Annotated in this window: 56 protein-coding genes, 2 riboswitches and 1 other annotated feature (2 of these 59 cut by a window edge); of the genes, 38 read left to right on the forward strand and 18 right to left on the reverse strand. The window is 44.9% G+C overall.

Features of this window, described 5'->3' with window-relative positions:
- Positions 1-165: a binding site (T-box leader), on the reverse strand (it extends 78 nt beyond the left edge of the window).
- 296 nt (positions 166-461) lie between these two features.
- From J7E37_RS19260 to J7E37_RS19270, 3 genes are all read left to right on the forward strand, one after another.
- A complete protein-coding gene (locus J7E37_RS19260; protein WP_215026437.1) occupies positions 462-1,349 on the forward strand; it encodes a selenium metabolism-associated LysR family transcriptional regulator in 888 nt (295 codons plus the stop codon).
- A gap of 88 nt (positions 1,350-1,437) precedes the next feature.
- Positions 1,438-1,710 (forward strand): ubiquitin-like small modifier protein 1, encoded by a 273-nt coding sequence (locus J7E37_RS19265; RefSeq protein WP_215026440.1) that lies wholly within the window; start codon positions 1,438-1,440, stop codon positions 1,708-1,710.
- 1 nt (position 1,711) lies between these two features.
- Positions 1,712-1,984 (forward strand): MoaD-like domain-containing protein, encoded by a 273-nt coding sequence (locus J7E37_RS19270; RefSeq protein WP_215026442.1) that lies wholly within the window; start codon positions 1,712-1,714, stop codon positions 1,982-1,984.
- Between the two features lie 498 nt (positions 1,985-2,482).
- Here J7E37_RS19270 and J7E37_RS19275 read toward each other — a convergent pair whose 3' ends face one another.
- The gene (locus J7E37_RS19275; protein ID WP_215026444.1) at positions 2,483-4,324 is read right to left on the reverse strand and encodes an aldehyde ferredoxin oxidoreductase family protein; all 1,842 of its coding nucleotides are present in this window, start codon (positions 4,322-4,324) and stop codon (positions 2,483-2,485) included.
- Between the two features lie 145 nt (positions 4,325-4,469).
- Here J7E37_RS19275 and J7E37_RS19280 point away from each other — a divergent pair, with 145 nt between their 5' ends.
- Together J7E37_RS19280 and J7E37_RS19285 are read left to right on the forward strand one after the other, a co-directional pair.
- A complete protein-coding gene (locus tag J7E37_RS19280) occupies positions 4,470-5,498 on the forward strand; it encodes a ThiF family adenylyltransferase (protein WP_215026446.1) in 1,029 nt (342 codons plus the stop codon).
- 134 nt (positions 5,499-5,632) lie between these two features.
- Positions 5,633-7,045, forward strand: coding sequence for an FAD-binding oxidoreductase (locus J7E37_RS19285; RefSeq protein WP_215026448.1), 1,413 nt, complete (start codon positions 5,633-5,635; stop codon positions 7,043-7,045).
- 224 nt (positions 7,046-7,269) lie between these two features.
- Here J7E37_RS19285 and J7E37_RS19290 read toward each other — a convergent pair whose 3' ends face one another.
- Positions 7,270-8,289 (reverse strand): YeiH family protein, encoded by a 1,020-nt coding sequence (locus J7E37_RS19290; RefSeq protein WP_215026450.1) that lies wholly within the window; start codon positions 8,287-8,289, stop codon positions 7,270-7,272.
- Between the two features lie 185 nt (positions 8,290-8,474).
- Here J7E37_RS19290 and J7E37_RS19295 point away from each other — a divergent pair, with 185 nt between their 5' ends.
- The 4 genes from J7E37_RS19295 (at position 8,475) to J7E37_RS19310 (ending at position 13,189) form a co-directional block, all read left to right on the forward strand.
- Positions 8,475-9,680, forward strand: coding sequence for an MASE3 domain-containing protein (locus J7E37_RS19295; protein WP_215026452.1), 1,206 nt, complete (start codon positions 8,475-8,477; stop codon positions 9,678-9,680).
- A gap of 285 nt (positions 9,681-9,965) precedes the next feature.
- Positions 9,966-11,342: an N-acetylglucosamine-specific PTS transporter subunit IIBC gene (gene nagE / locus J7E37_RS19300; protein WP_215026454.1), complete on the forward strand. Its 1,377-nt coding sequence runs from the start codon at positions 9,966-9,968 to the stop codon at positions 11,340-11,342.
- Positions 11,343-11,995: 653 nt separating this feature from the next.
- Complete coding sequence (locus J7E37_RS19305; RefSeq protein ID WP_215026457.1) at positions 11,996-12,913, forward strand: DUF7916 family protein; 918 nt, start codon at positions 11,996-11,998, stop codon at positions 12,911-12,913.
- A gap of 84 nt (positions 12,914-12,997) precedes the next feature.
- Entirely contained in the window at positions 12,998-13,189 is a 192-nt protein-coding gene (locus tag J7E37_RS19310; protein WP_215026462.1) for a hypothetical protein, read from the forward strand.
- 159 nt (positions 13,190-13,348) lie between these two features.
- On the opposite strand, the gene J7E37_RS19315 is transcribed toward J7E37_RS19310, so the two are convergent.
- From J7E37_RS19315 to J7E37_RS19325, 3 genes are all read right to left on the reverse strand, one after another.
- Complete coding sequence (locus tag J7E37_RS19315; protein WP_192470097.1) at positions 13,349-13,504, reverse strand: hypothetical protein; 156 nt, start codon at positions 13,502-13,504, stop codon at positions 13,349-13,351.
- A 126-nt stretch (positions 13,505-13,630) separates the two neighbouring features.
- Positions 13,631-13,933 (reverse strand): hypothetical protein, encoded by a 303-nt coding sequence (locus J7E37_RS19320; RefSeq protein WP_214776262.1) that lies wholly within the window; start codon positions 13,931-13,933, stop codon positions 13,631-13,633.
- Positions 13,934-13,984: 51 nt separating this feature from the next.
- Positions 13,985-15,334 carry a sensor histidine kinase gene (locus J7E37_RS19325; RefSeq protein ID WP_215026465.1) on the reverse strand — a complete coding sequence of 450 codons (1,350 nt, stop codon included), beginning with the start codon at positions 15,332-15,334 and terminating at the stop codon, positions 13,985-13,987.
- 134 nt (positions 15,335-15,468) lie between these two features.
- Here J7E37_RS19325 and J7E37_RS19330 point away from each other — a divergent pair, with 134 nt between their 5' ends.
- A complete protein-coding gene (locus J7E37_RS19330; RefSeq protein ID WP_215026468.1) occupies positions 15,469-16,050 on the forward strand; it encodes an STM3941 family protein in 582 nt (193 codons plus the stop codon).
- A 74-nt stretch (positions 16,051-16,124) separates the two neighbouring features.
- On the opposite strand, the gene J7E37_RS19335 is transcribed toward J7E37_RS19330, so the two are convergent.
- The 6 genes from J7E37_RS19335 to J7E37_RS19360 form a co-directional block, all read right to left on the reverse strand.
- Positions 16,125-16,877 carry a (S)-benzoin forming benzil reductase gene (locus tag J7E37_RS19335; protein WP_215026471.1) on the reverse strand — a complete coding sequence of 251 codons (753 nt, stop codon included), beginning with the start codon at positions 16,875-16,877 and terminating at the stop codon, positions 16,125-16,127.
- A 140-nt stretch (positions 16,878-17,017) separates the two neighbouring features.
- Positions 17,018-17,749, reverse strand: a complete 732-nt coding sequence (locus J7E37_RS19340) for an ABC transporter ATP-binding protein (RefSeq protein ID WP_215026474.1) — start codon at positions 17,747-17,749, stop codon at positions 17,018-17,020.
- Positions 17,746-18,444 (reverse strand): ABC transporter permease, encoded by a 699-nt coding sequence (locus J7E37_RS19345; protein ID WP_214776389.1) that lies wholly within the window; start codon positions 18,442-18,444, stop codon positions 17,746-17,748. The genes J7E37_RS19340 and J7E37_RS19345 overlap by 4 nt, the downstream gene beginning before the upstream one ends.
- A 60-nt stretch (positions 18,445-18,504) precedes the next feature.
- On the reverse strand, positions 18,505-19,365 hold the full coding sequence (locus tag J7E37_RS19350) for an ABC transporter substrate-binding protein (protein WP_215026476.1): 861 nt from the start codon (positions 19,363-19,365) through the stop codon (positions 18,505-18,507).
- Between the two features lie 4 nt (positions 19,366-19,369).
- On the reverse strand, positions 19,370-20,290 hold the full coding sequence (locus J7E37_RS19355) for a substrate-binding domain-containing protein (RefSeq protein WP_251009766.1): 921 nt from the start codon (positions 20,288-20,290) through the stop codon (positions 19,370-19,372).
- Positions 20,291-21,026: 736 nt separating this feature from the next.
- Positions 21,027-21,809, reverse strand: a complete 783-nt coding sequence (locus J7E37_RS19360) for an undecaprenyl-diphosphate phosphatase (protein ID WP_215026479.1) — start codon at positions 21,807-21,809, stop codon at positions 21,027-21,029.
- 420 nt (positions 21,810-22,229) lie between these two features.
- On the opposite strand from J7E37_RS19360, the gene J7E37_RS19365 reads away from it, so the two are divergent.
- Entirely contained in the window at positions 22,230-23,405 is a 1,176-nt protein-coding gene (locus J7E37_RS19365) for an FtsW/RodA/SpoVE family cell cycle protein (RefSeq protein WP_215026482.1), read from the forward strand.
- Between the two features lie 39 nt (positions 23,406-23,444).
- On the opposite strand, the gene J7E37_RS19370 is transcribed toward J7E37_RS19365, so the two are convergent.
- From J7E37_RS19370 to J7E37_RS19385, 4 genes are all read right to left on the reverse strand, one after another.
- Complete coding sequence (locus tag J7E37_RS19370; RefSeq protein WP_251009767.1) at positions 23,445-24,512, reverse strand: Ger(x)C family spore germination protein; 1,068 nt, start codon at positions 24,510-24,512, stop codon at positions 23,445-23,447.
- Complete coding sequence (locus J7E37_RS19375) at positions 24,509-25,597, reverse strand: GerAB/ArcD/ProY family transporter (protein WP_215026485.1); 1,089 nt, start codon at positions 25,595-25,597, stop codon at positions 24,509-24,511. The genes J7E37_RS19370 and J7E37_RS19375 overlap by 4 nt, the downstream gene beginning before the upstream one ends.
- Positions 25,598-25,619: 22 nt before the next feature.
- A complete protein-coding gene (locus J7E37_RS19380) occupies positions 25,620-27,164 on the reverse strand; it encodes a spore germination protein (protein ID WP_483297226.1) in 1,545 nt (514 codons plus the stop codon).
- A gap of 251 nt (positions 27,165-27,415) precedes the next feature.
- On the reverse strand, positions 27,416-28,378 hold the full coding sequence (locus tag J7E37_RS19385) for an ABC transporter substrate-binding protein (protein WP_214776254.1): 963 nt from the start codon (positions 28,376-28,378) through the stop codon (positions 27,416-27,418).
- A gap of 284 nt (positions 28,379-28,662) precedes the next feature.
- Between J7E37_RS19385 and J7E37_RS19390 the strand changes: the two genes are divergently transcribed.
- The 5 genes from J7E37_RS19390 to J7E37_RS19410 are packed head-to-tail and all read left to right on the forward strand — an operon-like array spanning position 28,663 to position 32,581.
- Positions 28,663-29,667 (forward strand): FecCD family ABC transporter permease, encoded by a 1,005-nt coding sequence (locus J7E37_RS19390; RefSeq protein ID WP_215026488.1) that lies wholly within the window; start codon positions 28,663-28,665, stop codon positions 29,665-29,667.
- Complete coding sequence (locus J7E37_RS19395) at positions 29,664-30,719, forward strand: FecCD family ABC transporter permease (RefSeq protein WP_214776252.1); 1,056 nt, start codon at positions 29,664-29,666, stop codon at positions 30,717-30,719. Before J7E37_RS19390 ends, J7E37_RS19395 begins: the two co-directional genes overlap by 4 nt.
- A 23-nt stretch (positions 30,720-30,742) precedes the next feature.
- The gene (locus tag J7E37_RS19400; RefSeq protein WP_251009768.1) at positions 30,743-31,564 is read left to right on the forward strand and encodes an ABC transporter ATP-binding protein; all 822 of its coding nucleotides are present in this window, start codon (positions 30,743-30,745) and stop codon (positions 31,562-31,564) included.
- Positions 31,561-32,325 (forward strand): IucA/IucC family C-terminal-domain containing protein, encoded by a 765-nt coding sequence (locus J7E37_RS19405; protein ID WP_215026551.1) that lies wholly within the window; start codon positions 31,561-31,563, stop codon positions 32,323-32,325. The genes J7E37_RS19400 and J7E37_RS19405 overlap by 4 nt, the downstream gene beginning before the upstream one ends.
- A gap of 13 nt (positions 32,326-32,338) precedes the next feature.
- Positions 32,339-32,581, forward strand: coding sequence for a YusU family protein (locus J7E37_RS19410; protein WP_215026491.1), 243 nt, complete (start codon positions 32,339-32,341; stop codon positions 32,579-32,581).
- A gap of 492 nt (positions 32,582-33,073) precedes the next feature.
- Here the strand turns inward: J7E37_RS19410 and J7E37_RS19415 are convergent, their stop codons facing one another.
- Entirely contained in the window at positions 33,074-33,421 is a 348-nt protein-coding gene (locus J7E37_RS19415; protein ID WP_215026494.1) for a spore coat protein, read from the reverse strand.
- Positions 33,422-33,446: 25 nt separating this feature from the next.
- On the reverse strand, positions 33,447-33,731 hold the full coding sequence (locus J7E37_RS19420) for a hypothetical protein (RefSeq protein ID WP_215026497.1): 285 nt from the start codon (positions 33,729-33,731) through the stop codon (positions 33,447-33,449).
- A 217-nt stretch (positions 33,732-33,948) separates the two neighbouring features.
- Between J7E37_RS19420 and J7E37_RS19425 the strand changes: the two genes are divergently transcribed.
- A complete protein-coding gene (locus J7E37_RS19425; protein WP_214776247.1) occupies positions 33,949-34,866 on the forward strand; it encodes a proline dehydrogenase family protein in 918 nt (305 codons plus the stop codon).
- 164 nt (positions 34,867-35,030) lie between these two features.
- On the opposite strand, the gene J7E37_RS19430 is transcribed toward J7E37_RS19425, so the two are convergent.
- Positions 35,031-35,162: a YuzL family protein gene (locus J7E37_RS19430; protein WP_214776246.1), complete on the reverse strand. Its 132-nt coding sequence runs from the start codon at positions 35,160-35,162 to the stop codon at positions 35,031-35,033.
- Between the two features lie 240 nt (positions 35,163-35,402).
- On the opposite strand from J7E37_RS19430, the gene J7E37_RS19435 reads away from it, so the two are divergent.
- From J7E37_RS19435 to sufB, 21 genes are all read left to right on the forward strand, one after another.
- The gene (locus J7E37_RS19435; RefSeq protein WP_215026554.1) at positions 35,403-37,784 is read left to right on the forward strand and encodes a 3-hydroxyacyl-CoA dehydrogenase/enoyl-CoA hydratase family protein; all 2,382 of its coding nucleotides are present in this window, start codon (positions 35,403-35,405) and stop codon (positions 37,782-37,784) included.
- A gap of 59 nt (positions 37,785-37,843) precedes the next feature.
- Positions 37,844-39,019 carry an acetyl-CoA C-acetyltransferase gene (locus tag J7E37_RS19440; RefSeq protein ID WP_215026499.1) on the forward strand — a complete coding sequence of 392 codons (1,176 nt, stop codon included), beginning with the start codon at positions 37,844-37,846 and terminating at the stop codon, positions 39,017-39,019.
- 54 nt (positions 39,020-39,073) lie between these two features.
- Positions 39,074-40,858 (forward strand): acyl-CoA dehydrogenase family protein, encoded by a 1,785-nt coding sequence (locus tag J7E37_RS19445; protein WP_214776244.1) that lies wholly within the window; start codon positions 39,074-39,076, stop codon positions 40,856-40,858.
- A 427-nt stretch (positions 40,859-41,285) separates the two neighbouring features.
- A complete protein-coding gene (locus J7E37_RS19450; RefSeq protein WP_214776243.1) occupies positions 41,286-41,642 on the forward strand; it encodes an arsenate reductase family protein in 357 nt (118 codons plus the stop codon).
- A gap of 53 nt (positions 41,643-41,695) precedes the next feature.
- Entirely contained in the window at positions 41,696-42,076 is a 381-nt protein-coding gene (gcvH, locus tag J7E37_RS19455) for a glycine cleavage system protein GcvH (RefSeq protein WP_214776242.1), read from the forward strand.
- A gap of 466 nt (positions 42,077-42,542) precedes the next feature.
- The gene (locus J7E37_RS19460) at positions 42,543-42,782 is read left to right on the forward strand and encodes a YusG family protein (RefSeq protein ID WP_214776241.1); all 240 of its coding nucleotides are present in this window, start codon (positions 42,543-42,545) and stop codon (positions 42,780-42,782) included.
- A 335-nt stretch (positions 42,783-43,117) separates the two neighbouring features.
- Positions 43,118-43,474 carry a toprim domain-containing protein gene (locus J7E37_RS19465; protein WP_214738930.1) on the forward strand — a complete coding sequence of 119 codons (357 nt, stop codon included), beginning with the start codon at positions 43,118-43,120 and terminating at the stop codon, positions 43,472-43,474.
- Between the two features lie 6 nt (positions 43,475-43,480).
- The gene (locus J7E37_RS19470; protein ID WP_215026502.1) at positions 43,481-43,789 is read left to right on the forward strand and encodes a thioredoxin family protein; all 309 of its coding nucleotides are present in this window, start codon (positions 43,481-43,483) and stop codon (positions 43,787-43,789) included.
- 210 nt (positions 43,790-43,999) lie between these two features.
- Complete coding sequence (locus J7E37_RS19475; RefSeq protein WP_215026506.1) at positions 44,000-45,265, forward strand: MFS transporter; 1,266 nt, start codon at positions 44,000-44,002, stop codon at positions 45,263-45,265.
- A 182-nt stretch (positions 45,266-45,447) separates the two neighbouring features.
- The gene (locus J7E37_RS19480; protein WP_214776238.1) at positions 45,448-45,786 is read left to right on the forward strand and encodes a hypothetical protein; all 339 of its coding nucleotides are present in this window, start codon (positions 45,448-45,450) and stop codon (positions 45,784-45,786) included.
- A gap of 86 nt (positions 45,787-45,872) precedes the next feature.
- A riboswitch (SAM riboswitch) is annotated at positions 45,873-45,975 on the forward strand.
- A gap of 77 nt (positions 45,976-46,052) precedes the next feature.
- The gene (locus J7E37_RS19485) at positions 46,053-47,369 is read left to right on the forward strand and encodes an O-acetylhomoserine aminocarboxypropyltransferase/cysteine synthase family protein (RefSeq protein WP_215026508.1); all 1,317 of its coding nucleotides are present in this window, start codon (positions 46,053-46,055) and stop codon (positions 47,367-47,369) included.
- Positions 47,370-47,480: 111 nt separating this feature from the next.
- Positions 47,481-47,594, forward strand: a riboswitch (SAM riboswitch).
- Positions 47,595-47,880: 286 nt separating this feature from the next.
- Complete coding sequence (locus tag J7E37_RS19490) at positions 47,881-48,906, forward strand: methionine ABC transporter ATP-binding protein (RefSeq protein ID WP_214776236.1); 1,026 nt, start codon at positions 47,881-47,883, stop codon at positions 48,904-48,906.
- Positions 48,899-49,567, forward strand: coding sequence for a methionine ABC transporter permease (locus J7E37_RS19495; protein WP_214776235.1), 669 nt, complete (start codon positions 48,899-48,901; stop codon positions 49,565-49,567). The genes J7E37_RS19490 and J7E37_RS19495 overlap by 8 nt, the downstream gene beginning before the upstream one ends.
- Positions 49,568-49,581: 14 nt before the next feature.
- The gene (locus J7E37_RS19500; RefSeq protein WP_214776234.1) at positions 49,582-50,421 is read left to right on the forward strand and encodes a MetQ/NlpA family ABC transporter substrate-binding protein; all 840 of its coding nucleotides are present in this window, start codon (positions 49,582-49,584) and stop codon (positions 50,419-50,421) included.
- Between the two features lie 104 nt (positions 50,422-50,525).
- On the forward strand, positions 50,526-50,897 hold the full coding sequence (locus J7E37_RS19505; protein ID WP_214776233.1) for a carboxymuconolactone decarboxylase family protein: 372 nt from the start codon (positions 50,526-50,528) through the stop codon (positions 50,895-50,897).
- A 276-nt stretch (positions 50,898-51,173) separates the two neighbouring features.
- A complete protein-coding gene (locus tag J7E37_RS22665; protein ID WP_167833588.1) occupies positions 51,174-51,314 on the forward strand; it encodes a YuzK family famiily protein in 141 nt (46 codons plus the stop codon).
- A 1,273-nt stretch (positions 51,315-52,587) separates the two neighbouring features.
- Entirely contained in the window at positions 52,588-53,373 is a 786-nt protein-coding gene (gene sufC / locus J7E37_RS19510) for a Fe-S cluster assembly ATPase SufC (protein WP_214776231.1), read from the forward strand.
- Between the two features lie 18 nt (positions 53,374-53,391).
- Complete coding sequence (sufD, locus tag J7E37_RS19515) at positions 53,392-54,699, forward strand: Fe-S cluster assembly protein SufD (protein WP_215026510.1); 1,308 nt, start codon at positions 53,392-53,394, stop codon at positions 54,697-54,699.
- Entirely contained in the window at positions 54,699-55,928 is a 1,230-nt protein-coding gene (locus J7E37_RS19520) for a cysteine desulfurase (RefSeq protein ID WP_214776229.1), read from the forward strand. Before sufD ends, J7E37_RS19520 begins: the two co-directional genes overlap by 1 nt.
- Complete coding sequence (gene sufU, locus J7E37_RS19525) at positions 55,918-56,364, forward strand: Fe-S cluster assembly sulfur transfer protein SufU (RefSeq protein WP_192470132.1); 447 nt, start codon at positions 55,918-55,920, stop codon at positions 56,362-56,364. The genes J7E37_RS19520 and sufU overlap by 11 nt, the downstream gene beginning before the upstream one ends.
- Before the next feature lie 113 nt (positions 56,365-56,477).
- Positions 56,478-57,671 carry the 5' portion of a Fe-S cluster assembly protein SufB gene (gene sufB / locus J7E37_RS19530; RefSeq protein WP_214776228.1) on the forward strand. The gene runs 204 nt beyond the window's last position, so only the first 1,194 of its 1,398 coding nucleotides appear in the window; its start codon is at positions 56,478-56,480; its stop codon lies off the right edge, out of view.

The raw sequence follows: 57,671 nt of genomic DNA on the forward strand, positions 1-57,671 counted from the left end.
GTTCCGTTTAACGGCGGACCAGCCGGCAAAGCTTACTGCAACTTGGTTTCAGCTTTGCATCTCAGAGATGATGTTCCTCTATAATCTGAACACCGGCTTGCAGCAAATTACCGGCTCTCTGGGGATCAGGTTCCATAAAGGACGTGTTCTCGTCATCGATTTTATTATTGTAAAATATATTAACAAGAACTATATTAATATTCAGATAATGATATGTCAATACTATTAGCCAAGGAAAGTTTTTCATTTTAAGCCCGATACCCTCGGAATGCCCTGCTTAATAGACAATTTTGAAGCCCGTTTTCTTCAAAATGTCTAAGAAGCCCTGTTTAATAGACACATTGACGTCAGTATCCCCTAAAATGTCTAATAAAATCTTTTCAACTTAAATTTATTGTCCATATCAGGGCAATTCGTATTAATATTGGATTATATAATATGTCTGAAATTGGAGAAATGCCATGAATCTGAAAAAACTTGAGGCATTCATAATGGTTGTCGAAAAAAATAGTTTTTCTGAAGCAGCGGCTGCGCTTAAAAGCTCACAGCCATCTGTCAGCCTGAAAATCAAAAGCCTGGAAGATGAGCTGGGATTTGAACTGCTAGACAGGGGAGCGGCAGGAATCAGGCCGACTCCTGCAGGGATGCTTGTTTATACAGCGGCAAAGGATATTGCCAAGCGGTGGAGGGTGCTGGAGGGCGAACTCGGCGAATTCCAGGGTACCCTGACAGGCACACTGACAATTGGGGCGAGTACCATACCGGGAACCTATTTGCTTCCCGGCTGGGTTAAAAAGTTCCGCAGCCTTTTTCCGAAAGTGGATGTCAAAATCGAAATCGGTGATTCGAAAAAGGTCCTTGAAAAACTGCAGAACCACCAGATTGATGCTGCGATCATCGGGATGAAGGTCGAATCCCGATTGTTAAAGAGCAACCCAGTTGCCAAGGACTCTTTGGTTTTAGTTACGCCAGACGGCCACCCATTAGTCCAAACGGAATCAGCGGATTTTTCACAAATTCAACAATATGATTTCGTCCTCCGTGAAGAAGGGTCGGGCACCCGCAAAATGATGGAGCATTACTTAGCAGAAAAAGGCCTGTCGTTTGAAGCTTTGACAGTTGCCGTATCCATCGGAAGCACAGAATCCGTAATCGCTGCAGTTGAAGCAGGGCTGGGCATCAGTTTTATTTCCAGGCTGGCGGCTATGCCTGCACAAAGAGCTGGGCGCATTAAAATCGTCGACATGTTTGAACCATACGAAAGGGAATTTTATCTTGTGACCGATACAGATGCTGAAAACACTCCAATGATCAGACAATTCTCAGAAATAGTGAATAAAAAATCGTAAATGAGAGTGAAGAGCCCCTGCTGAATGAGCTAATGACATTTTTCATTTTTCAATTTATTATTAAGGTAAGGAGAAAGGGGCGTTTAGGATGCAGGTTAAGGTATTTGCTAATCTCAGGGAGATTTGCGGAGGCGTGACAGTCGAAGTGAAGCCTGATGGAGACCGGGTAATGGACGTGCTTGATAAAATGTGCGAAATGTTCCCGGATTTGCACGAAGAGATTTTTACAGAAGAAAAGTCGCTAAAGCCATTTGTGCATGTCTACATCAATGGCCGAAACATCGTCCATGACCAGGACCTTCAAACGTATGTAAAAGAAAGCGACCAGTTCGCGCTGTTCCCTCCGGTTGCCGGTGGCTGATATGGTTGATAGAATACTAGAATTCCGCGGAATTAACCTGGATCACCTTGGAATGTACTTTGAAGAACTGGGCGGCAGGCTCGTGACCGACTCCTTCCCGTTTGTGTATGAGGCGGGAGGATGGAGAGCAGAAATCATAAGTGAGGATGAGCTTGCTTTTACAAAAACATTCATCGTCAATGCAGTACATATCCGCTTTGCGGCAGAAACCATGGGTGAGCTCGAACAACTGATCAAAAATTACCGTTATAAAACAACTCGGGTAGGCGGATAGTTAAGGGTTCGGCAGATTAATGCCGGAGCCTTTTTTATTTTACTGGAGGCTGCTTTCGCATTGAGTGTTCCATTTCGTACATGTTCTATAATCGCGCTAAAAAAGGTATCGGGGCTCCTTTCGAGGAGACTTCTGAAGAAAGATTACTTTAGTACTCTTAAAAACCCAGGTGCCGGTTTTTACTTTTGTTTGAGAAAGCAACAAAGTTTACGAAATGAGCCTTACTGGAAAAAATCAGCTGTTTTTTCCAGTTCGCTATAAAAATGAAAAAGTCGCTATAAAAACGGTAAAGTCGCTATAAAAGTGATAAAGTCGCTATAAAAAGGAAAAACTCGCTATAAAAACAATAAACTCGCTATAAAAATAAAAATCCAGATAAAAAAACAAAAATCCCGCTATAAAAAATGAAAGTTCCGCTATAAAAGATTTTCGTACATCACTTTTTGATCCATTTAAAGCAAAAACCAGGCAATTTCTGCCTGGTTTCCTTCAAATCTATTATACTTCCTCTGTAGCCGGAGCTGTTTCTTCGCCGATGATGCCCAGTTCGCGAAGTTTTTCTTCTGTAACAACGCCATCTTTCCAGCCGCGGACATTATAGTAGTCTTCAAGCATGATATCCATGCGGGAGACAAGTCCTTCACTGTTTCCAGAAGCGCCTTCTTCAGTGAAGCGTTTTGGCAGGAAGTCGTCCTCACGCTTGTTGAAGCCAGCCAGGTTATTGTAGTAACGCTCAAGGTTGTAAATTCTTTCGCCTGCTAGCATGACATCATCCGCTGACATCGGAATGCCAGTCATTGTGCTGTATTGCTCAGCATAATGCTCTGCATTTTCAGAGAATGAAGAGAACTTACAGATATTCATAGAGTCAGAGAATGAAAGCAGGTTCTGGAATACGCTTAGAAGCTCGGCCTTGCCCTCTGCTACTGTACGGTCTGTTGGCTCAGGAATGCCGGCGATTTCAGATGCGATTGTGTAGCCGCGAAGGTGGCAGGCACCACGGTTACTTGTCGCATAGCCAAGGCCGATACCCTGGATACCGCGTGGATCGTAAGCCGGGATGGACTGGCCTTTTACTGACATAGAGAGTTCAGGAACGCCCCATGCAGCAGTCGCGCGTGCAGGACCTTCAGCAAGGATGCCGCCGAAGCCTTCACGGAATGCGATTTTGCGAGCGATTTCAATCATGCCGTCAGCGTCGCCCCAATCAAGCTTCTCGTCAACGATGCCTTTTTCATAGGCTTCCATTGTGACAGAGATGGCGTGGCCAAGCTCGATTGTATCCATGCCGTATTCGTTACAGATATCGATTAAGTATGCAATCGCTTCAGAGTCGCTCAATCCGCTGTTCGCACCAAGTGCCCATGCAGATTCAAACTCAAAGCTTTCTACGCGAGTCTTATATTTGCCTTCCTTGACTTCAACTTCGATCTTACAGCCGACCGGGCAAGCGTGGCATGTGTTGTTGGCAACAAGCAGATGCTCGTTAACCCACTCGCCAGAATGCTTTTCTGCTTCATCCCAGTGTGTCAATTGAGAGTTGCGAGTTGGAAGCGCTCCCACTTCATTGATCAAGTTGGTAAGGACGTTTGTTCCATATACGGACAATCCGCCTTTGTTAGGAGCAGTCAGGCCGCCTTCAAGAATCGCTTTAACCGCTTTCTTGTTCGCCTGGTTGTATTCGTCTTTTTGTGCCGGCTCAGGCATGTTGCCTTTTTGTGCAGCTTTGATGACGATTGCTTTCAATTTTTTGTAACCGGCAACCGCTCCAGTACCGCCCCGTCCCGCAGAACGGTCATGCTCGTTCATGAAACCGGCAAAACGCACGCCGTTTTCGCCAGCCTGGCCGATTGTCATAACGCTTAAATTTTCTTCGCCATGTGCATCTTTTAAAGACTGTACAGTCGCGCGCGTGCTCAATCCCCACAATTGAGAAGCGTCGCGGATTTCTGCCTTGCCGTCTTCGATATAAAGGTATACAGGCTTGTCGCTCTTGCCTTTGAAAATGACGTTGTCGATTCCGGCCCACTTCAAACGGGCTGCTGTCCATCCGCCCATGTGCGAGTCAGTAACCGTGCCAGTCAATGGAGACTTCGTCACGACTGCCAGACGTCCGCTCATAGATGAACGTGAACCTGTTATAGGCCCTGTCATGATGCACAGGATGTTTTCTTCTGACAAAGGCTCTACTTCAGGTCCGTTGTCAAGAACATACTTAACCCCAAGACCACGGCCGCCGACATACTTTTTCACGTCGTCTTCATTGATGCCTCGGTAATCGACAGTGCCATTTGACAAGTCAACTACGACTTCTTTGTTTTTAAATCCCCCAAAATTCATCTTAACTAATCCACCTCTTTCATTTGATATGGATAAAAAATAATACAAGAGGCCTATTTTCCTCTTAATTTTAAGTATAGTGAAAATTCAGCCTAAAAAAAAGCTTTATTTAAAGATATAATGAAATAGAAATGAGGGGATATGGATGAAAGATTTGGAGCGTTATTCAAGGCAGATTTTATTCCAGCCAATTGGAAGTGGAGGGCAGGAGAAGTTAGTAAAAAGCTCTGCTGTCATCGTCGGCATGGGCGCGCTGGGAACGGTGATTTCCAACCATTTGGTCCGATCAGGTGTCGGGCAGGTACGAATTATCGACCGTGACCTTGTGGAGCTTTCCAACCTTCAGCGCCAGACTCTCTATGATGAGGATGACGCACGTGAGAACCTGCCGAAGGTCATTGCCGCTGAAAAAAAACTTAAAAAGATCAATTCAGAGGTAAAAATAGAGCCAATCATCGCAGACTTAACGCTCGACAACGCAGAGGATCTGCTTGCAGGCTTTGATGTGATTGTCGATGGAACCGATAATTTCATGGCCCGCTATCTCATTAATGATGTTGCCGTCAAGCACGGCATTCCGTGGGTGTATGGCGGGGCAGTCAGTTCACGAGGGATGTTCGCCGCCATCAAACCGGGGGAAACCCCTTGCTACAGATGTTTATTTCCATCCGTTCCTGCTGGACTGGGGGAGACATGCGACAGCATCGGTGTACTTTCACCGATTACGGATATCATTGGATCCTTCGAAGCAGTCGAGGCACTCAAGCTGCTCGTGGGGGCAGAGTCGAATCCTAATCTTGAACAGATGGATATCTGGTACAACTCCTTTTTGCAAATGGACGTCAGCCAGGGGCGCAATCCAGAATGCCCCGCATGCGTCCACCACAATTACGAATTCTTGGACCGGTCCTCCGACCAGCAAATTAACTATGCATCCTTATGCGGCCGGAACACAATCCAGATCAACCCGCGGAATAAAACGAAACAGGACCTGGAGAAACTCGCCAGCACCCTGAAAAATAGTGGCGAGGTCAAAGGCAATCCATTTTTGCTCCGCTTCATGCCGGACAAAGAAATCACAATGGTCATTTTCCAAGATGGAAGGGTCCTCATCCATGGCACGAATGATACGGTAAAAGCAAAATCGTATTATGCGAGATACATGGGTTCCTAAGGGATGATCCGGTAAAAGCAAAAAACTATTATTCAAGACCCTGGGTTCATAATGGATAATCCGGTAAAAGCAAAAAACTATTATGCGAGATACATGGGTTCCTAAAGGATAATCCGGTAAAGCAAGAGTCTGAAATGCGAAAAACCAAGGGCCATAACATTTTAGAAGGAGAGATTGACTTGGCAGGCTACATAGAAGAATTGAAGACAGTCGTAGATGAAGAACTGGTGACGGTTAATGAAACGGTTTTGGAGCTTCATGGACGGGATGAGTCATATCACGAACCGCGCCTGCCGGATGTTGTTGTATTCCCGCAGGATAAAGAGGATGTCTGCAAGGTGCTAAAATTCGCGAACGAGCGGAAAATTCCTGTTGTGCCATTCGGCTTGGGAACGAGTCTGGAAGGACATGTAATCCCGGTGAATGGCGGGATTTCCCTTGACCTTTCACAGATGAATGCCATCGTCGAAGTGAAGGAAAGCGATTTTCTTGTGAAAGTCCATCCTGGGGTCACGAGGTCGGTCTTGAATAAAGAGCTGAAAAAGTATGGATTGTTTTTTACCGTCGATCCTGGAGCTGATGCGACGCTTGGCGGGATGGCGGCCACAAATGCGAGCGGCACAACTTCGGTCAGGTACGGCATCATGCGCGACCAGGTGCGGGACCTTGAGGTTGTGCTTGCGAACGGTGACATCATCCATACTGGCAGCCTTGCAGCCAAGTCATCTTCAGGAATCCACTTGAACGGCATGTTTGTCGGCTCGGAAGGAACGCTTGGTGTCATCACTGAACTTACGCTGAAAGTATATGGCATCCCAGAGGCGATTACCGCGGGGCGGGCAGTTTTTCCATCTGTGAAAAATGCCGTCGATGCCGTGGTTGGCATTTTAGCCGGCGGCATACCTGTGGCACGGATAGAGTTCGTCGATGCAGAGTCGGTAAAAAAAGTGAATGAATTCATGGAAACAGATTATGAAGAAAGCACGACGCTGTTTATGGAATTCCATGGCAACGAGGCAGGACTTGCCCAGGATGTAGAGTTTGCCACTGAAATTTTGAAGGACCATGGATGTTCGGACTTCCAATTCGAGGCAGACTCAAAGGCACGGAACCAGCTTTGGGACGCAAGGCATAATTTGCTGTACGCCTACAAACATACAGCCGGCAAGAAAAGCATCATGCTGACGGATGTCAGCGTTCCGGTTTCTGAACTGACCGAGGCGATCCTCCACACCCGTGAATTGATCGATGCTTCTGCAATTGAAGGCTCGATCGTCGGCCACGTCGGGGATGGAAACTATCACGTTCTGCTGCTGATGGACAAGGAAAATCACGATGAAGTAAAAGAAGGCGAACGGATCAATCAAGAAATCGTCCACTACGCATTGAAGCGCGGAGGCACCTGCACCGGTGAACATGGTGTCGGCCTGGGGAAAGCGAAATACCAACGACTAGAGCATGGCGCTGCCTATGATGTCATGAGGTCGATCAAGAGAACCCTCGATCCGAACGGTATTCTGAATCCTGGGAAGATATTTGTGGATTGACTATTGAGTTTGAAGGTATACTGTTCATCTAAATAAGAGCTGTCCGAAATAAACGTGATTCGGACAGCTCTTCGCCTTGCATTGACTGGGGATCTATATTCTACTTTGTCGTGAAGTAGAGTTCGGATAAAACCGCGAATTTTTCATGGAACTTTGTCCGAAGTCGACCCAGGGGTCTAAAACTTTCTTCATTAAAAACTCCGAATCTCCGTAAAAATCTCCATCTACAGCAAGATCACAACCAACAAATACCCAAACACCGAAAGCAGCACAGACCCGGCAAGTCCTGCAGACAATGCCTTTCCGCCCATCTGCCGGAAAGACTTAAAGTCAACATTCAACCCAAGTCCTGCCATGGCCATGCCGATGAGCAAGTAGGCGAGGCTGACGATGGCAGACGCGGTGCCATCGCTGACAACTCCTGTCGTATTGAATGCGCTCACCGCTAGGAATCCAAGGATGAACCAGGGAATCGGGAGGTTAGCCAGAGTCATTTTTTTACCAGCGTCACCGGTTTCCTTACGCTGGATCAAGAAACCTATTAAAATAGCTACCGGAACAAGCAGCGCAACCCGGGTCAATTTTACGATAATAGCGAGGTCGAGTGCAGCCTGGCCGGCCGGGTCAGCAGCAGCAACAACATGGGCAATTTCATGCAAGGTTCCTCCTGCAAAAACCCCATAATCGAGAGCATGCAAATCAAGGTAAGAGAATACCAAGGTATAAAGAATGGTGAAAATCGTTCCAAGCACAGCAACATTGGCTGCCCCAACAGCCGTTTCTTTTTCATTTGCCTTGATGACTGGTGCGATGGCGACGACAGCGGCAGCTCCGCAAATCGCAGTCCCGCAGGCGGTCAGGATGCCAAGCCTTTTTTCCACCTTAAAAAGCCGGCTTAATCCATAAACAGCAATTAAAGCGAAGGTAAGGTTCGCGAATGCGATAAAAAACACCGTTGTTCCGGCATTGTATATATCATAGAGATTCAGCCTGAATCCAAGCAATATGATCCCGAGCCGAAGCAGCTTTTTGCTGGAATATGAGGCACCTTCCAACAGTCCGCTGTTCACTCCAACAGACGCCCGCCATATCATTCCAAGCATGATGGCAATGACAAGCTGTCCCAGGATCGCGAAGAATGTAAGGCCAGCGATCAAGCGCGCGGCCAGTGCCAGAACCAGGGTTAAGGCAATACCCTTGAAGACAGGCACGCTAAAACGGGGTAAAAGTTCTTTCACTTTCATGATTACACGTCCTTCAAATGTATCTAACTACCACTTTACCGAATAAAAGAGAAATAGCAAAACCCTAATATGTATTTAACCGGAATTGTCAATATTCACAAAACGGCTATATGTACGCTAAGCAAGGGGCGCGGATGGTGCTTATAATAAAGGTAACTTATATCCTCCCTAAGCAGGTGAGCAAAATGGAGAAGAGCATGTCGGAGGGAAGGTTTCTCGTTTATACTGTAGCTGCGGTCATGCTTTTGATGCTGATCCATCTCTATCATGCCGACCTTTCGTCCTATTTGAATCCTGAAAATTATATTGCCATCCATACGATCTTGGAATTTTTCAGTATTGCTGTTTCCTTTTCGATCTTTTCATACGGCTGGAAAGTTTTCGGTCTTTCGAAATCGCGAAAAATCCTGATGCTGAGCTTTTTATTTTTCATAGTCGGAATGCTCGACTTATTGCATACACTCACATTCAAAGGGATGCCTTTTTTTATAACCGAAAGCTCGATCGCAAAGGCGACATGGTTCTGGGTTTCGGCACGAAGCATTGAATCATTGATGATAGTGCTTGTCCTTGTCCTGCCCGAACGCAAGCTGAGGCAGGATCCAAGGCGTATCTGCCTGGCAATTTGTTCAGCGGTTATAGGTGTCATCATGTTCGTGATTTTCAAGTATGAACAAAGCCTTCCGCTGCTCGTCATTGAAGGCAAAGGGACAACCATCTTGAAAAATCTCATAGAATACGGTGTCAGTTTCCTTCATTTCATCTCTATTGTCATATCGCTTTACTTTTATAATGAAGGCAAGAACGGTCAGCATCTTTACGTGGCGCTGGCATTCACGTTTCTTTTTTTATCTGAGCTCGTGTTCACCATCTACCAGAGTGTTTATGATATCGATAATTTTACTGGGCATTTATACAAGGTGATTGGCTACTTTTTCATCATGAGAGGCTTCTACTTTTCGACGATTACGGACGACAGCTTCCTGAAGGACCCTCCCGAAAAGTTATGGAGGGAAACCGGGGAAATGATCCATAGCCACTATGGGGTCATTTTCAAGCTGTCAAAACAGGGAAATGATTTCATTCACCACATTGTCGGCGGCGGGCTGCTGGACGATCTTGGCTTCACCCCGAATGAAATCAATGGCAAGACCCTTGGTGAATTCCTGCCAGAAAAAGCAGGGAGAATTGAACGATATTATGACTGTGTCTGGAAAAATAATGAGAAGATTGTTTTTGAAATTGAAATTGGCGGAAATACGTATGCGATTTCGCTCATGCCTGTCATGAACAATGGCGAGGTAGTGGAGGTTGCCGGAGCCGTTATGGGAATTGTCAGGTATTCACGCCTGGACCGCTGCTCACGCAATACAAAGGCAAATGCCTTGTGAGATTTGGATGAACCTGCAGAAATGCGGGTTTTTTTGTTTCTTTAATTGCCAGCCCGCCATATCGGAATTTTATAAAAATAAGTGAATAAGCTATAAGTATCAACCCTGTCCAGGTTTCGAGGGTGACGAACTGAAGAAAGGAGAGCTCATCTCTTAAAAAAAAATAGTCTTTTTTAGGGTATTCTTTAGGGAGTCGAAGTGTTAAACTAGGGATGTGTTTACAAATTTCTACAAGGTCCACGGATAAATGTAAGCACTTGCATTTTAATGGAAGAGGTGTTGAAGGTGCTAGGATTCTTACAAAGGATCGGGAAGGCGTTGATGCTTCCCATCGCAGTTTTGCCTGCAGCTGCACTATTGCTGCGTCTTGGGCAGCCGGACTTATTGGATATTGCTTTTATTTCTGCGGCAGGTGACGCAATTTTTGCCAACCTTGCATTATTATTCGCGATTGGTGTGGCAGTCGGTATATCGAAGGATGGGCACGGTGCAGCCGGTCTAGCCGGAGCGATTGGCTATTTTGTTTTGACAAAGGGCGCAGGTGCTGTCAATGAAGAGATCAATATGGCCGTGCTTGGCGGGATTTTATCCGGAGTCATCGCTGGCTTGCTATACAACCGTTTTCATGATATCAAACTGCCGGACTGGCTCGGCTTCTTCGGCGGCAAACGTTTTGTTCCGATCATCACTTCATTGGTGATGATTGTTTTAGCCGGTATTTTCGGCTATGTCTGGCCGCCAATCCAAGCGGGCATCAACAATGTCGGTGAATGGATTGTTGGCGCGGGTGCGGTTGGAGTAGGCGTATTCGGTTTCTTGAACCGTTTATTGATTCCAATGGGTCTTCACCATGTCCTGAACACGCTCGTCTGGTTTGAATTTGGTGAATTCACAAATGCGGCAGGGGATATTGTAAAAGGTGACCTGAACCGTTTCTTCGCAGGTGATCCTAAAGCTGGAATATTCATGAACGGTTTCTTCCCAGTCATGATGTTCGGCCTTCCAGCTGCAGCCTTCGCGATGATTGCCGCGGCGAAAAAGGAGCGCAAAAAGGCTACTGCCGGCGCGCTTGTCGGTTTAGCGTTCACATCCTTCCTGACAGGGATTACGGAGCCTATCGAATTCTTGTTCATGTTCCTGTCTCCTGTACTTTATGGAATTCACGCTGTGTTGACTGGTTTGGCCATGTCCATCACCTACATGCTGGATATCCACCATGGATTCGGATTCTCAGCCGGTGCAATCGACTATGTGCTGAATTATGGAATCGCGCAAAAGCCATTGCTGCTGCTTGGTGTCGGCCTCGTTTACGCGGTTCTGTATTTCGTGATTTTCTACTTCCTGATCATCAAGCTTGACCTCAAGACTCCAGGACGTGAAGACGAGGTTGAAGGCGAGTTCACAGATAGCGGTGCTTCAAAAGGCAATTACGCAGAGCTTGGAGATCACTATCTTGCAGCATTAGGCGGCAAAAGCAATATCAAGGAGCTGGACAATTGCGTCACACGCCTTCGATTAAAAGTCGATGATATGACAAAAGTAAATGAAGCAGAGCTCAAGCGCCTGGGAGCAAAAGGTGTATTAAAACTAAATAAAACAGACCTTCAAGTCATTGTAGGAACCGATGTAGAGTTTTTGGCCAATGAGATGAAGCGGAAATAGAAAAGCGGAGGCGACTGCCCAACTCCGACAATCGTTAGAGGGCCTGATAAGTGAAGTTGCTCTTTGACTTCATTGGCAGGACTGAAATCGAAAAGTATAGCCGACTGCTCAGAAACACAGAAACTGGAGACTCCGACAAAGAAGCGCTTTTTGCTTCTGCCGGCGGAGTTGAAGTTTCGGAGTTTCTAGGAGGCGAACCTAGACAAACGTCTCGAGGAGTTAGGAGCCGCAGCTAGACACTAATCTGAGTGTAAAAGTTTATACGTTTCAATAAGAAGCAGGCTTGGCGGTAATCGTACCGCCAAGTTTTTTTCATAGATGATTCGCAAATATTATGTTAGATCGTCCTTATAACAACCGCTTATGACCATGCAAAGAGAAAAATTGAGGCAAGGTGGTCTTTATAAGACCGCTAATGACCATCCAAAGAGGAAAACTGAAGCAAGGTGGTCTTTATAAGACCGCTAATGACCATGCAAAGAGGAAAAATGAAGCAAGGTGGTCTTTATAAGGCTCCTAATGACCATGCAAAGAGGAAAAAGCAGCTAGCTTACCGTTTTACTATGCCCGGTCAATTTAATATTCTGGAATGGAACAAAATACAAACGGAAAAATAGAAACATAGCCAATACATAAAATGGAGGGATATGATCATGAAACGTCTGTTGGACTGCACAGCATCTGATTTTGAAAAAATGACGGGACAGGATTTGAAAAAGGCCATCATTGCATCGGAGGGACGGACGATTTTATCTGAGGTAATCGGAGCATTCTCGCCGTTTTACCCTGCCGTGACGAATGCGGAACTGGCGGCGGCATTCGGCGCTGACCTGATCCTGGTGAACTTCTTTGATGTAATGAATCCTTCGATTGAGAGCCTGCCAGAAGCAGAACCGTCGGAAGTGGTCGCCCAATTAAAGAAGCTTGTTGGCCGTCCGGTGGGCTTAAACCTTGAGCCGGTCGACCTCCAGGCGGACAAGCTTGAGGCGCTCCAGCAGCTGCCTGAAGGAAGGATTGCTACCGATACTTCCCTTAAAAGAGCGAAGGAGCTTGGCTTCGATTTCGTCTGCTTGACAGGAAATCCCAAAACAGGCGTGACGAATGCCGAGATCACGAAGGCGATTGAGAAAGCCAGGGCAGCGTTCGGTCCAGATGGTTTGATCATTGCGGGAAAGATGCATGGTGCAGGGGTGGCTGGTGAGACGGGTAGCACGATGATGACGGAAGAAACCTTGCATACCTTTGTCGAAGCAGGTGCTGACATTATCCTGATCCCCTCGCCAGGCACAGTACCAGGGTTCACGGTTGAAAAGACTGCTAAGCTAGTTGAGCTTGTCCACCAAAAAGGAGCACTCGCAATCCTGACGACAGGTACAAGCCAGGAGGGGGCGGATGAACAAACAATCAAGCAAATTGCTCTGAACAGCAAGATGGCTGGTGCAGACCTCTACCATATTGGAGACGCCGGGGCAGGAGGAATCGCGTCACCTGAGAACATCATGGCCTATTCCATTGTCGTACGCGGCAAACGGCATACTTATGTCCGGATGGCAGCCTCTGTCCGCAGGTAAATCCTTATTTTTCCAGTTCGCTTCAACCAGAATGCGGGTAAAAGTAAAGTCCAAGGCTGATAATAACATCAGGAGGGATACATCATGGAAAAGGACAAGTTTGTTCATATCGATCCAAACGCAAAGCCTGTCAATCCAGGTTCTGAAGAAGAACAAAGAGAAACAGCGGAAGCGAACATGAAGCTCCAGGAGGCTTTTTATGATGAAAATGAAAGCAACGGAGTCGATCCTGCAAACCTAAATAACCAGACAGCCATTCTGACAGATATGGACTAAAAGCCGGCAATTGTTTGCCGGCTTTTTTCCTTGTACACCAGGAACTTTATACTTATCGATTTCGGTCCTGCCAATTTAAGTCAAAGAACGACTTCACTGTCAGTCCCTCCAGCGCTTGTCGGGGCTGAACGAGGTGCTTGCGCTTTTTGTTCTGGAACTTTAGTGGTGACGATCGGTTTTATCACTCTGATCTTTGTTGTGCTTGTTTCCCTTGCTATTGTCCCCGCTTGTCAATTCGCCGGAAAACTCGGCCATCTGGTTCCCGAGCTTGGGAGAATTTTGGTTTCTGCTGCCCTTATTGAACTTTTTCGTCATTACAAACCCTCCTTATAGTGAGTACAATCTTAGTTTTCCCGGTAAAAGGGTGGCAATATGTAAAAACTTTTTAACCGAGGCTAGGCATAATAAAAAGGCAGCCTGCACACAGCTGCCCATTATCACTCACTTTTCAATTAGTCGGTCAATCTCTTCCTCGCTTACTAACTCAACCTCTGCCAGACCTTTAAGCTCCTGTATCAGGCTGTTTGCTTCCTCATACAGTGTGTCATCGGTAAATACTTCTGAGTAGTAGAGTGTGTTGTCCAACACTGCTTTCACATGAAGCCTCGTGCCGGATTCTGTGTCTTCGTCACCCAAAGTGACGGCGGAGCGTGAGGTTTCGTGCTGATTGAGCAAGACTTTATTGCCATTGTTGTCTTTCTTTACAGCTTCAACAATTTCCACCAACGAATTAACTTGTTTCAATGACATCACCCCTCTAGTTATGTATTCCATGTTTCAGGATTTTAAAACCAATCAGATAATGATTTCGAAAGTTGTGCCCTTGCCAAGCTCGCTGCTGAGAATGATTTTTCCGCCATGCGCTTCCACGAGCTCTTTTACGATTGCAAGCCCTAGCCCTGAACCCCCCAAAGCACTTGACCGCGATTTGTCGACACGGTAAAATCGGTCAAAAACCCAGGCCTGGTCTTCTTCGGGAATTCCTTTTCCTTCATCCTTCACGATAATATGAACTGTGCGGTTCTTTTTAAAAACCTGCATTGAAGTCGCAGTGCCTTCTTCAGAATACTTTCTTGCATTATCCAGCAGATTAATGATGATTTGTTCAAAGCGGGTTGGGTCGGCCTCGATATAGACTTCCCCAGGACAGGCAAAATTAAGCGCGATATTTTTTTCGCTAAAAGATGGTGCCATCCTCGTGTGTATTCCACGCATGAATTCACAAAGCGCTACACGTTCTTTTCGAATGGTAAAAGTGTTTTCGTCCATTTTTGCGAGGTCAAATAACCCTTTGATCAGACCGGAAAGCTTCGTTGCCTCTTCATGGATAATTTGCAGGTAATGACTTCTGTCCTCTGTTGATGTTCCTGCTTTGCCCGCTATGTCCGCATACCCTTTTATATAGGTGAGCGGTGTCCGCAGTTCATGGGAAATGCTCGCGAGGAACTCATTGCGCTGCCTTTTCATGTGGCTCAGGTCATCAGCCAGTACCTGAATCGACTCTGAAAGCTCTCCCAATTCATCGTTTCCACGGCGGGGCAGAGTAACGGAATAGTCGCCCTGGCGAATTTTGGAAGTCGCTTCATTCATCCTAATGACTGGCTTGGTGATGAACCTGGATAGAAAAAGGGTAATCAGAGCCATTGAGATCAGCAGAAGGATACCGGCAAGCCAGAAGTGTTTATTCAGCTTGGCAATAAGGCTCTGGACGCGCTGGGTGTTCTTGAACATATAAACAGCACCATTGTTCTCTAGGGGACTGACTGACGCTATATATTGCTTGTCCTGCCAGTCATCCTCTAAAATCGTGCCAGCCCGCGGAACATCAGAAGGAGTTTCTCTAATGATATCCTTCATGGAGTTATCGGTCGGGACCGATGAAGAAACAATTGCGCCTGTATGATCAGTGATAATGACATGGGTATCCGTCTTTGATTCCATGATCGTAATATGGTGTATGGTTTCCTGGGTATAGGAAGTCTCAAGAATATCACGATGGTTATTGCCACGCGTTTGCAGGGAAGCCAGCTCCTCGTCAATCCTTGAATGGATGATAGAAGAATGAAGGTAGTAAAATAAGACACTTTCGACCAGCAGTATCGTTATGAAAAAAACTGCCCCGATTTTAAAAGAAATCCGATCCATTTATGCCACTCCCACTCCCATGATCAATCTTACCTTCATCATACTAAAAAAGTATCCAAAAACAGAGCAGAATAATTTATTTATAGATGGAATAAATTGGTTTTAGAAATAGGTAATATGGGTAATTTATCCAAGTGAACATTAGAATAGGGGGAGAAACATGGAGAGGGATTTTCCATTTTTCGAAGGTAAGAATCGCATTTCTCTTTGCTGTTATTGGACTTGTGACCGTTAGTTTTTTTATCGGGTTCATAAGTATGCTGTCCGAACCAGAAGGAAATGGCATGGGGATGATCCTGTTCGGAGCGCTGGTCATCATACTGGGATGGAGCCTGATATTTTTAGGAAAAACTTTTTTTGAAAAAGAAGCGAATGTGACGATCAGTGATAAAGGACTGACATTGCGAGGCAAAGCAGGTCCTGGTTTTATTCCATGGGAGGATATAGATGGGATCCTGCCATACGAGGTACATAATAATGCCACTTTGGGCATCATCTTAATTGACGAAGCTAAGTACATCGACTCGATGCCAAAAGGCGGACAGCGTCTTGCGAGATTGAATGTCAGTACAGGATTCCCCGCTTTCAATATCGGCTTAAGCAACATCAAGAAAAAACAGGAACTGCTGGACCTTTTGCTTGAAATGAATATCCCCTTTTTCATTGAATCCCATGGAGAAGAGCGAATTGATCAGGCGAAGGAAACGAATATGTGAATGAAAAAAAAGCGAAGAGGGATTGCTCCTTCGCTTTTTAGCTTCATACTTTTATATCCCGGACATGCAAAATACTAAAGCAAATCATTCACTTTATAAATTCTTCCGTTTTCGAGGTCATCGGCCAATACAAGATTTACAAGTGCTCCGGCAACAGTATCCGGGCTGCGGAGACTGCCGCTTTCTTTGTAATTCCTGAAGGTATCTACATCGGCGAATGATTCTTCAGAAGAAGAGCGGATCGTCATCTGCATATCGGTATCCATCAGACCTGGACTGAAGGCGATGACCTTGCTGCTGCTTTCGCTGTTCGTAAGCTCAAGGCCTGCAGTCATCGTGAACATGTTGACAGCGGCTTTTGTGCTGCAATAAATGCTCCATCCCTGGATTGGCCTCTCACCAGCGCCAGATGTTACATTAGCGACGATCAATTTCGTGCCAGCATTTTTTGCCTTTTGTATAAATAAATTGCTGATCAGGATTGGTGCCGTCAGATTAACCTGGATATTTTTCTGCACTAAAGATCCATCGAGCTCTCCAGCAACGTCAATCGGCTCAATGATTCCAGCGTTATTAATCACATAAACAGCTTCAGCCTTTTTAAAAACATCATCTGCAATTGCGGCAAATATACTTAAAACCTGGATCTCGGAGCTAAGGTCGCAGCTGTGATGGGTATATCCCGCCCCGGATTGTTCCGCAGCCTGCTTTAGTGAATTGTTCTCACTCCGGGACACAGTAATCACATGAATACCTTCAGATACCATTTTTTGTGCTGCTGAAGCTCCGAGCCCTCTTGAAGCACCTGTGATGATTGCATATTTCATTATATACACTCCTTTATGTAAAAATAATGCTCGCATTGAATCATACTATATCCGGATTTTTATAGCTAAAGATAATCGATTATTTAATTTTCATCAAACGAAAAAACAGCATGGCTTTCTGCAGCCATGCTTGAAACAATCTAATTGAGAAGGCTTTTCCAATCATTTATAAAAGTGGATGTCGATGTGTTGGGGGATGACAACACTTCTTCTGTCGGACCGGTCTGCTTCAGCTCGCCATCCATCAGGATCGCCAGCGTTCCGGCCAGGTATTTCAATTCCATAAGATCATGGCTGACAAAAACGGTCGTTGTTTTCGTCTGCTGGATGATCGACTTGATATCCTTCAACAACTGGATCTTTGTGGGGAAGTCCAGTGCTGAGAATGGTTCATCCAAAAACAGGACTTCTGGCTCGAGCACCATGGCCCGTGCGAGATTGACACGCTGAGCCTCACCGCCCGACAGATGGGCAGCCTGCTTTTTGGCAAGATGGCCGATCTGGAATTTATCGAGCCAATAGGCGACCTTGTTTTTCACTTCCTGGCGGGGAAGGTTCCTAAGTTTCAGTCCTACCGCAATGTTGTGGAAAACAGTCGTATCAAGAAGGAGCGGCTGCTGCATCGCGACAGCGAATTGTCTCCGCGCCTCCAGTGTCAGGTCAACCGTGATATCGCGACCTTTTAAAAAAATCGATCCATGGGCCGGTTTTTCAAGCATTGATAACGCCTTAATAAACGTGCTTTTTCCTGCGCCATTCGGTCCCATGACCCCAAGGACATCCCCCTCTTGAATCTCAAAATAGGGGATGGAAAGCAGTTTCTTTTTACCTGCCGTCACTTCTAAGTCTTTTACAGTAATCAGTGGGGTCATAGGCTCCGCTTCCTTTGCTGTAAATAAGTCAAACTGAATGTAATGATGAAAGCAAGGGTCATCAGGATGAATGAGAGCGCGAGGGCAATGTCGAAATTGCCTTTCGATACCTCCATGACAATCGAAGTCGTCAAAATCCGTGTTTCGCCGCTAATATTGCCGCCGACCATCATCGCAGCTCCTACTTCGGCAATGACCCGGCCGAACCCGGCGATGATGGCTGCAAGAATCGCCAGCTTGACCTCTTTCATCAAGATCCAGTAAAGCTGGATTTTCGTCGCTCCAAGCGCTTTCACCTGTAAGATCAATTTCGGATTGATCTGCTGGAAGGCCGTGCTTGTCAGCGCCGTGACAATTGGCAATGAAACCAGGATCTGCGCGAGAATGATCGCTGTTGGCGTATAAAGCCAGGACCAATCGCCAAGCGGGCCTGATCGCCACAGGAAAAGGGTGATCCACAGGCCGGCAACGACCGGAGGGAGGCCCATGCCAATATTGATGATGGCAAGTATGAACCGCCTTCCTGGAAAACGGGAGAGACCCAGGAACATCCCTGTTGGTATGCCGATCAATGTGCTGACCAATACGGCTGTAATCGACACCCTCAATGTCAGCAAGGTAATCTCAAGAATCTCCGGATCACCTGACAGAATCATCTCTATAGCTTTTTTTAATCCTTCTAGTAAAAGTTCCATGCGCAATCAGGCTTTCCTTCTGAATTTTCTGCATATTATGATTATATATTACCAGTGATCCTATTCGAACAAGAAAAAGAGAGGCTCACCGTATTCATCCACGCCAAAGTCCTTGATGATGTTTTTTGTGTCTTCAGCAATCATGAATTCCACGAATGCTTTCGCACCTTCTGCATTCACTTTATCATGCTTATCATCGTTGACCTGCATAACATGATAAATATTCAGCAGGCTTTCATCACCTTCTAGCAGCATTTCAGTGTCAGGCATATTTTTCTTTTGCGCCAGAAATGTCGCGCGATCTGTCAGGGTATAGCCTGTTTTCTCTGAGGCAATCATGAGTGTTGCACCCATGCCCTGGCCAGTCTCAATATAGGCATCGCCTAAGGATTTTGGATCAAGGGAAGATTTCTTCCAAAGCTCCAGCTCTTTTTTATGTGTACCGGAATCATCACCGCGTGATACAAATGAAGCTTTTGATTCAGTGATTTTCGTCAATGCTTCTGCAACAGATAAACCCTTTATCTTAGCTGGGTCTTCAGCAGGACCGACAAAGATGAAATCATTGTACATGACCTTCTGGCGGTTGATTGCATCGCCGCTCTTAACAAGCTCCTCTTCCGCAGCTGGAGCGTGGACAAGCAGGACATCCGCTTCGCCGCGCGTTCCCATTTCAAGTGCCTGGCCAGTGCCGACAGCAATCGTTTTTACATTGTAGTTATTGTCTTTCTCGAATTCAGGCAGTAATACCTCGAGCAATCCGCTGTCCTGGGTACTGGTAGTAGTCGCGAGAATCAGGTCTGTTTTTTCTTCTATTGGAGCCTTTTCTGGTTCATTGGCAGTAGAATCAGAATCTGAACATCCAGTTACAAGAACTAACATAAGCACAAGTAAGATAGATATTAATTTTTTCAGTTTCATTTTTTTATGCCTCCGATAAATGGTTTCCATAGATGATTTTTCCGAACTCCTCAGCATCATAGCCATCAAGGTCGGCGATGCTGTCCTTGAAATTGGTAAGCTGAATTAGGTCAATCAAATGTATAAGAGCATCTTTGTTTCCGGGAGTCCAGCGGAATACAAGATCAAACTGTTCCTTCGTAAGCGGGATGAAATCTAGTCCAAGCTGGCTTGCTGCACATCTGATTCCGAAGGCAGCATCTGCACTTCCTCTGCTGATGTGGGCCGCTGCGCCAAGGTGGGTCCATTCTTCATTTTCATAACCGTTCACTGCTGCTGGTTCAAGTTTTTCACCGGCCAGGAAGGAATCGAGCAGGAAGCGGGTTCCGGCACCTTTTTGCCGATTGATGATCGTGACATCACTTCTTGCCAGGTCTTTGACACCGGTGATGTTCTTTGGATTTCCTTTTGCGACAATCAAGCCCTGGTCCCGGGAAGCAAGTCTCATCACCGTAATCGGCTCATGGACAAAAAGCTGGCGGATAAAGGGAAGATTGTATTGCTGTGATGCCGGGTCAAGCAAGTGGACCGCAGCGATATCAGCACTGCCTCTGTAAAGCATCATCAACCCTTCAAGACTGCCGATGTAGGAGGGAGTGATTGAAAGTCCTGTTCCTTCAGACGCTATGTACTTTACCAGCTGTTCGACCAGGAAATCATGGCTGCCTGCGAGCTGCAAAGAATGCTGGCCTGCCGCCTTTGATTCCTGCGCTTTCACCGGATTTGCGGACATGCTGGCTTTATATCTTTCAAACTCGCTTTCTTCAATCCGCATTTTATTGCCTACTTTAAAGGCTGCAAGATCACCACGCTTAATCATTTCATAGACAGTATGCTTGGAAATTTTCAGCATGGAAGCGATTTCATCTGGAGTGTAGATTTGCAAATGGTTTCCCTCCTTTTCATCCTAAACTAAATATAATAGAATATTTAGTAGATGGGTATACTTTTTGTTTAGTTTTGTTAAGTTTCGTTTAGTTTCGTCGTGTTTCAATCAAAAATCGTTCACAATTACAGCTGGAGATGCACAATTTTTTCCAAATATAACCTTCACAAAATACTCCGGGCAGTATTGTGTATTTATTATTGATACCATGGTAAACTAAGCACTAGACAGAATTGATGAAGAAAGGAAAAGGGAGAATGCAGATTTCAGATAAAGCGCGCGACATTTTAAAAGAGATCCTCGCTGAGCGCAACGCAGAAGGTATCCGCGTATACTTCGGCGGCTTTGGCTGAGGAGGCCCGCAGATTGGTCTGGCTCTGGAGGAGCCGGAAGAAGATGATCATGTAACAGTAATCAATGAAATTCAAGTCGCAATCGAATCCAATATCGTCGACTATACTCAAGGTATGGCACTTGAATATGACGAGTATCGTGAAGGTCTTGTCCTAATGGGCGGAGACGGCGGCTGCTGATAAATGGAAAATGCACACCATTCATGCGGCTGGTGTGCATTTTTTGATGATTGTGGGAACTGGTAAAAATCAGCGGGAATTTCCAATTCGCCAATAAAACTGGATTTTCGCCAATAAAGTTATAAAATCGCCAATAAAACGAAATTATCGCCAATAAAATTGTGAACTCCGCCAATAAAATTAAATTATCGCCAATAACCTTATTAGAACTGCCCTGCATACTGAAAATACAGAACAACAAGCCCCATGATCCACACATAAATCGCAAAAGGTTTCAAAGAATGATTTTTCAAATAGCCAATCATCCATTTGACCGCGATATAACCGAAAATCGCTGCTGAAATGATTCCAATTAACAACGCCTGAATCGAAATTGTCTCACTTCCGCCGCTGAAAAGATCTTTTCCCTGCAGGACAATCGCTCCCAGAATCGCAGGAGTTGAAAGCAGGAAAGAGAAGTAGGCTGCAGTCTCGCGGTCGAGCTTACGCCAAAGCGCCGCGACAATCGTTAATCCGGAACGGGAAATCGCAGGAAAAATAGCCGCTGCCTGGAAGGTGCCAATCACCAGTGCATCTGTATAGCTGATCTCCTCCATCTTTTTGCGGCCATTTTTGATTGAGTCGGCGAACCACATCATGGTCCCCGTAATCAGAAATTCCCAGCCAATCGTCACGCCGGTTTTCGATATCTCATCAAAGTAATCCTCAAAAAGCAGTCCGACCACGACAGCCGGCAGCGTGCCGACAACAAGGAGGAAGGTCAGCTTCCCAAACGGATTTTTCAAAATTTTGATAAACTCATATCTATAAAACACAAACACCGCGAGCAGCGTACCTACGTGAAGCATCGTATCGAGCAGCAAGCCGGCCTCTTCAAGACCGAACAAATTCCTGCCAAGATAAAGGTGCCCGGTACTGCTGATCGGCAAAAACTCCGTCAAGCCCTGGATAATTCCAAGTATGAAAGCTTCAATTTTTGATAGCATACGAATCCCCACTTTTTCAAAGACTTTGTCCCTTACAAAGCTATGAAACATGTCCAAGCAGTATGCTCGTAAATTTACAGATGACTCGATGACGGACAAAAATCCCAGGAAAAGCAGCAAAACAGTCCGTCATCGAGGTCATGACGGACAAAAATCCCGGGAAAAGCCGCAAAACTGTCCGTCATTAAGGGCTGAAAGTTGAAAAGGAAACCTCCTCCATTTCCCTCCGTCAAATTTCCTGAATAATATTATTCAGATATGTAATAATAACCATTTCATAGTCAGAAGTTGTGATTTATTGTCGAAAAAAATATAATGAAGTATTGAACAGTTCTTCATTCAGGGCTCGATTCTATGCCCTAATAAAAAGCTTACTCAAATGTCAGATGGAATCTGCCTTCATTTAAAAGGGGAATAAAAATGACTTCGAATCCTAAAACGAATTCCCGGCTCGACTATGGGCTGGTTACGATATTGATCTTATTATTTTTGTCAAGCTGCATTGCCATTTACAGTGCCCAAACGACGGGACAGTATGGCTCTGAAAACTTTTTGATTAAGCAAATCATCTGGTACATAATAGGTGCCGGCATTATTGCCGCGGTCATCACTCTTGACTCCGACCAGCTGCAAAAATTGAGCTGGTATGCGTATGGTTTTGGACTGGTCCTGCTGGCAGGGCTGATTGTCGCACCTTCAAGTATTGCTCCTGTCATCAATGGCGCCAAAAGCTGGTACAGGGTGCCGGCAATGGGTACCCTTCAGCCTTCCGAGCTGGTGAAGGTGTTCATCATCCTAGCGCTTGCTCGGGTGATTGTCGACCATCATCAGAAGTATCGGCTGAAATCGATGCAAACGGACTTCTGGCTTTTGATTAAAATCGGTATTGTCACGATGGTGCCGCTCTTGCTTGTCATGCAGCAGCCTGACCTTGGTACTTCACTCGTTTATATTGCCATCATGCTTGGGATGATTTTCATCTCGGGCATCACCTGGAAGCTGCTTGTCCCTATTTTCGGGACAGGCCTGACACTGATTTCAATCATATTTTATTTTGTGATCTGGAAGCCTGAAATCCTTGAAAAATATCTTGGGGTGAAGGAATATCAATTCGGGAGGATCTACTCCTGGCTTGACCCTTATAATTACCAGAGCACAACCGGGTTTCAGCTGACGAGGTCGCTGCTGGCGATCGGCTCAGGTGAAACTGTCGGAAAAGGCTATGGCACAAGGGAAGTATACCTGCCAGAAAGCCATACTGACTTCATATTCAGCATCATCGGCGAGGAATTCGGCTTTGTAGGTGCAAGCATCATCGTAAGCTTGTTTTTCCTGCTGATCTATCAAATCACGAAGATTGGCATGGAAACAAAAAACGATTTCTACACTTACATCTGTGTCGGTGTCATCAGCATGATTACCTTCCACGTATTCCAGAATATTGGCATGACTATCGGCCTGCTGCCAATCACGGGTATCCCTTTGCCATTCATCAGCTACGGCGGTAGCTCGTTAATGGGCAATATGCTCGCGGTAAGCTTGATTTTCTCGATACGGTACCATTATAAGAAATACATGTTCTCGACTTCTGCATAAAAATGAAAGAGGGTGCCATATATGGACACCCTCTTTCATTTACTCAACAATCCCTACCTCTGTTATGATCACATCAGTTTTTACATTCACCGTTAAATTCTTATACTCATCTTCCCATCTTTTAAAATCAAAGCCTCTTGTTTTGGTTTTGATGAATTGGCCAAAACCAACTGGGTCGATTCCTTTTTCCTGGAAATCCTGTATCATCGCTGTGGTTTCTTTGTTGACTTGATCCTCAAATTCCTTTTCAATCTTCTTGATCACTTCAGGTGTCACAATTTTTCCGGTATACTCACGAATAAGTCCTTTAATCTCAATTTCCACGTCTACAACATAGGGTTCCCGTTTCCTTATTTTTAACTTATTTTTCGAATCCAGATCTTTGATTGCGACTTGCTCTCCATCCATTTCCAATCTATAAGATCCTTCGCTGAATTTATCAGTAAGAAGCTTAAGGAAGAACATTTTATCTGAAGGCAGTTCACTCACCATTTTTTCATCCTTGAATAAGGCAATTCCGACGATATCGATTACTTGAGGTTCCGTTTTTTTCAGGATTGGCAGATAGGGGTCTATTCCTTCCTGGTATAGATCGAATAAAAAGAGGTGCATGTTGGTAATCGGCAAATTGCGACTTTCAGTGTTGTGCTTGATCAATTGAGATAAATGAACAGCATTCCCTCTATTGCCATATGTTCCTGTTAAAATTTCTTTTGCCTTGTCATCTGCAACTGCAAAATATACCCTGGCGCCGATACTCGGATCACGCTCAAAAGCATCGATGAATTCCCTGATCCCTTTTTTAGCGATCTCTTCACCAAAGATGGCAATTTCCAGGGAGCCTGTTACGAGTGGCTGTGCGGACTTGCGCTGAATCTCCTGAACTAAATCCCTGTTGCTCGAAGCTGTTGCAGAAAAGGTGAAATTACCAATTTTCTTATCGGGGTTAAAAATAGGGACCATGATCGTGCCTTCAATTTTATCATTTTCCTTCTGGTCATAACCCACGCCCATTTCGATATTAACATCATCAATAATTTCCTTTTCGACACATCCTGTAAGCAAAAGGGAAATAAACGAAAGTACGACCAAAATCCTATTCATCATTTTTTTCTCACCTTCTTGGCGATCATCGTTGCGATAAATAAAAAGGGAATATAGACGAAGGTCACACTGAACCCAATCCGTGCGACCCAGTCATTCAGTAAATTTATTTTAGCCCTTGTATCCAAAAAAGGAATAGCGATTAAGCAGACGATAGCGAGGGCAATCACTCCTTTTTTTTGCTGCAGCTTAAAGGATCTTTTTAAAATCATGCTGGCGCCCCAAAGAGCGATGCAAATATTCGGGAGGATAATCAGGTTCCAGTTTGCGATTCCGATATATTCAAATCGTTCAACAAAGGGCATGCTGACAATTTTCCACATTTCAAGTGTTGCCCAGATGGATTTGGCCAGTTGTGCTTCAGAAAAATAAGTAAAAGTTATAATCGCCAGTATGGTATAAATAATGGTCGTTATAAAGACACCTAGATGGGCCCATTTTTGTGATTTAGGTGCATCCTTGATAAATGGATAGAAAAACAGCGGTATTTCAAACCCGACATACGTAAGGGACATATTGAACGCACTGATCGCCATGTCTTTTAGAGAATGATCGAGTATCGGCAGCAGATTCCTGAATTCTGCAAACCTGAGTGCAAAGCCAAACGTCAGCAGCAGATAGCTAGGGAGGACGATACAGAAAAAAGCTATACCGGTCACTGTTCGAAATCCGCCAAATACGATATAAACCGAAAGAATCAAAAAGACAAGGCTGTACCAGAAAGGACTGATCTCTGGGAACATCCATGCCTGAACGACTTCGAGGTAAGTCCTTAAAACAGCCAACGCAAAGATTAGCAGGTAGACAATAAAAACAGTACTTAAAATATTGCCGATGATTTTGCCAAAGACAAAGGCATGGACAGAGACAATATCTCCTTCAACCGTCCCGCATATTTTATAGATCATCCAAACGATGATATGGATGCTTAAACCAGCAACAATGACCGATATCCAGGCATCATAGCCAGCGTCCTTTGCGATGATGCGCTGGTAGCCAAGGACACCGATTCCAATCTGCATGGACATGATTAAATAGAGGACGAGGAATGGTGACACTTGCAATCTTTCAGGTATTGGCTGCTGCATGTTTTTTCAAAACCTCCAATGCTCACTCGTCGATGTCCTTTTTTTCCTTTGCCTTTTTCTCACTGAAACGGACTGGATTTTCTGTCCTCAAATATTGAGGCCGATTATATTGCATTGTAAATGGCAACCGAATGATCGCATCTTTGAAATCTGATACTCTCGGAGGATATAAAGGCTCAAGGAATGGCCTGCCCAATGATGTCAGTTTAAGCAAATGCGCCAGGAGGAACGAGAAAGATACGACGATTCCCAGCATTCCCCAAAGCTCAGCGAAAAACAGGAACGGGAATCGCAGCAGCCTGATTGTATTGCCCATCCGGTATACTGGTGTAGTAAAAGACGCCAGTGCTGCCAGTGCGACAATGATCAGCAGGACATTACTCGTCAGGCCAGCTTCAACGGAAGCTGTCCCGATTACGATTCCGCCTACGATACCGATCGTCTGGCCGACCTTGGTTGGCAGGCGGGCCCCGGCCTCACGCAATAGCTCGATCGTCAATTCAAGGAACAACGCTTCAAGGATAGGAGGGAGTGGAATCTCCCTTCTTGACGTAATCAATGTACTTAGCAGGTCCTTCGGGATCAATTCATAATGATAGGAAAGGGCTGCTACATAAATCGGTGTGATCAGGATCGAGAAAGCAACGGCGAATAGACGGATCAGCCGGAAAAAAGAAGACAATAAATAATTCAGGAAATAGTCTTCGAAAGACCCGAAAAATTCCACCAGGGTCGTTGGCCCGATCAATGCGTGCGGCGAACCATCTACAAGGATGGCGACTTTACCTTCTGCAAGTATTGCCGCAATACGGTCTGGCCTTTCTGTATCAAGAAGCTGCGGAAAAGGAGAGTTCTGGTTATCTGAAATCAACTGGACGATATAGGAGCTATCGGTGATTTCATCAAACTCAATATCTTTGACCCGCTGAACAACAGTATTGACATTATCTTTATTTGTAATTCCATCAATATACAGGATAGCCACACCTGATTTAGAAATGGAACCTACCGTGTAATTCTCAATAATCAGCTCTTTCACAGGGACCCTTTTGCGGATCATATTGAGATTATGGTCCAGGGACTCTACAAAAGATTCCTTTGGCCCGATAACACTGAATTCTACCTCAGGCTGGGCGACTGTTCGGACAACCTCTTTTTGGGCAGCAATAAAGGCGAAAAATTTTTCTTCACCCTCAAGTGTCAGGAGTACATATCCGTTGAATAATTTCTTTTCAATATCCTCATTGTTGTCTGAAACCTGGACATCAGCAATGGGGATCAGGCTTTTAACATCTTCGATTTCCGTTAATTCGCCTTCCAGCAGATACGGGAGGGCATTGTTCTGAAGGATGCTTTCATCTACTAAAGTTGACATAAAAGAGAAGCAGAACTTTTTTTCTGATTTTTGATTCACGTAAAAAGTCTTTTTAAAATCATGTGACCTTAAAAGCGCTTTTTCCCATTCGTGCTCATTGAGATATTGCTCTGGCTTTTGTCCTTCGGTATCTTGACGTGCAGCTTCCTTCTCGATTTCTTGCATTAGTTTTTTCTTGAATGGATGTCTCATTGTTAATCTCCGCCAATCTAGATTTACACTTATTCTTTCCGGAAATGGGAGGATTATGAAGATTGTTTTCTTGATTTGATTTGTAAGTGAATGGGGGAGGAACAAAAAAGAAGAACCCGCAAAATTTTGCGGGTTTTCTGCTCTTATATATATATGGGGAAGGGGGATTAGTTAAATAAAATCTTGGGGGGATTTTATTTAAAGCTGCTTTTGTAAAAATTATTGTAAAAATCCTGGTTCGAGAAAAAAGCCTATTTCAACATATGTTTTTCAAGATCATCAAGCATCAAGTTGGCTGCCAATACGCCGCCTGCTGTGTTCCAGATAGCATCATCCACTTTGTGGACTTCACCTTTTTTCGCTACTTCAAGGTTTTGGAATAACGGGTCTTCAATCCATTCCTTTTCGACTTCTGTTGCTTTGCCGTCGCCTTCATCATATGTGAAGTAGAAGAGGATATCTCCGTCCATTGCCGGGATTCTTTCCTTTGTTACGCCTTTTTCAGCAAAGTCTTCTTTATCCTGGCTTTCTGGACGAGCCAGGCCGATTTGTTCAAGAATAACGCCTGAGAATGAATCTTTGTGGTAAATACGTACATCGCCTGCCATGAAGCGGACCATCGATACTTTTGTATCTAACTTTTCTCCAAGCTTTTCTTTCAGACCTTCGATACGCTGGTCATAATCACCAAGTACTTCTTTGCCTTTTTCCTCTTTGTTTACAGCCTTTGCGTAAAGTTCGAAGTTGTTCTTCCAATTTCCGCGAAGGTCCTCTGCAAAAACAGTAGGTGCGATTGCTTTAAGCTGTTCATAAATATCTTCCTGGCGCATTTTATTGCCAATGATCAGGTCTGGCTGGAGCGCAGCAATGGCCTCTACATTAACCTGGCTCTCAACACCAACGACTTCCACATCTTTCATATCCTCAGCAATATGGTCATACCAAGGGTCGCCTGTCCATGACTGGACGGCACCGACTGGAGTGACTCCAAGCGCAAGAAGTGCTTCTGTCCCTTCATTTGTCAGGATGACAACCTTTTCTGGAGTCTTGTCCAGGGTGGTCTCACCCATTGCATGTTCAACTGTGTATCCTTCTTCCTTTTCCTTTGGTGCTTCTGCTGTTTTCTTAGCATCATCTTCGTTGCTGCCGCATGCTGCCAAAAGCAGGACGGTGAAGATGCTGAGAAGAGCCAGTAAATGTTTTGAAACTTTCATATGTAGTTCCTCCTAGATTGTTATTGATAATCGTTTTCAATTACTGCCTCCTTATGATAAAATGCAATAGAGTGAGATGTCAACACTAATTGATAATGATTTTCATCATCATTGACGATTTTGTGAACTTGTCAGCCAAACCGGTGAAAAGAACCCTTTTTTCACGTAAAGTTAAATTAACAACATAAGCAACTTTTTAAAAATACTTTTATTAGCTGTGATCAATGCTATTTGAGAAGAAAGAATAAATAACAGTATTCCCGGCAGAAAGATAGGTAACCAGCATGCTTCTGAAAACCAACGGCCAAAGATGGATCGGATTCGTAGCGGCCATTTTCTTTATTTTATTTTTAATATGTGCAAGTATCGTTTACGGCTATACCGATACATCGTGGGGAACAGCTTTTAACACGTTCACCGATTATGATGGTTCAAATGAACATATCATCATTCAATCCGTCCGGCTTCCCCGGGCGCTGATTGCGGCTGCTGTAGGTGCGAGCCTGGCAATTGCCGGTGTCCTGATGCAGACGTTAACAAAAAACCCCCTTGCTTCACCGGGGATTTTTGGGGTCAATGCCGGAGCCGGTTTTGCGGTAGTTGTGGCTGTGACGGTATTTTCTGTCGGCAGTCTTCAGGCCTTTGCGTGGATTTCCTTCCTGGGTGCAGCACTGGCAGCAGTCAGTGTCTATGTGATTGGCTCTGCTGGACGTGAAGGATTGACACCGATGAAGTTGACTCTTGCAGGTGCAGCGATGACAGCAATGTTTTCCTCCTTCACCCAGGGGCTTCTTGTTCTGGATGAGGCAGCACTTGAACAGGTACTATACTGGCTGGCGGGCTCCGTACAGGGGCGTAAGCTGGAAACGCTCATCAGTGTTCTTCCATATTTAGTTGTTGGCTGGCTGGCAGCTATCCTGATTTCCTCGAAAATGAACGTTCTGTCAATGGATGAGGACGTTGCGAAGGGGCTTGGAATGAATACTGGTCTTGTAAAGCTTGGTGCAGGTGTGATCATTGTTCTTTTATCTGGCGGAGCCGTTGCTGTTGCTGGACCAATTGGATTTATCGGGATTGTCATTCCGCATTTGACAAGGGCGGTTGTCGGCATTGACCACCGCTGGGTGATTCCTTTCTCGGCAATATTTGGAGGAATGCTGTTGTTGGCGGCGGATATCGCTGCCCGCTACGTGCTGATGCCCCAGGAAATCCCTGTCGGTGTCATGACAGCGATGATCGGGACTCCATTTTTCATTTATATAGCGAGAAAGGGGTTCAACGGAAAATGAGCCAGTATAAAGGCCTAAGGATTTTTAAAGATAAAGTATCTTTTCTGATAGATAAAAGGGCAGCCGGGATTTTATTGGGACTGCTGATTGCCGCAATAGCCGTGTTTGTCATCAGTACAGGCATGGGCGATATGGCGATAAGTCCATTAAGCGTGATTGCGGTGTTTTTTGGCGGGGGAAGCGATATGGAGAGATTGGTCGTGCAATCCTTCCGCTTGCCGAGAATCATCGTCGCCCTGATGGTTGGCATCAGTCTGGCAGTGGCTGGAGGGATACTCCAGGGGATGATCAGGAATCCGCTTGCTTCACCTGATATCCTTGGAATCACTGGTGGCGCAGCAGTGGCGGTAGTCGGGTTCCTGGCAGTTTTCAGCGGGGATAATAATGCACTGACAGTGAGCATAGAATGGATGCCGGTAGCGGCTTTTGCGGGTGCTTCTATTGTAGCATTCCTTGTTTATTTTCTTTCCTGGAAAAATGGCGTATCGCCTGTGCGCCTAGTATTGATTGGCATCGGGATTTCTGCGCTAATGCAGGCATTGACCACACTGATGATGATCATGGGTCCTATTTATCGCGCAAGCCAGGCGAATATCTGGATTACGGGAACGGTCTATGGATCCACCTGGAGCAATGTCGCCGTGCTTGTTCCATGGACAGTCATCATGCTGCTGATTGCGTTTATTTTTGCAAGGAATGTCAATGTCCAGGAGCTTGGGGAAGATATAGCCACAGGCGTTGGAGGCCATGTACAGAGGCAGCGGTTCGTACTGCTGCTCGTCAGCACGGCATTGATTGCCAGTTCGGTCGCTTTTGCTGGAGGAATCGGTTTCGTTGGCCTGATGGCGCCGCATATGGCGAGAAGGCTTGTCGGTTCAGCATTCGGGGCACTTTTACCAGTATCGGCTGTAATTGGCGGGATCTTGGTCATGCTGGCTGATTTGATCGGACGTACGATGTTTTCGCCACTAGAGGTCCCTGCAGGAGTTTTCACCGCCGGAATCGGTGCACCCTATTTTATTTACCTGCTATATAAGACGAGAAATTCCTAAACCTGACAGAAAGGGGAATCGACATGAACCAGGCAATAGAAACGGAAAAACTGACGCTTTCCTATGGAGATTCCATTATCATAAATGAATTAGACATAAAAATTCCCAAAGGGGAAATTACCGTTTTTATCGGAGGGAATGGCTGCGGTAAATCCACCTTGCTCCGCTCAATCGCCAGGCTGCTAAAGCCGCAGGCAGGAGCGATCCTCCTGGAAGGCGAGGCGATCTCCAAGCTGTCTACGAAGGAAGTCGCGCGTAAGATGGCGATTCTGCCCCAGTCACCCTCAGCTCCGGAAGGATTGACCGTCCTGCAGCTTGTAAAACAAGGCAGATACCCTTACCAGACCTGGCTGAAGCAATGGTCGGAAGAAGATGAGAGAAGTGTTGAAAATGCTTTGAAGGCAACAGGCATTGACCACCTGAAGGACCGCACTGTCGATTCATTGTCTGGGGGACAGCGTCAGCGTGCCTGGATTGCGATGACCCTGGCGCAGGATACGGATATCATCCTGCTCGATGAACCGACAACTTATCTGGATATGACTCATCAAATCGAGATCCTCGACCTTCTTTTTGAATTGAATGAAAACGAAGGCAGAACGATTGTCATGGTTTTACATGACCTGAATCTTGCCTGCCGATATGCCCATAATATCGTCGCGATCAAGGACCAGGAAATCTTTGATCAGGGAAAGCCGGAAGTTGTCATTAACTGCGGTCTTGTGAAACATGTTTTTGGAATGGACTGTGAAGTGACCATCGATCCGTTGTTCGGCACGCCGCTTTGCATTCCCCATGGCAAAGGGCGCCGCATCGTCAGGGACAAAGTGGGAGCACCCGTATGAAGGCGGAACTGACTGCAGCTGAAAGCGGAATTCTCGCCAACTACCGTTTTGTCGTTTCCGAGCCTGAAACAGATATTCAGATCGATTTCAGGCCGTTTACGGATGCTTCGGCAATGGGGACTTATCTGGAAAGGTTCAATGAAGGGTTAAAGGCTCCAGATGCTAAAACGGCGGCATCCGTTTTCATCAAACGCCATGCCTTTCTTGCCGTCCTGTATCTATACTCCATGACGGCTTTTAACAAAAAGCTGGATGTTTCACCGGAAAATATTATCCTGGCAGACGCCATTAAGGATGGACTTTGGCTGCCTGGGTTTTATCTGAAAAACAAAAGCACCGACGTGTGTCCTTCGGGGCAGCGGGAAGAGTGGAGGAAGGAAGCAGTCAGGCATTTGTTTGCGGATAATCTATTTCCAGTCATGGATGCCATCTCAAAATCTGCGAAAATCTCAAAATTGATTTTATGGGAAAATGTCGCAGTCTATATTTTTTGGCTCTATGAAAAAATATTAATCCAGACCGAGGATCACGAGGTAAAGATGAGGGCAGAAGATGACTTTTCCTTTCTGATCAAGTCGGCCCCCGGGAAGTTGTTCGGACGCTATCACAACAACCCAATCGCGAAGTATTACAGTGAACCAGTCTATCAGGAAGAAGCAGATTCTTATATCAGGATACGAAAAACCTGTTGTTACAGCTATCTGCTAAAGGAAAAAGGCGGTTACTGCAAAACCTGTCCAAGGACATGCGGCATAAATTAAAGGAGGATGGAAATTGGATAACGAATTCTCAGAACAAATCAATGGCTTGCTCGAAAAATATACCGAGCTGCTGGTTGGCGAAGCCTCCGCAGATAACATTGAAAAGGTTAAAACATGGATAGTGTACAGCCATATCGCTAAGTCGATGCCTCCCCTGGCAAAGCACTGGAATGCAGAATACCCGGATGCCAAGGAACAGATCAAGAACGTTATAGCAGAAGTCAAAGAACTGAATGAGCAAAACCGCCAGAAATAACGAAGAACCATCTCTTAGCGAGGTGGTTTTTTTGTCAGCTTTTTTGCTATCGGACAAAACCGAGAGGAATTCTCTGAAAAGTGTCCATTAGAAGGGTTCTATCGGACAAAACCATGAGGAGATTCCGGAAAAGTGTCCATTAGAAGGGTTCTATCGGACAAAACCATGAGGAGATTCCGGAAGAGTGTCCGTTAGAAGGGTTCTATCGGACAAAACCATGAGGAGATTCCGGAAAAGTGTCCATTAGAAGGGTTCTATCGGACAAAACCATGAGGAGATTCCGGAAGAGTGTCCGTTAGAAGGGCTCTATCGGACAAAATCAAGAGTAAATCCCATAAAAGTGTCCATTAGAAGGGCTCTATCGGACAAAACCAAGAGGAAATTCCAGAAAAGTGTCCATTAGAAGAGCTCTATCGGACAAAACCAAGAGGAAATTCCGGAAGAGTGTCCGGCAAAATAAGAACCGGGCGAAGTAACCCGGTAGAATACCATTTATTGAAGCTGCTGTCCGCCATATGGGAATTGATTTGAGTATCCCTGGAATTGCTGATGAGATTGCTGAAGCTTCTGTGCGTCTGCCGCTTCGACTCCGTACCAGCCTTTCTTGAACATCAGGTTATAAAGGCTGCGCTGGGCATTGGCTGTTTCGGTGTAGATTCCGAGTACATCCTGATAAAGTTGGTCGTGGCTTAATTCATTAAGAACAGTATCATACCCGTGAGTCATGTATTTTTCAGTCGTTAAAATATCATTGATAAAATCACGATCATTCATCTGCGGTGTCTTTTGGACCTGTGTTTCCGGGTTTTGGATTTTTTGCTGATTCTGGTTCTGGTTCATCCACTTTTCCTCCTGTCTAGTTCGATTATTGCATTCCTGGCGTTTGGGAATATGCCTGATTTTGCGGGCTGTTCAAGTGTGTAAGGATGTTCTGGTAGTGTCTCTGATGCATTTGTCCGCACTTTTCGATTTCCATCTTCAACTCCTGGTCCTGGCACTGTTGGGCAAAGAAATGTGCTTTTTTCATCGCAAGTAAGTTCCATGAAAGCATATCTGTTAAGTATAAAGAATCTTTAGTCGATACAACTGACGGCGGCGTCTGCATGACCCCTTGCTGCTGGCCTTGAAAATTCATGTTTTGCTGCTGCATAATAGAACCTCCTGTTTTATGTTCATTCCTACGGATATTATCGTTCCCGGGCCGAAATAAAGTATGCAGGACAAGATTCGTCAAAAAAGAACATTTTCCTACGAAAGTAATATTCAAAGCTAATAAAAAGTGATAAAATAATTTTGCAAAATATATATAGATGAAGCAATTTTTTTAAAGGGTGTTGTAATCGTTTTCATTAAGGGGAGGAAAAGCTATGGAACAATTAATGAGGAACTTCTTTCTTTTTCTATCGAAAAATAAATTTTTTACGAAGATGGCCAAGAAATACGGCCTTCGTCTAGGGGCAAAACGCTTCGTTTCCGGCGAAACAGTCGAGCAATCAGTGGAAGTCATCAAAGAGCTTAACAGCAAGAACCTTGCGGCAACCGTCGATTTCCTTGGCGAATTTGTCGACAATGAAAGAGAAGCGAATGAGAGAGCTGAAAGCTCGATTGCAATGATAAAAGCGATTGGCCGCGAAAAATTAAACTCGCAGATGAGCGTCAAAATGACTTCGCTCGGCTTTGATATTTCTGAAAAAGTAGTCATGAACAATATGCGCCGAATCATGGATACAGCCAAAGAGAATAATGTATTTGTGACAATCGACATGGAGGACTACGAGCGCTGCCAGAGGACTCTGGATATTTTCAAGCAGCTGAAGTCCGAATATGACAACATCGGCACGGTCATCCAGGCTTATTTATACAGGACTGAAAAAGATATCGAGGACTTGAATCAATATTCTCCAAACCTCCGCCTTGTGAAGGGTGCGTACAAAGAGTCGCCGGAAGTGGCCTTCCCGGAGAAGAAGGATGTTGACGAGAACTTCAAGAAAATCATCAAAATGCACTTAATGAATGGCAACTACACTGCAGTTGCTTCACATGATGACAATATCATCAATTTTACAAAAGAATTTGCAAAAGAAAACAATATCCCGAAAAGCCAGTTCGAATTCCAGATGCTGTTTGGAATCATGCCGGAAAGGCAGCTGCAGCTTGCCGAAGAAGGCTATACGATGCGCGTTTATGTCCCATTCGGAACAGACTGGTACGGTTACTTCATGCGCCGTCTTGCAGAGCGTCCGGCAAACGTGGCATTTGTTTTAAAAGGAATGTTAAAGAAATAATGATCAGGCTGACAAACTTGTCAGCCTGTTTTATTTATTTCATTTAGGAGGGTGTACAACTCTACTTTGAGAATTATCCAGCTTCAGCGCGAAGCCTCTCGAGTCTAGCTGGAGCTCCTAACTCCCAGAGACGCTTGTCTACGCCGACCAAGGCGCTTACGCTTTTATTTTTTATACTGGCTGTTCTGGCTGTTCTGTTTTCTTTCGCCGCCCTTACCCATAGACGGGCCAGCATTTCCTTTTACACTTGCAGCGCTGACGCCAGCCTTGGATGGATCTTTTTTCAATCTAGCCATGATCATACCTCCGTGTATTTAAAGATAAAGGTACTGCCTTTATAGAGTGCCCAAGTCAGGAGAAATAAGCATGGGGATTAAAGATTCAAAAAATTTTCTTTTTTCCGCACCTTATTATTGCGGAAATTTTTTAAATATTTTATAGTAGTAATTAACAGAGCTCATTTATATGCATATTTTTTTTGGTGCAAAAATGAATGAGTATTCATTCAAAAAGAGTCAAAGGGGGAGACAAAATTGATGCGACAAATTCAAAAGGCAGCGGTGCTTGGTTCAGGTGTCATGGGATCAGGGATTGCCGCACATCTGGCAAACATCGGGATTCCGACATTGCTGCTGGATATTGTACCTCGGGAATTAACGGAACAGGAAAAAGCGAAAGGCCTGACACTTGATGACAAGCAGGTGCGCAATCGAATCAGTGCAGGAGCACTGCAGAAGTTATTGAAGCAAAAGCCGGCACCCTTGGCTTCCAAAAAGAATCTTGCTCTAATTGAAGCAGGCAATTTCGAAGATGATATGGAAAAACTCAAAGATGTCGACTGGGTTATTGAAGTAGTGGTTGAAAACCTTGATATTAAAAAGAAAGTTTTCACTGATGTAGATAAATACCGCAAGCAGGGAAGCATCATCAGCTCAAATACCTCAGGAATCTCAGTCGAGGCAATGGCGGAAGGACGTTCCGAAGATTTCAGGAAGCATTTCCTGGGCACGCATTTCTTCAACCCGCCGCGCTATCTGAAGCTGCTTGAAGTGATCCCTACTAAAGATACGGATCCTGAAGTCCTTTCATTCATTAAGACTTTCGGTGAAGACCAGCTAGGAAAAGGTGTCGTTGAGGCGAAGGATACACCTAACTTCATCGCAAACCGTATCGGTACTTACGGATTGCTGGTAACAGTAAGAGAAATGGTGAAAGGCGGCTACAGTGTTGGTGAAGTTGACTCTGTAACTGGCCCAATGATCGGCCGTCCTAAGAGCGCAACATTCCGAACACTGGATGTAGTTGGTCTCGATACATTCGCCCATGTTGCAAAGAACGTGTATGACCAGGTTGAAGGGGAAGAAAAGGAAGTCTTTGAAGTACCTGAGTTCATGAAGAAGATGCTTGAGAACGGCTGGCTTGGAAGCAAGTCAGGGCAGGGATTCTTCCTGAAACAGGGCAAGGAAATTCTTGAACTCGATCCACAGACACTGGAATACGGCCCGCGTAAAAAATTAAAGACAGCGTCTACTGAAATGGCTAAGCAGGAAAAAGGCCTTGCCAATAAAATGAAAGCGCTTGTTTATGGTAAGGATCGCTCCGGTGAACTTTTATGGAATATTTTCAGCCCTGTGCTTGTTTACTCGGCTGATTTGCTTGGGACAATTGCCGATGATATCGTCGCGGTTGACCGTGCAATGAAGTGGGGATTCGGCTGGGAAATGGGGCCTTTCGAAGCTTGGGATGCACTAGGCGTCGAAAAAGCAATCAGCAAAATGGAGTCTGAAGGCAAGACTGTTCCTGCGTGGGTAAAAGAAATGGTCGAAAAAGGCTTCACTTCATTCTACAAAGAAGAAGATGGCAGACTGAGCTATTACCATAATGGTGAATACGCAGCTGTAGAAGAAAATCCAAAGGCAATTAACCTGAAGCTCTTGAAGAAGCAAAAGGGTGTCATTAAAAAGAATGGCGGCGCAAGCCTGATTGATCTTGGAGATGGAATCGCCCTTCTGGAATTCCACTCACACAGCAACTCAATCGGACCAGATATCCTTCAGATGATCAACTTCGCGATCGATGAAGTAGAAAAGAATTTTAAGGGTCTTGTAATCGGCAACCAGGGCAAAAACTTCTCAGTTGGTGCGAATCTTGCCATGATCCTGATGGAAGCCCAGGATGATAACATCTGGGATCTTGATATGGTCGTACGCCAATTCCAGCAGACGACGATGAAAATCAAATACAGCTCTAAGCCAATTGTAGCTGCTCCATTTGGAATGACGCTTGGCGGAGGCGCTGAAATGTGCTTGCCGGCAGCCCATATCCAGGCATCCATGGAAACATATATGGGTCTGGTAGAGGCTGGTGTAGGCCTGATTCCAGGCGGAGGCGGAAACAAGGAGCTTTATATCAAGCATCTTGAAGGACTGCCAAAAGGCGTTGATTTCGACCTTCAAAAGGTTGCGAATAAAGTATTCGAAACAATCGCAATGGCTAAAGTCTCCACTTCAGGAGAAGAGGCCCGTGAAAATAACTTCCTGAATGAAGCAGATGGTATCAGCGTTAACAGCGATCACTTGTTATATGATGCCAAACAGGCTGCATTGAACTTATATGAAAGCGGTTATAAAGCACCGGTGAGGAAGAAGGTTCCTGTAACAGGCGAACCGGGATATGCAACCCTGCTGCTGGGTGCTCAAACGATGCATCTATCAGGTTACATTTCTGAACATGACTTGAAAATTGCGAAGAAGCTTGCGTATGTCATCGCCGGCGGAAAAGTACCATACGGAACCGAAGTAGATGAGCAATACTTGCTTGACCTTGAAAGAGAAGCGTTCCTAAGCCTTGTGGCAGAACCGAAATCACAGCAGCGCATGCAGCATATGCTCGTAAAAGGCAAGCCATTGCGCAACTAATAGATTTATAGTTTCACAGTGAAATATATTTTAACATCAAAGGAAAGAGAGGGAATGAGATGAGAGAAGCGGTAATCGTAGCCGGAGCACGGACACCGGTCGGAAAAGCAAAAAAAGGAACTCTTGCTAATGTCCGACCTGACGATCTTGGAGCTCTTGTAGTAAGAGAAACTCTAAAAAGAGCAGGCAATTATGAAGGGAATATTGATGATTTAATCATTGGCTGTGCAATGCCAGAAGCAGAGCAGGGCTTGAATATGGCGCGTAATATCGGTGCACTTGCCGGTCTGTCACATGAAGTGCCGGCCATTACAATCAACCGTTATTGTTCTTCAGGACTGCAGGCGATTGCGAATGCATCCGAAAGAATCATGCTTGGCCATGCAGACACCATTATCGCTGGTGGTGCCGAATCAATGAGCCTTGTTCCAATGATGGGCCATGTCGTCCGCCCTAATTCGAAATTGGCTGAAAGTGCTCCGCAATATTATATGGGAATGGGCCACACAGCTGAGGAAGTAGCCAAGAAGTACGGCATATCCCGTGAAGACCAGGATGCATTTGCAGTAAGAAGCCATCAGCGCGCGGCAAAAGCAATCCAGGAAGGCAAATTCGAGGATGAAATCGTTCCTGTTGATGTAACCCTCCGTACAGTAGGAAAAGACAATAAGCTTGTTGAAAAGACAATCCAATTCAAACAGGATGAGGGAGTACGTCCTGACACGAACCTGGAAACACTTGCGAAGCTGCGTCCGGCGTTCAATATCAACGGCACAGTAACTGCAGGTAACTCCTCACAGACTAGTGACGGAGCAGCGGCAGTCATGGTCATGGACCGCGAAAAGGCTGAATCTCTTGGATTGAAGCCTCTGGCTAAATTCAGGTCATTCGCACTCGGCGGAGTACCTCCTGAAATCATGGGAATCGGTCCCGTGGTAGCAATCCCTAAAGCATTGAAGCTTGCTGGACTTCAAGTTTCAGATATCGGTGTATTCGAATTGAACGAAGCCTTCGCTTCACAATCAATCCAGGTCATCCGCGAGCTGGGTCTTGATGAAGATAAAGTCAACGTGAACGGTGGAGCGATTGCATTGGGACACCCACTGGGAACAACCGGCGCGAAGCTGACTTTGACGGTGATCCACGAAATGAAACGCAGAAATGAGCAATTCGGCGTCGTCACAATGTGTATCGGCGGCGGCATGGGTGCAGCTGGAGTATTTGAACTACTTTAAACAATATATGGAGAGGCCTCAGCCTCTCCCCAAAATGGATAGGAGGAACAATAAATGGGTAACCAAACAGAAAAGCTTGTAAAAGGCGGAAGCTTCTTAATCGAAGATGTAACTTATGACCATGTTTTCACTCCAGAGGATTACACAGATGAGCATAAAATGATTGCAAAAACAACTGAGGATTTCGTCACGAACGAAGTATTGCCTCAGGTTGAATATATCGAGCAGCATGAGTTTGACCGCACTGTGAAACTATTGAAGGAAGCTGGAGAGCTTGGCCTTCTTGGAGCTGACGTTCCTGAAGAATACGGCGGTTTAAGCCTTGATAAAATCAGCTCAGCTTTAATCGCTGAGAAGATGGCAGTTGCCGGCGGTTTCTCCATCTCCCACGGTGCACACGTTGGAATCGGTTCATTGCCAATCGTTCTATTCGGTAATGAAGAGCAAAAACAAAAATATCTTCCACCATTGGCTACTGGTGAAAAGCTTGCAGCTTACGCTCTTACTGAGCCAGGATCGGGATCAGACGCACTTGGTGCTAAGACAACTGCTAAGCTGAATGCTGAAGGCACTCACTACGTTCTGAACGGAGAAAAGCAATGGATCACAAACGCTGGCTTTGCGGACGTATTCGTTGTTTATGCTAAAATCGATGGCGAACAATTCACCGCTTTCATCGTTGAAAGAGAATATCCTGGAGTATCAGTAGGCGCAGAAGAGAAGAAAATGGGGATCAAGAGCTCTTCTACACGTACATTGATTCTTGAGGATGCTCAAATTCCTGTCGAAAACCTTCTTGGTGAAGCTGGAAAAGGCCACCTTATTGCATTCAATATCCTGAACATTGGACGTTATAAGCTGGGTGTAGGCGCAACTGGCGGTGCCAAGCAGGCATTCGGTCTGACTGTAAAGTATGCTAACCAGCGCCAGCAGTTCAAGACACCTATTTCACAATTCAACCTTACAAAAGAGAAGCTTGCGACAATGGCTTCCAAAATATACGCAACCGAGAGCTCTGTATACCGTACAGTAGGCTTGTTCGAAGAAAGAATGAACCAGTTGTCTGAGGAAGAAATCAACAACGGTAAAGCAGTCGCTGACTCAATCGCTGAGTACGCAATCGAGTGCTCAATGAACAAAGTCTTCGCAACAGAAACACTTGACTATGTTGTAGATGAAGGTGTACAGATCCACGGTGGATATGGCTTCATGCAGGAGTATGAAATCGAAAGAGCTTACCGTGATTCAAGGATCAACCGTATTTTCGAAGGAACGAACGAAATCAACCGCCTATTGGTACCAGGAACATTCCTGCGTAAAGCTATGAAGGGCGAGCTTCCATTATTGCAAAAAGCTCAACAGCTGCAGGAAGAGCTCATGATGCTAATGCCTGAAGAGCCAGGCGATGAGCCGTTGGCACAGGAGAAATACCTTGTTAAAAACGCGAAGAAAATCGGCTTGCTTGCAGCTGGATTAGCTGCACAAAAGTTTGGCAAAGCATTGGAAAAAGAGCAGGAGATCCTCGTTAATATCGCGGATATCATCTCTAACGCTTATTCAATGGAATCTGCTGTTCTTCGTACAGAAAAAGCGATCGACAAAGAAGGTCTTGAAAAGAGCAAGCAAAAGCTTCTTTACACGCAAATCTTCTGCCAGGAAGCATTCAATGAAATCGAGCGTGACGCAAAAGAAACTCTTGTTGCAACAGAAGAAGGCGACGCGCTTCGCATGTTGACTTCTGCATTGCGCAAGTTCACAAGACATACTCCGATCAATGTCATTGCGAAGAAGCGTGAAGCATCTGAAAAGCTGATCGAAGCAGAGCGATTCATCGTTTAATCTAATGTGCATGAACACTTCTCCTGTTCTCCGGGAGAAGTGTTTTTATTTATATTTTTGGCTCTGTTAACGCCAATTGTTGTTTTACATCCTATTGATTGTAGTGGAAGGCGCGAAGACTCCTGCGGGATGAGAAAGTCATGGGGAGACCCCGGAGGCGCTTAAAGCGCTGAGGAGGCTCCCCGACTGCCCGCGGAAAGCGAAGCGCCTGGAACGAAAATCAACAGCCGAATTTAACAGAACCTAATTTTTATAAATAAGAATTCAGTTTCATGGAGGACATTTGCGAAATATGTAGAATAAAGTAATGGATGCCTAAAATATCGGGGAAATTAAACACGGAATGTTAGTATTTTTCAGCCTTATTATGTTACTATCCGATTAGAGGGTTTTATTATTGGGATACTAGCAAAGGGTGGTGAAAAATATGGCAAAGACGTTTTATTGGTACCCTAAATGCGGCACATGCAGGAACGCCAAAAAATGGTTGGACCAGCATGAAGTAAACTATAATGAAGTACATATTGTCGAAAACCCGCCTTCCCAATCCCAGCTGGAAGAAATGCTGGAAAAAAGCGGCCTCGATATCAAGAAATTTTTCAATACGAGCGGCCAGAAATACAGGGAACTGGGGATGAAAGACAAAATCAAGACAGCATCTAAAGATGAGCTGCTTGAACTGCTTGCATCTGACGGTATGCTCATCAAACGCCCGCTGATGACAGACGGAGAAAAAGTAACTGTAGGCTTTAAAGAGGATGAATTTGAAAAAGCCTGGCTGTAATTTTGGTCCCATCGATATTAATCGATAGAGATATACAATTGGAGGGATAGTCAATGAATGCACCGAAAGAGTTGCGTTATTCTGAAGAACACGAATGGGTAAAGGTAGAAGGAGAAAAGGTTCGCATCGGAATCACAGATTTCGCGCAATCTGAACTTGGCGACATCGTATTCGTCGAACTGCCGGAAGTGGGCGACGAAATCACTGTTGACCAGCCATTCGGAAGTGTAGAATCCGTAAAAACGGTATCAGAGCTTTATGCACCAGTAAGCGGCAAGGTAGTGGAAATTAACGAAGAATTAAATGACAGCCCTGAATTTGTTAACGAATCACCATACGAAAAAGCTTGGATGATTACTGTTGAGCTATCTGACAACAGTGAAGTTGAAAAGCTAATGACATCTGAACAATACGAAGACATGATCAAAGAATAATTTAAACTGACGCCTTGATAATTCAAGGCGTTTTCTATTGTGAATAATTTATTGGAAATTTTATGATGAAGATTGTCCAGCTCCAGCTCCAGCGCCTAGCCAGTTTTCATCCCTGCTATTGCTTCCTCGAGTATCTTGCGAAAGGCGTTAGCTTTGAGCAGCTCGAGACGTTTGTCTAGCTGCGGCTCCTAACTCCTCGAGACGCTTCGGTCCTGCCAATGAAGTCAAAGAGCGACTTCACTGTCAGGCCCTCCAGCGCTTGTCGGAGTAGGGCAGTCGCCTCCGCTTTTCGTCTTCGGTCCGGCCAATGAAGTCAAAGAGCGACTTCATTGGCCAGCCCTCCAACGCTTGTCAGGGCTGAACAAGGCGCTTCCGCTTTTCTTATAAACTCCTTCATTTTTCCATCAATTCATTGCCTGAATTCGGACAAACTAAAAGCAATCAACTATCGAAGAGGGTGAAACTTATGACACTGAACCAACAAAAGCTTGATATAACGGACAGAGTGACAGGAAAGCTTGAAAACGGCCAGGTACAGCTTTACCTGGAAAACGAACACATTGGATCCATAGAGCTTCCAGAAGGAATGCAGATGAAATTGGAGCATCACTATGAGGCAGAACAGAATAAGATTTACCAGCATGTATCAGTGCCGGATCAATCACAACCTCGGTATACTGATTGTGATGAAGGCGGCTGGTGTTAGACAAATCAGAACAGCGGCCAGACATGCCGCTGTTTTTCTCTATGTGCTCCAAGTAAGCAATGCTGGTTAAGATCACATAGAAAATTCTATAAGCCCTAAATCACGCTAGATCATGAAAAAGGTCGCACAGGAAGTTTCTATAAACCCAAAACACAGCGCAACGCTCAATATGGTCATATAAGAAAAGTTTAAGCAGATTTCCTGTCAGCATGCTAGTCTAATTTTTTGCAATCTCCTTTAAAAACAGTGACAATAGAAATATGAACATAACAGCACAAATTCAATATTCATGTTTATAATATTGTAAGGTAATTATCTCTGGTGCATAGGTGGTTATGGCGATGGACGAAAATCACAAGGTGATCATAGTAGAGGGTTCGTCAGACAAAAAGAAAGTTCAAACCGTGCTAAATGAACCGGTTGAAATTATTTGTACTAATGGGACTATTGGTGTTTCGAAGCTTGATGAACTGATTGATTCCCTTTTTGATAAAGATGTATATATCCTCGTGGATGCAGATGCGTCAGGGGAAAAATTGAGAAAGCAATTTAAAAGGGAATTTCCTGAGGCGAACCATTTGTATATTGACAGGATGTACAGGGAAGTGGCTACGGCACCGGAAAATCACCTTGCTACAGTTTTAATTGGCGCAAATATTGATGTTCATGCAGAGTATTTAGAAAAAGGATGACTGTAGATGGAAGAATGGACTAAATCAGAGATGGAAACCTTCCTGGAGGAAAAAAGAACAGGTTACCTATATTTTTACACACCAATGTGCGGTACCTGCCAGGTAGCTGGAAAGATGCTCACTGTCATCGATCAGCTGCTGCTGGAAATTCCTGCAGGCAAAGCAGACTTGAATTATCTGCCTGAGATGGCGGAACGATTTGAGATTGAAAGTGTCCCATGTCTGATTGTGTTGAACATGGGAGAGGTGCTAGAAAAAATCTACGCATTTCAATCTGTTCCTTATCTTTATGAAAAACTAAAAGGTTTAAATTGATGTAAAAGCGGCTATGCCGTTTTTTTTTTTTGCCCATTTCAGATATGTGTTTTGTTTTTACCTTTAAAAGATGATATTGCCGGATAGAAGCGATACTTCCCCGTTAGATAGAGATCCTTTTCTAATAAAAATGAATCGACAAAATAGATTTACATATCGTTCCATAAATATTATATTTAGATTAGCGAAATAATTGAGGGGCGAAATAAAATGGCTCTATACCAGGAATGGGCGGCACAAATTAAAACTTATAATCGAAACATACGACTTACCTTCATTGCGAACATATTGACCCAGATTGGCCTTGGAATTTTCATGGTCATTTATAATTTTTACATCAGGGAGTTAGGCTATAATGAGCTTGTAAACGGAAAGGTCATAGCCATGACCTCGCTGGCAACTGCTCTCATTCTTATCCCTGCAGGCATACTGAGTGATAAAGCAGGCAGGAAAAAATTAATGCTGTATGGAGCCGTCACGACAGGGCTGATCTTATTCAGCCGGAGTATTGTTGAAAGTCAGTCCTTATTAATTCTTTTTGCGTTTGGAACAGGCCTTGCTTCCGCATTTATCCAGGTGTCGATCATTCCCTGGCTGGCGGAGAATTCGAAACCTGAACAACGCGTACATTTATTCAGTATTCACTTTGCGATGATGACGGGTGCCAATGTAATAGGAAGTCTTTTGGGTGGAATCCTCACAGACTTATTCGGCATGGTGGTACCTGGACTTGAAAGTATCAGGTATACATTGATGATTGGATCGTTCTTGTTTATGGCTGCCCTGCTTCCGATTATGAGGTTAAATGAAAATCGGCCATCCCGCATATCGGCTGGCGATATAAAAGAAAAATCCAAAATCATCCCGCATAAAGCCAGCTTCAAAATTATCCTGCTGTTTGCGGTAGCCCAATTGATGATAGGCTTTGGAGCAGGATTGGTCATCCCATACTTGAACCTCTATTTTGCGGATCGGTTCATGGCTTCCAATTCATTGATTGGCCTGGTCATTTCACTGGGGCAGGGAGCAACAGCTGTAGCGATGATCATCGGGCCTTTGGTTGTGCGCAGACTTGGGGAAGTAAGAGCGGTAGTTGTTTTACAGATGCTTTCTTTGCCGTTTTTGCTGCTGACAGCGTACACTCAGAATTTTTGGCTGGCAGCTCTAGGCTTTTTATTCCGTCAGGCACTAATGAACGCGGGCAATCCAATCCAGATGTCGTTAATGATGTCGAAGGTTGATGATTCCATGAAGGGTTTGGCCAACTCTGTGAATCAAATGGTGTTTAATCTCGGCTGGGCAGTGATGGGGCCGGTATCGACTGGGATTGTCTTGAAATACGGTACCTATTGGGGATATGCAACAGTTTTTACTATCACTGCTGGTCTGTATTTAGTTGGATCCACTTATTTCTTCGTAGTCTTCAAAACGATGGATAAGCCAAAATCCGGCATAGTGAATACAAAAACGGCTTGATTACTGTATTTCTTTGGATATATTTCTCGGGAAATGAAAGACAATGCCGAAATATCACACGGTATTGTCTTTTTTACGTTATTCACGATGTAAATTCATTTTTCATCGAATTATTTGTCGAAGGATTCCAACAGGTTTTTCCCTAATTACAAGGAATATGTAATATGAGGGAGTTGATCGGAATGCAAGAACGAATAGACAGGTTTGTGAATGAGATTCCCAACAAAGAGCATATTCTGCAACTAGTAAAAAAACTGGATTTAATCTTAAAAATAGAAGCAGAGGGTAACACCTACTACATGTCTTTTAAGGATGGCAGGGTTGCCCGCTGTGATCCCTGTATGGATACGGGAAAAACTGCAACAATCTCGGGGATGAATGCGTATTTTGAGCATTTATTTGATGGGAATCTTAAATTGCTGCAAGGAATAAAGATGAATTATTTTACAACTGATTGTCCTTTTCGCGCCCAATTGGTTTTGGAATCGTTATTTTATCTTGCGGGACCAGTTCGTGTATAAATTTATATCTGAATAATCTAAATATATTGACTGGTAATTTGTGACGTGCTATTATCACTTTAACGCAGTAAAAACGAAATTGAATATTCTTATCCAGAGAGGCGGAGGGACTGGCCCCATGAAGCCCGGCAACCGGTTGTGAAACACGGTGCTAATTCCAGCAGAGTTTTTGCTCTGAAAAGATAAGGAGAGATGATAAATGACCCTCTTCTTAGGAAGAGGGTTTTTGTTTTTTCAGATAAATTATTTAGATTGGAGAGATGGAGATGACTAATGAGCAAAAGACTTACAGGATAGAAACGCTGGGGGTACATGGCGGCCAGTCACCAGACCCGGTGACCGGAGCAAGGGCAGTACCAATTTATTCGAGCAATGCATTCCAATTCGAAAACACAGAACATGCAGCAGATTTATTTGCACTTAAAGAACCGGGTTATATTTATTCAAGGATACATAATCCGACTGTTACTGCCCTGGAAGAAAAAGTGGCTTTGCTTGAAGGCGGTGTAGGTGCGCTCGCTTTATCAAGCGGGATGTCTGCCATCACGATGGCCATCCTGAACATTGCGCATGCGGGTGATGAGATTGTCGCTGCCGCTAATCTATATGGGGGCACATACAATCTATTTGCTGTCACCCTTCCAAAGTATGGAATAAAAGTTCACTTAGTTGATTCTGTTGATCCTGAAAATTTCCGAAAGGCGATCACTCCAAAAACAAAAGCAGTCTATGCAGAAACAATCGGCAATCCAAGTCTCAGGGTTCTGGATATTGAAGCTGTGGCCGAAGTTGCTCACGAAGCAGGTGTTCCGCTGATCATCGATAACACATTTGCAACACCATATCTATGCCGGCCAATTGAACATGGCGCAGATATCGTCGTCCACTCGGCAACCAAGTGGCTATTAGGAAATGGGACAGTCATGGGCGGGATTATTGTGGATGGCGGAAACTTTGATTGGAAGTCTCCTAAATTCCCAGGCTTCAATGAGCCGGACAACAGCTACCATAACATTGTCTACAGTGAAGCAATCGGTGCTGCCGCCTATATCGTAAAGGCAAGAGTACAGCTTTTGCGTGACCTTGGACCGGCACTCAGTCCGCTGAGTGCGTTCCAATTCAATCTTGGCATAGAAACTTTGCATGTCCGCATGAAGGAGCATATCGCCAATACCCGTAAAATCGTAGGTTACCTTGAGTCCCATCCTGCTGTTACATGGGTCAGCTATCCAGGTCACGAGTCACATCCTGACAAAGAATTGGCAGATCGTTATCTTCCAAAGGGAGCCGGGGCAGTAGTCATTTTTGGAATTGAAGGCGGCAGGGAAGCCGGAGCAAAGCTGATCAACTCATTAGAATTATGGTCCCATGTCGCGAACGTCGGCGACGCAAAAAGCCTGATTATCCATCCTGCAAGCACAACCCATCAGCAGCTGGACTCAGAAGGCCTTAAAGCAGCTGGGGTTCCTGAAGATTTAATCCGCCTGTCAGTGGGGATTGAAAACGTTGAGGACATCATTGAAGACCTGGAGCAGGCGATCGAAAAAGCGACCGGAGTACCTGGAGTCCCGGCTAAAATTTGAAATCCATAACCTTCCAGAAAATATTTGAAAATAATTTTATTGACACACTTTTTTACTCCGTGCTACAATCACACTCGTAACTTAAAACCGATTAGATAATTTAATAGCGTGCTCTTATCAAGAGAGGTGGAGGGAAGTGCCCTATGAAGCCCGGCAACCGTCAGTAAGCATTGCTTGCTGAAATGGTGCCAATTCACGCAAAGCGATCGCTTTGACAGATGAGAGAAAGGAATCCACTATTACTATGCCTTTCTGCTCACTTGCAGGAAGGCTTTTATTTTGTTCTTTTCGAATAAATGCTAAAAAGTTATAGCCAAAAAGCATGTCCGAAAAGATTTTATCACAAGAGCACAATTTTCCCGTTAAGGATAAGAGCCTATTGCCCGATTTTACTGAGTTTGAATTTTTTCGGTTAGGGAATGGGAAACTAGATTGATAACCTTCTTATTTTTAGGGAAATTTAACGGTTTTAATAAGTGTGGAATACTCGGTTGCAAAGAGGGGGAGTCAATTGATTACAATAAAAAATGCCAGAAAGATTTATCCTTCCAACAAGGGAGAGGTTAAGGCAGTCGATGATGTCAACCTTGAAGTCAAGGAAGGAGAAATCTACGGAGTCATCGGCTACAGTGGTGCCGGTAAAAGTACTTTGATTCGAATGCTGAATGGGCTGGAGATCCCGACATCAGGTTCTGTAGTTGTAGCCGGAAAGGAAGTTTCCAGGATTAAGGGAGCAGAACTGCGCAAGGCCCGCCAGGAAATCAGCATGATTTTCCAGCATTTCAACCTGCTCTGGTCAAGAACAGTGGCAGAGAATATCGCGTTCCCGCTTGAAATTGCAGGAGTTCCAAGTGCTGAGAGAGAGAAACGGGTAAAAGAGTTAATCACACTTGTAGGTCTCGAGGGCCGGGGAGATGCCTATCCTTCCCAGTTGAGCGGCGGTCAGAAGCAAAGGGTCGGAATCGCCAGGGCGCTTGCCAATAATCCTAAGGTACTGCTTGGGGATGAAGCAACGTCAGCACTTGATCCGCAGACGACTGACCAGATTCTTGATCTCCTTGTTGATATTAATAAAAGGCTCGGTCTTACGATCGTCCTGATCACTCATGAAATGCACGTTATCAGGAAAATCTGTCACCGTGTCGCCGTAATGGAAGGCGGAAAGGTTGTTGAAACAGGACCTGTTTTGGAAGTATTCAAGAATCCACAGCAGCCAATCACGAAAAGATTCGTCCAGCAGGTGACAGAACCGGAGGAAACAAAGGAAACAGTTGACCACTTACTTGAGCGATATCCACATGGTCGTGTTATCCAGCTGACATTCGTAGGTGAAGGGACCGAACAGCCGCTGATCACCAACTTGATCCGTAAGTTTTCAATAACGGTCAATATTGTCCAGGGTAAAATTTCGCAGACACAAAATGGTTCATATGGAACCTTGTTCATCCATCTTGATGGTGAAGAGGGCGAAGTAGCCCGGGCAATAGAGTATATCGGCCAGCATGAAGTCGGCGTGGAGGTGATTTCGAATGGCTGAGACATTGTTTCCGAATGTCAACTGGGACAGAATGTGGGAAGCGACAGTTGAGACACTATACATGAGTGCCATTTCCGTTGTGGCTACTTTCATCCTTGGAGCAATCCTGGGACTGCTGCTGTTTTTGACATCTAAGGGCAATATTTGGGAAAACAAACCGGTCAATTTAGTATTGAGCGCAATTGTTAATATTTTCAGATCGATCCCGTTCATTATTTTAATCGTCCTATTGATTCCTTTTACAAAGGTCATCGTGGGCTCGATGATCGGGGAAAACGCTGCATTGCCTGCACTGATCATTGGATCGGCTCCATTTTACGCAAGGATGGTTGAAATTGGCTTGCGTGAGATTGATAAAGGGGTCATTGAAGCAGCAAAGTCTATGGGGGCCAAGACGACAACGATCATCTGGAAGGTGCTGCTGCCGGAATCGATGCCAGCATTGGTTTCCGGTATTACAGTGACGGCAATCGCGCTGGTCAGTTACACTGCGATGGCCGGAGTCATCGGCGCAGGCGGACTTGGGAACCTGGCATACCTTGAAGGTTTCCAGAGAAGCCGGAATGATGTCACCTTGATGGCCACCATCATTATTTTGATAATTGTGTTTATAATCCAGTTTGCAGGGGATTTCTTCACTAGAAAATTAGATAAGAGATAAAGGAGAGAATTGAAATGAAAAAATGGTTATTAGCACTGTTAGCACTAATTTTAACAGCGGGACTTGCAGCTTGTGGAACTTCTGAGGAAAACACTGGAGGAGAAGGCGGCAAGGAAGAAAGCAAAAAAATCGTCGTAGGTGCTTCAAACGTACCTCACGCAGAAATTCTGGAAGAAGCAAAAGCATTACTTGAAGAAAAAGGTTACGAGATGGAAATCAAGACATTCAATGACTATGTTGTGCCAAACCAGGCCCTTGATTCAGGCGAGCTGGATGCTAACTACTTCCAGCATATCCCTTACCTTGAGTCACAAATGGCTGAACATGGCTATAAGTTTGAAAATGCTGGCGGCATCCACATCGAGCCTATCGGTATATATTCCCAGGAACATACTACACTGGATGATCTGCCAAAGGGTGCGCACATCATTATGAGCAGCTCAGTAGCAGACCATGGCCGTATTTTGACAATGCTTGAAAAAGAGGGATTGATCACCCTTGAAGAAGGCGTAGAAAAAGTAACAGCTACAATTGATGATATTGCAGAAAATCCTAAAGAACTAAAGTTTGATACAGAGTATGAAGCAGCAATGCTTCCGCAGATCTTCAACAATGGTGAAGGCGACGCAGTATTGATCAACTCCAACTATGCAATTGACGCTGGTTTGAACCCTCTAAAGGATTCTATCGCAATCGAGGAGAGCGATTCTCCTTATGTGAACGTAATTGCTGTACGTGAAGGAGATGCTGACAAGCCAGCAATCAAGGCGCTGGTTGAAGTGCTTCATTCAAAAGAAATCCAGGACTTCATCCTTGAAAAATATGAAGGTGCAGTCGTACCAGTAAAAGAATAACTCCTAACAAAAGCAGGCGGGCAGCCTGCTTTTTCTTTTTGCCGCATAACGGGCCAGGAAAATTAACATACTAACCGAGAAAAAAGCAGATTGGAGTGGAAACAATGGAGCATCATTATGAACCCCGGAATTCAACAGAAGCAGCTCTTCATGAATATAAGCAAGGATTGGGCATTTTCACGCAAAAAATGCCGGAGCTTGCAAGCCACTATAATGCATTCACGGAAGTATGTTTTCAGGAAGGAACCTTGACGCAAAAAGAAAAACAATTGATTGCACTTGGGATTTCTTTGTATTCCCAGGATGAATATTGCATTATCTACCATTTGAAAGGATGCCTTGATCAGGGGGCGTCCGAGGAGCAAATTCTGGAGGCGGTTGGAGTTACAGCTGCATTTGGCGGCGGCGCAGCAATGAGCCAGGCCGTGACACTCGTCCAGGAAGCAATGTCCGAACTGAATACTTTGAAGCAGTAAAAACTGTTAAATTCAGTTCAAATGGCTGTTAAATAACAGGAAAGGCTTCAATTGGGAGGATATTGCCAGTATTCTAAGAATGACAGAGGTGAAGTCGCGTTAGGCCGCCATATTCCATCACATCCAAAAATTAACGGTTTTAACCGCTTTGATAGTGGTAAATAAAAGGTGTTAAGATTGCATTATCAAAAAAACGCTTATTAAAGCGAAAAACCGAAGGGATGATTCACTATTAGTCAGCTCAAACTGAACTACACAAGTGAAATGGAAAAAGCAATGCATGGAGCTCATGGAATTAGTTACGAGGTATACAGCATGAACCATGACGCAAGAATGGAAGTCGAAAGAAAACGCGAAAGAGATTATATCAAAAGCCAACGGATGGTCGCAGACCTGGACAGAAAAGTCCACTCGTAAGCGAGAGAATATATTATATAGAAGAAACTCTTTGGGAACCAGTGTGAATGATGCACTGGTTTCTTTATTATGTTGTACTGAAATTACCTCGGGGAGATCAGTTTCCTACTCAAGCCGTTATTGTGACAGGTTTGGTGCCAAAAGGGGAGAAGCTGTCCGAAGAAAGGGGAACTTTAGACAGGTTTGTTGCCAAAGGAGGAAAAGTTGTCCGAAGTAGAGGTAACTTCAGACAGGTTTGGAGCCAAAGGAGGAAAAGTTGTCCGAAGTAAAGGTAACTTCAGACAGGTTTGGTGCCAAAGGAGGAAAAGTTGTCCGAAGCAGAGGTAACTTCAGACAGGTTTGGTGTCAAAGGAGGAAAAGTTGTCCGAAGTAGAGGTGACTTCAGACAGGTTTGTTGCCAAAGGAGGAAAAGTTGTCCGAAGTAGAGGTAACTTCAGACAGGTTTGTTGCCAAAGGGGGAAAAGTTGTCCGAAGTAGAGGTAACTTCAGACAGGTTTGGAGCCAAAGGGGGAAAAGTTGTCCGAAGTAGAGGTAACTTCAGACAGGTTTGGAGCCAAAGGAGGAAAAGTTGTCCGAAGTAGAGGTAACTTCAGACAGGTTTGGTGTCCAAGACGAAAACTTGTCTGAAAAGGAGCAACTTCAGACAGGTTTGGAGGAACCAAGTGAAAAGTAGTCCGAAGTCGGTCTAACTTCGTATCGGGCCTAGCCTCCGTAATTAATCCAGCAGGATCCTGCATTGCTTAGGCCATCTAGTACATTTTTTTATAACAGAAGGTGAAAAATAAAATGATGTACAAGCTTTGAGCGGATATCCCGACTTTAAATTGCTTGTTCTGTTAAAATGAAATCGTGTTATGTCGTCGTGTCGCATGTCGCCATTCAGCAAGCTGAATGGCGGGTTGGGGGAAGTGGAAAGAAGACTAGGAGGTCCATCTGCAGAATAAGAAGTATGTCAGGGTTTCTGCTGATTTTTGACATACATCGTGAAGCTGACGCTTCACTGGCTTTTCATCCACGGCTGAAAACTGCCGTGTGGAAATGAAACGCTGCGAGCAAATGAATTTGCTCGGTCGTTTCCTTCCCACTCGGCATGAGCCAAAAATCAATGGGGGTTTGACAAAAATCTGCGGGGTTCGTTGTATTTCTTTCCACTTCTAAAGTGTTGCTAACACTTTTCATTTGTTATAAGATTGTAATGAGAATAAAATGAGAATAGAGCTAAAGACGGCAATAGTCGGCTTAAAATCTTTTCTATATTGACGGAGGTAATATTATGGCAGGATCTGTATTATCAATTAAGGACCTTCAAGTTGAGATTGAAGGCAAGCAGATATTAAAAGGTGTGGACATCGAAGTAAAGGGTGGAGAAATCCATGCGATCATGGGACCAAACGGTACTGGTAAATCCACTTTATCTTCTGCAATCATGGGTCATCCGAAATATGAAGTAACAAACGGTTCCGTAACTTTAGATGGCGAAGATGTTCTGGAAATGGAAGTTGATGAAAGAGCTCGTGCTGGTCTTTTCCTTGCGATGCAATATCCAAGCGAAATCAGCGGTGTAACGAATGCTGACTTCTTGCGTTCTGCTCTGAACAGCCGTCTTGGTGAAGGGAATGAAATTTCACTTATGAAGTTCATCCGCAAGATGGATAAGCAAATGGAATTCCTAGAGATGGATCTGGATATGGCACAGCGTTATCTTAACGAAGGTTTCTCCGGCGGCGAGAAGAAGCGTAACGAGATTCTACAATTGATGATGCTCGAACCAAAAATTGCAATCCTTGACGAAATCGACTCAGGTCTTGATATCGATGCATTGAAGGTTGTTTCTAAAGGAATCAACCAAATGCGCGGCGAAGATTTCGGCTGCTTGATTATCACTCACTACCAGCGCCTTCTTGACTACATCACTCCTGACTATGTTCATGTTATGATGCAGGGCCGCATTGTTAAGTCTGGTGGACCAGAACTTGCACAGCGCTTAGAAGCAGAAGGATACGACTGGATTAAACAAGAACTGGGCATCGAAGACGAAACAGTTGGGCAAGAAGCTTAAGCGTTGGGGGGATTTATAATGACTACGGAAACGAAATGGGCTTTTGACCAGGAGTACATTACTTCCTTCTCAAAAGAAATGAATGAACCGGAATGGCTGACAGAGCTTCGTGTACAATCACTTGCGAAAGCTGAAGATCTTTCCATGCCAAGACCGGATAAAACGAAAATTGACAAGTGGAATTTCACTCAGTTTGAAAAACTGCTTGTGAAAAGCGATGTCTTTTCATCCATCGACGAACTTCCTGAGGATGTTAAAGCGCTAGTAGACCAGGAAGCAAAGGAAAATAGCCTTTATGTGCAGCGTAACAATAAGCCTGCATACCTGCAGCTTTCAAAGGAAATGCAGGAGAAGGGCGTTATTTTCACAGATATTTTCACAGCCGCACGGGAATACAGCGACTTGCTGAAGAAATATTTCATGACAGCTGTTAAAAATGACGAGCACCGTTTGACTGCTCTTCACACAGCTTTCATGAACGGCGGAGCATTCCTTTATGTTCCTAAAAACGTTCAGCTGAACAACCCTATTCAGGCAATCTTCCTGCATGATGATGCTGAAGCGAACCTTTTCAATCATGTGCTTGTAGTTGCTGAAGATAATAGTTCTGTGACATATGTCGAGAACTATATCTCAACAACTGGCAAAGTGAACGGATTGGTGAACATCGTAACTGAAGCAATCGCTGGCCAAAACGCGAAAATCCAGTATGGTGCGGTTGATACATTGGCTGAAGGCGTTACAACTTATGTGAACCGCCGCGGCCACGCAGGAAGAGATGCTCGCATCGAATGGGCTCTTGGCATGATGAACGATGGAAACACAATTTCTGATAATGTAACCAACCTTGTTGGTGACGGTTCTTACGGCGACACAAAGACTGTAGTTGTCGGACGTGGAGAACAGACACAGAATTTCACAACTAGCATCATCCATTTCGGTAAAAATTCCGAAGGCTATATTCTGAAGCACGGTGTTGTGAAGGATAGCGCAACTTCAATTTTTAACGGAATTGGTAAAATCGAGCATGGCGCTTCCAAGTCTAATGCAGAACAGGAATCACGCGTTCTTATGCTTAGCGAAAAAGCACGTGGAGACGCGAACCCGATTCTTCTGATCGATGAAGATGATGTAACTGCTGGTCACGCTGCATCTGTTGGACGTGTCGATCCATTGCAGCTTTACTACTTGATGAGCCGCGGTATTCCAAAAACTGAGGCAGAGCGCCTTGTCATCCACGGATTCCTTGCACCAGTTGTAAATGAGCTTCCGATTGAGGGAGTTAAGAAGCAGTTGGTTGAGGTAATCGAAAGGAAAGTTAAATAATGAACGCCCGCGAAATTCGTGAATTATTTCCGATTTTAAATCAGGAAGTCAATGGCAGCCCGCTAGTCTACCTTGATAGTGCGGCAACATCACAAAAGCCGGTGCAGGTAATCGAAGCGCTGGACAAATATTATCGCGAATACAACTCCAACGTCCATCGCGGTGTGCACACTCTTGGAACAAGAGCCACTGATGGGTATGAAGGATCAAGGGAAAAAGTCCGAAAGTTCATTAACGCAAAATCAATCGAAGAAGTCATTTTCACCCGTGGTACCACAACTGCAATCAACACGATAGCTGCAAGCTATGGCCGTGATCATCTAAAAGAGGGCGATGAAATAGTCATCTCCTATATGGAACATCACAGCAATATCATCCCGTGGCAGCAGGTGGCAAAACAAACGGGCGCAACTTTGAAATATATCGACTTGCAGGAGGATGGCACGATTTCACTTGATACTGTCAGAGAAACCGTGACAGAGAATACGAAAATCGTCTCCATCATGCAGGTTTCCAATGTACTGGGTGTCATGAACCCGATCAAGGAGATTGCCGAGATCGCACACCAGAATGGTGCAATCATGGTCGTCGATGGAGCCCAAAGCGCTCCGCATATGAAGATTGATGTTCAGGACCTAAACTGCGATTTTCTCGCTTTTTCCGGACATAAGATGTGCGGGCCGACCGGTATCGGCGTATTATATGGCAAAAAGGCACTTCTTGAAAAAATGGAGCCGGTTGAATTTGGCGGCGAAATGATTGATTTCGTAGGTCTTTACGAATCAACATGGAAAGAGCTGCCGTGGAAATTTGAAGCCGGAACACCGATCATTGCTGGTGCGATTGGTCTTGGTGCCGCAATCGACTTCCTGAATGAGATCGGACTCGACAATATCGAAAAGCATGAACACGCACTTGCGGCCTATGCCATGGATAAAATGTCTGAAATCGAAGGCATGACGATCTATGGACCGAAGGAAGCCGGCAAGCGTGCTGGACTCGTAACTTTCAATATTGATGATGTGCATCCACATGATGTGGCAACTGTATTAGATGCTGAAGGAATCGCCGTCCGCGCGGGACACCATTGTGCTCAGCCTTTGATGAAGTGGCTGAAGGCATCCGCGACAGCACGTGCAAGCTTCTACCTGTACAACACAGAAGAAGATATTGACAAGCTCGTAGCCGGACTTGTCAAAACAAAGGAGTATTTCAGCGATGTCTTTTAATAATTTAGATAACCTTTATCGTCAAGTTATTATGGATCACTATAAGAACCCTCGCAATAAAGGTGTTTTGGAAGAAGGCAGCCTGACAGTCAATATGAACAACCCGACATGCGGCGACCGCATCCAGCTGACGATGAAAGTCGAAGACGGCAAGGTAGCGGACGCAAAATTCGAAGGGGAAGGCTGCTCGATTTCCATGTCCTCTGCTTCAATGATGACGCAGGCGGTCAAAGGAAGACCCATCGAGGAAGCTTTAAAGCTTTCAACGGTTTTTTCTGACATCATGCAGGGAAAAGATTATGAAGAGGATGATCTCGACCTCGGGGATATCGAAGCACTGCAAGGTGTGGCGAAATTCCCAGCAAGGATCAAATGTGCTACTCTTGCATGGAAGGCAATGGAGAAAGGCCTGAAGGAAGAGGAAGACAGCCAATAAGAAATCATCACCTGATGATTTTTTCCGAAAGGGCTGCGGGGGATTGGCCTGCAGCGAACAACTACAAAGCAGGAAACCTGGTTTCCTTGCTTTAAGAATGGAGGAATTCGACGATGGCTAAAAAAATGCCAGAGATCGGTGATTATAAGTACGGATTTTCCGATAAAGACGTTTCCATCTTCCGGTCTAAGCGCGGCCTGACGCGTGAAATCGTTGAAGAAATTTCAAAAATGAAGGAAGAGCCCCAGTGGATGCTGGACTTCCGTTTAAAATCATTGGAGCACTTCTACAATATGCCAATGCCTCAATGGGGCGGCGACATGGCTTCATTGAATTTTGATGAAATCACTTACTATGTAAAACCTTCTGAGCGCTCTGAAAAATCATGGGATGAAGTTCCAGATGAAATCAAGCAGACGTTTGACAAGCTTGGAATCCCTGAAGCTGAGCAAAAATACCTTGCCGGTGTTTCTGCGCAGTACGAATCAGAGGTTGTATACCACAACATGAAGGAAGAACTTGAAGACCTTGGAATTGTCTTTAAGGACACAGATTCTGCTTTGAAAGAAAATGAAGACATTTTCCGTGAGCATTTCGGGAAAGTCATCCCTCCAACAGACAACAAGTTTTCAGCATTGAACTCTGCGGTCTGGTCTGGTGGATCTTTCATCTATGTTCCAAAGGGCATCAAAGTGGATACTCCACTTCAGGCGTATTTCCGCATCAACTCTGAAAACATGGGCCAGTTCGAGCGTACACTGATCATCGTTGATGAAGGCGCGCACGTACACTATGTTGAAGGATGTACAGCTCCTGTTTACACAACGAACTCGCTTCACAGTGCGGTCGTTGAAATCATCATCAAAAAGGACGCATATTGCCGCTATACAACCATCCAAAACTGGGCAAACAACGTCTTCAACCTTGTTACAAAGCGTGCGGTCTGTGAAGCGAACGCGACAATGGAATGGATCGATGGCAACATCGGCTCCAAGCTGACAATGAAATACCCGGCAGTCATCCTCAAGGGTGAAGGCGCACGCGGTATGACATTATCAATCGCAATCGCTGGTAAAGGCCAGCACCAGGATGCAGGTGCGAAAATGATCCACCTTGCGCCAAACACATCATCAACCATCGTATCAAAATCGATCTCAAAGCAAGGCGGAAAAGTAACATACCGCGGTATCGTCCACTTCGGACGCAAAGCCGACGGCGCCCGCTCAAACATTGAGTGCGATACGCTGATCATGGATAACAAGTCTACTTCAGACACGATTCCATACAATGAAATCCTGAACGACAAC

It is taken from the genome of Bacillus sp. ISL-39 (genome assembly GCF_018613295.1).
Taxonomy (GTDB): domain Bacteria; phylum Bacillota; class Bacilli; order Bacillales; family Cytobacillaceae; genus Mesobacillus.

Bases quoted from the DNA above. Each gene is read 5' to 3' on its own strand.
- J7E37_RS19475 (WP_215026506.1), top strand. From the start codon at position 44,000: ATGGCTCTATACCAGGAATGGGCGGCACAAATTAAAACTTATAATCGA.
- J7E37_RS19260 (WP_215026437.1), top strand. From the start codon at position 462: ATGAATCTGAAAAAACTTGAGGCATTCATAATGGTTGTCGAAAAAAAT.
- J7E37_RS19440 (WP_215026499.1), top strand. From the start codon at position 37,844: ATGAGAGAAGCGGTAATCGTAGCCGGAGCACGGACACCGGTCGGAAAA.
- J7E37_RS19360 (WP_215026479.1), bottom strand. From the start codon at position 21,809: ATGCTATCAAAAATTGAAGCTTTCATACTTGGAATTATCCAGGGCTTG.
- J7E37_RS19430 (WP_214776246.1), bottom strand. From the start codon at position 35,162: ATGGCTAGATTGAAAAAAGATCCATCCAAGGCTGGCGTCAGCGCTGCA.
- J7E37_RS19340 (WP_215026474.1), bottom strand. From the start codon at position 17,749: ATGACCCCACTGATTACTGTAAAAGACTTAGAAGTGACGGCAGGTAAA.
- J7E37_RS19450 (WP_214776243.1), top strand. From the start codon at position 41,286: ATGGCAAAGACGTTTTATTGGTACCCTAAATGCGGCACATGCAGGAAC.
- J7E37_RS19390 (WP_215026488.1), top strand. From the start codon at position 28,663: ATGCTTCTGAAAACCAACGGCCAAAGATGGATCGGATTCGTAGCGGCC.
- J7E37_RS19345 (WP_214776389.1), bottom strand. From the start codon at position 18,444: ATGGAACTTTTACTAGAAGGATTAAAAAAAGCTATAGAGATGATTCTG.
- J7E37_RS19275 (WP_215026444.1), bottom strand. From the start codon at position 4,324: ATGAATTTTGGGGGATTTAAAAACAAAGAAGTCGTAGTTGACTTGTCA.
- J7E37_RS19270 (WP_215026442.1), top strand. From the start codon at position 1,712: ATGGTTGATAGAATACTAGAATTCCGCGGAATTAACCTGGATCACCTT.
- sufD (WP_215026510.1), top strand. From the start codon at position 53,392: ATGACTACGGAAACGAAATGGGCTTTTGACCAGGAGTACATTACTTCC.
- J7E37_RS19335 (WP_215026471.1), bottom strand. From the start codon at position 16,877: ATGAAATATGCAATCATCACAGGTGCTTCAAGAGGGCTCGGAGCTTCA.
- J7E37_RS19310 (WP_215026462.1), top strand. From the start codon at position 12,998: ATGGAAAAGGACAAGTTTGTTCATATCGATCCAAACGCAAAGCCTGTC.
- J7E37_RS19405 (WP_215026551.1), top strand. From the start codon at position 31,561: ATGAAGGCGGAACTGACTGCAGCTGAAAGCGGAATTCTCGCCAACTAC.
- J7E37_RS19375 (WP_215026485.1), bottom strand. From the start codon at position 25,597: ATGCAGCAGCCAATACCTGAAAGATTGCAAGTGTCACCATTCCTCGTC.
- J7E37_RS19460 (WP_214776241.1), top strand. From the start codon at position 42,543: ATGACACTGAACCAACAAAAGCTTGATATAACGGACAGAGTGACAGGA.
- J7E37_RS19265 (WP_215026440.1), top strand. From the start codon at position 1,438: ATGCAGGTTAAGGTATTTGCTAATCTCAGGGAGATTTGCGGAGGCGTG.
- J7E37_RS19305 (WP_215026457.1), top strand. From the start codon at position 11,996: ATGAAACGTCTGTTGGACTGCACAGCATCTGATTTTGAAAAAATGACG.
- J7E37_RS19365 (WP_215026482.1), top strand. From the start codon at position 22,230: ATGACTTCGAATCCTAAAACGAATTCCCGGCTCGACTATGGGCTGGTT.
- J7E37_RS19415 (WP_215026494.1), bottom strand. From the start codon at position 33,421: ATGAACCAGAACCAGAATCAGCAAAAAATCCAAAACCCGGAAACACAG.
- J7E37_RS19435 (WP_215026554.1), top strand. From the start codon at position 35,403: ATGCGACAAATTCAAAAGGCAGCGGTGCTTGGTTCAGGTGTCATGGGA.
- J7E37_RS19520 (WP_214776229.1), top strand. From the start codon at position 54,699: ATGAACGCCCGCGAAATTCGTGAATTATTTCCGATTTTAAATCAGGAA.
- J7E37_RS19370 (WP_251009767.1), bottom strand. From the start codon at position 24,512: ATGATGAATAGGATTTTGGTCGTACTTTCGTTTATTTCCCTTTTGCTT.
- J7E37_RS19485 (WP_215026508.1), top strand. From the start codon at position 46,053: ATGACTAATGAGCAAAAGACTTACAGGATAGAAACGCTGGGGGTACAT.
- J7E37_RS19425 (WP_214776247.1), top strand. From the start codon at position 33,949: ATGGAACAATTAATGAGGAACTTCTTTCTTTTTCTATCGAAAAATAAA.
- J7E37_RS19500 (WP_214776234.1), top strand. From the start codon at position 49,582: ATGAAAAAATGGTTATTAGCACTGTTAGCACTAATTTTAACAGCGGGA.
- J7E37_RS19420 (WP_215026497.1), bottom strand. From the start codon at position 33,731: ATGCAGCAGCAAAACATGAATTTTCAAGGCCAGCAGCAAGGGGTCATG.
- J7E37_RS19350 (WP_215026476.1), bottom strand. From the start codon at position 19,365: ATGAAACTGAAAAAATTAATATCTATCTTACTTGTGCTTATGTTAGTT.
- J7E37_RS19470 (WP_215026502.1), top strand. From the start codon at position 43,481: ATGGAAGAATGGACTAAATCAGAGATGGAAACCTTCCTGGAGGAAAAA.
- J7E37_RS19290 (WP_215026450.1), bottom strand. From the start codon at position 8,289: ATGAAAGTGAAAGAACTTTTACCCCGTTTTAGCGTGCCTGTCTTCAAG.
- J7E37_RS19400 (WP_251009768.1), top strand. From the start codon at position 30,743: ATGAACCAGGCAATAGAAACGGAAAAACTGACGCTTTCCTATGGAGAT.
- J7E37_RS19315 (WP_192470097.1), bottom strand. From the start codon at position 13,504: ATGACGAAAAAGTTCAATAAGGGCAGCAGAAACCAAAATTCTCCCAAG.
- J7E37_RS19495 (WP_214776235.1), top strand. From the start codon at position 48,899: ATGGCTGAGACATTGTTTCCGAATGTCAACTGGGACAGAATGTGGGAA.
- J7E37_RS19395 (WP_214776252.1), top strand. From the start codon at position 29,664: ATGAGCCAGTATAAAGGCCTAAGGATTTTTAAAGATAAAGTATCTTTT.
- J7E37_RS19325 (WP_215026465.1), bottom strand. From the start codon at position 15,334: ATGGATCGGATTTCTTTTAAAATCGGGGCAGTTTTTTTCATAACGATA.
- J7E37_RS19465 (WP_214738930.1), top strand. From the start codon at position 43,118: ATGGCGATGGACGAAAATCACAAGGTGATCATAGTAGAGGGTTCGTCA.
- J7E37_RS19380 (WP_483297226.1), bottom strand. From the start codon at position 27,164: ATGAGACATCCATTCAAGAAAAAACTAATGCAAGAAATCGAGAAGGAA.
- sufU (WP_192470132.1), top strand. From the start codon at position 55,918: ATGTCTTTTAATAATTTAGATAACCTTTATCGTCAAGTTATTATGGAT.
- gcvH (WP_214776242.1), top strand. From the start codon at position 41,696: ATGAATGCACCGAAAGAGTTGCGTTATTCTGAAGAACACGAATGGGTA.
- J7E37_RS19505 (WP_214776233.1), top strand. From the start codon at position 50,526: ATGGAGCATCATTATGAACCCCGGAATTCAACAGAAGCAGCTCTTCAT.
- J7E37_RS19285 (WP_215026448.1), top strand. From the start codon at position 5,633: ATGCGAAAAACCAAGGGCCATAACATTTTAGAAGGAGAGATTGACTTG.
- J7E37_RS22665 (WP_167833588.1), top strand. From the start codon at position 51,174: ATGCATGGAGCTCATGGAATTAGTTACGAGGTATACAGCATGAACCAT.
- J7E37_RS19445 (WP_214776244.1), top strand. From the start codon at position 39,074: ATGGGTAACCAAACAGAAAAGCTTGTAAAAGGCGGAAGCTTCTTAATC.
- sufC (WP_214776231.1), top strand. From the start codon at position 52,588: ATGGCAGGATCTGTATTATCAATTAAGGACCTTCAAGTTGAGATTGAA.
- J7E37_RS19480 (WP_214776238.1), top strand. From the start codon at position 45,448: ATGCAAGAACGAATAGACAGGTTTGTGAATGAGATTCCCAACAAAGAG.
- J7E37_RS19295 (WP_215026452.1), top strand. From the start codon at position 8,475: ATGGAGAAGAGCATGTCGGAGGGAAGGTTTCTCGTTTATACTGTAGCT.
- J7E37_RS19385 (WP_214776254.1), bottom strand. From the start codon at position 28,378: ATGAAAGTTTCAAAACATTTACTGGCTCTTCTCAGCATCTTCACCGTC.
- J7E37_RS19280 (WP_215026446.1), top strand. From the start codon at position 4,470: ATGAAAGATTTGGAGCGTTATTCAAGGCAGATTTTATTCCAGCCAATT.